This is a genomic window from Haloarcula amylovorans (genome assembly GCF_004681185.1).
Lineage (GTDB): Archaea > Halobacteriota > Halobacteria > Halobacteriales > Haloarculaceae > Haloarcula > Haloarcula amylovorans.
Window position 1 is genome coordinate 1 of the sequence record NZ_SRIF01000007.1, and the last position, 49,715, is coordinate 49,715.

Annotated in this window: 41 protein-coding genes and 2 pseudogenes; 28 read left to right on the plus strand and 15 right to left on the minus strand. The window is 53.8% G+C overall.

Annotation, left to right across the window (positions count from 1 at the left end):
• Positions 1–184: 184 nt before the first annotated feature.
• From E4S61_RS19040 to E4S61_RS19050, 3 genes are all read right to left on the minus strand, one after another.
• Positions 185–745, minus strand: a complete 561-nt coding sequence (locus E4S61_RS19040; RefSeq protein ID WP_135305529.1) for a TATA-box-binding protein — start codon at positions 743–745, stop codon at positions 185–187.
• A gap of 79 nt (positions 746–824) precedes the next feature.
• The gene (locus tag E4S61_RS19045; protein WP_135305530.1) at positions 825–989 is read right to left on the minus strand and encodes a DUF1931 domain-containing protein; all 165 of its coding nucleotides are present in this window, start codon (positions 987–989) and stop codon (positions 825–827) included.
• Between the two features lie 191 nt (positions 990–1,180).
• Positions 1,181–2,356 (minus strand): MFS transporter, encoded by a 1,176-nt coding sequence (locus E4S61_RS19050; protein ID WP_135305656.1) that lies wholly within the window; start codon positions 2,354–2,356, stop codon positions 1,181–1,183.
• Positions 2,357–2,857: 501 nt separating this feature from the next.
• Between E4S61_RS19050 and E4S61_RS19055 the strand changes: the two genes are divergently transcribed.
• Positions 2,858–4,009 (plus strand): MFS transporter, encoded by a 1,152-nt coding sequence (locus tag E4S61_RS19055; RefSeq protein ID WP_245180858.1) that lies wholly within the window; start codon positions 2,858–2,860, stop codon positions 4,007–4,009.
• A gap of 118 nt (positions 4,010–4,127) precedes the next feature.
• On the opposite strand, the gene E4S61_RS19060 is transcribed toward E4S61_RS19055, so the two are convergent.
• Positions 4,128–6,089, minus strand: a complete 1,962-nt coding sequence (locus E4S61_RS19060; protein ID WP_135305532.1) for an archaea-specific SMC-related protein — start codon at positions 6,087–6,089, stop codon at positions 4,128–4,130.
• A 675-nt stretch (positions 6,090–6,764) separates the two neighbouring features.
• Here E4S61_RS19060 and E4S61_RS19065 point away from each other — a divergent pair.
• The 4 genes from E4S61_RS19065 to E4S61_RS19080 all read left to right on the plus strand — a co-directional run bounded on the left by E4S61_RS19065 (position 6,765) and on the right by E4S61_RS19080 (position 12,572).
• Positions 6,765–7,838 carry a mannonate dehydratase gene (locus E4S61_RS19065; RefSeq protein ID WP_135305533.1) on the plus strand — a complete coding sequence of 358 codons (1,074 nt, stop codon included), beginning with the start codon at positions 6,765–6,767 and terminating at the stop codon, positions 7,836–7,838.
• Positions 7,839–8,748: 910 nt separating this feature from the next.
• Positions 8,749–9,510, plus strand: a complete 762-nt coding sequence (locus E4S61_RS19070) for an IclR family transcriptional regulator (protein WP_135305534.1) — start codon at positions 8,749–8,751, stop codon at positions 9,508–9,510.
• A 366-nt stretch (positions 9,511–9,876) separates the two neighbouring features.
• Complete coding sequence (gene xacF / locus E4S61_RS19075; protein WP_135305535.1) at positions 9,877–11,328, plus strand: 2,5-dioxovalerate dehydrogenase; 1,452 nt, start codon at positions 9,877–9,879, stop codon at positions 11,326–11,328.
• A 266-nt stretch (positions 11,329–11,594) separates the two neighbouring features.
• On the plus strand, positions 11,595–12,572 hold the full coding sequence (locus tag E4S61_RS19080) for a TIGR03557 family F420-dependent LLM class oxidoreductase (RefSeq protein WP_135305536.1): 978 nt from the start codon (positions 11,595–11,597) through the stop codon (positions 12,570–12,572).
• A gap of 90 nt (positions 12,573–12,662) precedes the next feature.
• Here the strand turns inward: E4S61_RS19080 and E4S61_RS19085 are convergent, their stop codons facing one another.
• Positions 12,663–13,823 (minus strand): ABC transporter ATP-binding protein, encoded by a 1,161-nt coding sequence (locus tag E4S61_RS19085; protein ID WP_135305537.1) that lies wholly within the window; start codon positions 13,821–13,823, stop codon positions 12,663–12,665.
• Between the two features lie 462 nt (positions 13,824–14,285).
• Positions 14,286–15,878 (minus strand): glycoside hydrolase family 28 protein, encoded by a 1,593-nt coding sequence (locus E4S61_RS19090; RefSeq protein ID WP_135305538.1) that lies wholly within the window; start codon positions 15,876–15,878, stop codon positions 14,286–14,288.
• 192 nt (positions 15,879–16,070) lie between these two features.
• On the opposite strand from E4S61_RS19090, the gene E4S61_RS19095 reads away from it, so the two are divergent.
• Positions 16,071–16,910 carry an NAD-dependent epimerase/dehydratase family protein gene (locus E4S61_RS19095; protein WP_135305539.1) on the plus strand — a complete coding sequence of 280 codons (840 nt, stop codon included), beginning with the start codon at positions 16,071–16,073 and terminating at the stop codon, positions 16,908–16,910.
• 263 nt (positions 16,911–17,173) lie between these two features.
• On the opposite strand, the gene E4S61_RS19100 is transcribed toward E4S61_RS19095, so the two are convergent.
• On the minus strand, positions 17,174–18,409 hold the full coding sequence (locus E4S61_RS19100) for a mandelate racemase/muconate lactonizing enzyme family protein (protein ID WP_135305540.1): 1,236 nt from the start codon (positions 18,407–18,409) through the stop codon (positions 17,174–17,176).
• A gap of 186 nt (positions 18,410–18,595) precedes the next feature.
• Here E4S61_RS19100 and E4S61_RS26570 point away from each other — a divergent pair, with 186 nt between their 5' ends.
• Complete coding sequence (locus E4S61_RS26570) at positions 18,596–18,727, plus strand: hypothetical protein (protein WP_280663819.1); 132 nt, start codon at positions 18,596–18,598, stop codon at positions 18,725–18,727.
• 528 nt (positions 18,728–19,255) lie between these two features.
• The gene (locus tag E4S61_RS19105) at positions 19,256–20,047 is read left to right on the plus strand and encodes an HpcH/HpaI aldolase family protein (RefSeq protein WP_135305541.1); all 792 of its coding nucleotides are present in this window, start codon (positions 19,256–19,258) and stop codon (positions 20,045–20,047) included.
• A 100-nt stretch (positions 20,048–20,147) separates the two neighbouring features.
• Here E4S61_RS19105 and E4S61_RS19110 read toward each other — a convergent pair whose 3' ends face one another.
• A complete protein-coding gene (locus tag E4S61_RS19110; protein ID WP_135305542.1) occupies positions 20,148–21,653 on the minus strand; it encodes a CoA-acylating methylmalonate-semialdehyde dehydrogenase in 1,506 nt (501 codons plus the stop codon).
• Positions 21,654–21,768: 115 nt separating this feature from the next.
• On the opposite strand from E4S61_RS19110, the gene E4S61_RS19115 reads away from it, so the two are divergent.
• A complete protein-coding gene (locus E4S61_RS19115; RefSeq protein ID WP_135305543.1) occupies positions 21,769–22,554 on the plus strand; it encodes an SDR family NAD(P)-dependent oxidoreductase in 786 nt (261 codons plus the stop codon).
• Positions 22,555–22,832: 278 nt separating this feature from the next.
• On the opposite strand, the gene E4S61_RS19120 is transcribed toward E4S61_RS19115, so the two are convergent.
• Positions 22,833–24,572 (minus strand): thiamine pyrophosphate-binding protein, encoded by a 1,740-nt coding sequence (locus E4S61_RS19120; protein ID WP_135305544.1) that lies wholly within the window; start codon positions 24,570–24,572, stop codon positions 22,833–22,835.
• 364 nt (positions 24,573–24,936) lie between these two features.
• Here E4S61_RS19120 and E4S61_RS19125 point away from each other — a divergent pair, with 364 nt between their 5' ends.
• The 6 genes and pseudogenes from E4S61_RS19125 (at position 24,937) to E4S61_RS19145 (ending at position 31,176) form a co-directional block, all read left to right on the plus strand.
• Positions 24,937–25,875, plus strand: coding sequence for a dihydrodipicolinate synthase family protein (locus E4S61_RS19125; protein WP_135305545.1), 939 nt, complete (start codon positions 24,937–24,939; stop codon positions 25,873–25,875).
• 530 nt (positions 25,876–26,405) lie between these two features.
• Entirely contained in the window at positions 26,406–27,602 is a 1,197-nt protein-coding gene (locus E4S61_RS19130; protein ID WP_167768582.1) for an extracellular solute-binding protein, read from the plus strand.
• A gap of 12 nt (positions 27,603–27,614) precedes the next feature.
• Entirely contained in the window at positions 27,615–28,553 is a 939-nt protein-coding gene (locus E4S61_RS19135; RefSeq protein ID WP_135305547.1) for a carbohydrate ABC transporter permease, read from the plus strand.
• Positions 28,550–29,620 (plus strand): sugar ABC transporter permease, encoded by a 1,071-nt coding sequence (locus E4S61_RS19140; protein ID WP_245180859.1) that lies wholly within the window; start codon positions 28,550–28,552, stop codon positions 29,618–29,620. Before E4S61_RS19135 ends, E4S61_RS19140 begins: the two co-directional genes overlap by 4 nt.
• Positions 29,621–29,673: 53 nt before the next feature.
• Positions 29,674–30,032 (plus strand): annotated as a pseudogene (locus tag E4S61_RS26310) (IS1595 family transposase); the annotation flags it as partial.
• A 718-nt stretch (positions 30,033–30,750) separates the two neighbouring features.
• A complete protein-coding gene (locus E4S61_RS19145) occupies positions 30,751–31,176 on the plus strand; it encodes an SDR family NAD(P)-dependent oxidoreductase (protein ID WP_135305548.1) in 426 nt (141 codons plus the stop codon).
• Positions 31,177–31,212: 36 nt separating this feature from the next.
• Here the strand turns inward: E4S61_RS19145 and E4S61_RS19150 are convergent, their stop codons facing one another.
• A complete protein-coding gene (locus E4S61_RS19150) occupies positions 31,213–32,112 on the minus strand; it encodes an NAD(P)-dependent oxidoreductase (RefSeq protein ID WP_135305549.1) in 900 nt (299 codons plus the stop codon).
• Positions 32,113–32,416: 304 nt separating this feature from the next.
• Between E4S61_RS19150 and E4S61_RS19155 the strand changes: the two genes are divergently transcribed.
• Both E4S61_RS19155 and E4S61_RS19160 read left to right on the plus strand, forming a co-directional pair.
• Positions 32,417–33,088, plus strand: coding sequence for a carbohydrate-binding family 9-like protein (locus E4S61_RS19155; protein WP_135305550.1), 672 nt, complete (start codon positions 32,417–32,419; stop codon positions 33,086–33,088).
• A gap of 90 nt (positions 33,089–33,178) precedes the next feature.
• Entirely contained in the window at positions 33,179–34,228 is a 1,050-nt protein-coding gene (locus E4S61_RS19160) for a mannonate dehydratase (protein ID WP_135305551.1), read from the plus strand.
• Positions 34,229–34,556: 328 nt separating this feature from the next.
• Here the strand turns inward: E4S61_RS19160 and E4S61_RS19165 are convergent, their stop codons facing one another.
• Complete coding sequence (locus E4S61_RS19165) at positions 34,557–35,609, minus strand: lactonase family protein (protein WP_135305552.1); 1,053 nt, start codon at positions 35,607–35,609, stop codon at positions 34,557–34,559.
• Between the two features lie 342 nt (positions 35,610–35,951).
• On the opposite strand from E4S61_RS19165, the gene E4S61_RS19170 reads away from it, so the two are divergent.
• The 6 genes from E4S61_RS19170 (at position 35,952) to E4S61_RS19195 (ending at position 41,666) form a co-directional block, all read left to right on the plus strand.
• On the plus strand, positions 35,952–37,121 hold the full coding sequence (locus tag E4S61_RS19170; RefSeq protein ID WP_135305553.1) for a mandelate racemase/muconate lactonizing enzyme family protein: 1,170 nt from the start codon (positions 35,952–35,954) through the stop codon (positions 37,119–37,121).
• A gap of 48 nt (positions 37,122–37,169) precedes the next feature.
• A complete protein-coding gene (locus E4S61_RS19175; RefSeq protein WP_135305554.1) occupies positions 37,170–38,006 on the plus strand; it encodes an SDR family NAD(P)-dependent oxidoreductase in 837 nt (278 codons plus the stop codon).
• Positions 38,007–38,016: 10 nt separating this feature from the next.
• Positions 38,017–38,391: a Rid family detoxifying hydrolase gene (locus tag E4S61_RS19180; protein ID WP_135305555.1), complete on the plus strand. Its 375-nt coding sequence runs from the start codon at positions 38,017–38,019 to the stop codon at positions 38,389–38,391.
• The gene (locus E4S61_RS19185) at positions 38,392–39,030 is read left to right on the plus strand and encodes an HAD-IB family phosphatase (protein ID WP_135305556.1); all 639 of its coding nucleotides are present in this window, start codon (positions 38,392–38,394) and stop codon (positions 39,028–39,030) included.
• Positions 39,031–39,219: 189 nt separating this feature from the next.
• Positions 39,220–39,939, plus strand: a complete 720-nt coding sequence (locus E4S61_RS19190; RefSeq protein ID WP_135305557.1) for a ThuA domain-containing protein — start codon at positions 39,220–39,222, stop codon at positions 39,937–39,939.
• A gap of 725 nt (positions 39,940–40,664) precedes the next feature.
• Entirely contained in the window at positions 40,665–41,666 is a 1,002-nt protein-coding gene (locus E4S61_RS19195) for a Gfo/Idh/MocA family protein (protein WP_135305558.1), read from the plus strand.
• Positions 41,667–41,984: 318 nt separating this feature from the next.
• Here the strand turns inward: E4S61_RS19195 and E4S61_RS19200 are convergent, their stop codons facing one another.
• The 4 genes from E4S61_RS19200 to E4S61_RS19215 form a co-directional block, all read right to left on the minus strand.
• Positions 41,985–42,785, minus strand: coding sequence for a creatininase family protein (locus E4S61_RS19200; protein ID WP_135305559.1), 801 nt, complete (start codon positions 42,783–42,785; stop codon positions 41,985–41,987).
• A gap of 737 nt (positions 42,786–43,522) precedes the next feature.
• Complete coding sequence (locus tag E4S61_RS19205) at positions 43,523–44,755, minus strand: phage integrase SAM-like domain-containing protein (RefSeq protein WP_135305560.1); 1,233 nt, start codon at positions 44,753–44,755, stop codon at positions 43,523–43,525.
• Positions 44,756–45,120: 365 nt separating this feature from the next.
• Positions 45,121–45,477 carry a hypothetical protein gene (locus E4S61_RS19210; RefSeq protein WP_135305561.1) on the minus strand — a complete coding sequence of 119 codons (357 nt, stop codon included), beginning with the start codon at positions 45,475–45,477 and terminating at the stop codon, positions 45,121–45,123.
• Between the two features lie 140 nt (positions 45,478–45,617).
• Complete coding sequence (locus E4S61_RS19215) at positions 45,618–45,908, minus strand: DUF7508 domain-containing protein (protein WP_135305562.1); 291 nt, start codon at positions 45,906–45,908, stop codon at positions 45,618–45,620.
• Positions 45,909–46,159: 251 nt separating this feature from the next.
• Here E4S61_RS19215 and E4S61_RS19220 point away from each other — a divergent pair, with 251 nt between their 5' ends.
• From E4S61_RS19220 to E4S61_RS19240, 5 genes and pseudogenes are all read left to right on the plus strand, one after another.
• Positions 46,160–47,032, plus strand: a complete 873-nt coding sequence (locus tag E4S61_RS19220) for a ParA family protein (protein WP_135305563.1) — start codon at positions 46,160–46,162, stop codon at positions 47,030–47,032.
• Positions 47,029–47,409 carry a hypothetical protein gene (locus tag E4S61_RS19225; protein WP_135305564.1) on the plus strand — a complete coding sequence of 127 codons (381 nt, stop codon included), beginning with the start codon at positions 47,029–47,031 and terminating at the stop codon, positions 47,407–47,409. The genes E4S61_RS19220 and E4S61_RS19225 overlap by 4 nt, the downstream gene beginning before the upstream one ends.
• 229 nt (positions 47,410–47,638) lie before the next feature.
• Positions 47,639–48,313, plus strand: a complete 675-nt coding sequence (locus E4S61_RS19230; RefSeq protein ID WP_135305565.1) for a helix-turn-helix domain-containing protein — start codon at positions 47,639–47,641, stop codon at positions 48,311–48,313.
• On the plus strand, positions 48,310–49,005 hold the full coding sequence (locus E4S61_RS19235; protein ID WP_135305566.1) for a nucleotidyltransferase family protein: 696 nt from the start codon (positions 48,310–48,312) through the stop codon (positions 49,003–49,005). The genes E4S61_RS19230 and E4S61_RS19235 overlap by 4 nt, the downstream gene beginning before the upstream one ends.
• Positions 49,006–49,056: 51 nt before the next feature.
• Positions 49,057–49,491, plus strand: a pseudogene (locus E4S61_RS19240) (DNA polymerase domain-containing protein); the annotation flags it as partial.
• Positions 49,492–49,715: the final 224 nt, after the last annotated feature.

The window sequence follows — 49,715 nt, forward strand, 5'->3', positions numbered from 1 at the left end:
TCCTGAGACGGGCCCGCCACTCCGCTGAACGGATGTCAGAAGCTGTGAGTGGATAAATTAGCGCATAATAGTACCCCAGTTACGAATAGTAGTGAAGTGAAGCGAGTAGCAGTCACTATCAAGCGACGTCCGAGAAGCTCAATTTACTCGCTATCAGTCACAGCGACCAGTTCATCGCAGAAGCTCACTCCAGTAACCCGAGATCAGTGAGTCGATCTTCGATTACCGAGAGTGCGTCTTCGGCATCGGACAACTGCTTGCCACCCGTAATGACGAGTTTCCCGCTGCCGAACAGCAGTGCCACGACATCCGGGTCATCGAGTCGATAGACAAGTCCCGGGAACTGTTCTGGTTCATACTCGATATGTTCGAGACCGAGCCCGATTGCAATCGCATTCAAATTTAGATTCGCGCCCAGATCAGCGCTCGAGACGATATTCTGGATATCGATCGCTGGTGAGTCGTCAACCTCGACACCCAAGCTACGGAGTTCATCAAAGACCTCTCCGAGGGCAGTCTCGACATCGTCTACGCTTTTCGCCCCGGTACACACCACTTTTCCCGAGCGGAAAATCAGTGCCGCAGCCTTCGGATCGTGCATCCGATAGACCAATCCGGGGAAATTTTCCGGATCGTAGTCCGTTGCTTCGAGATCCATTGCCAGCGTTTCGAGATCAAGCTCCTGGCCGATATCGCTTGATGCAACAACGTTCTCTACCTTGATCGACTCCGCTGAGACACTCATAGTCGTACCGTGCTCCCACAGCCCTCTTAAAACAGGGCCTGGTTCAGAACAGGCCAGAGACAGAATCGCTCGAGTTGCCTTAGAGGTCGCGTGCCTGGACCGTCTTTCGGTCGTTAGCTTCAGCACGCTGGGCAGCGTCTTCGAGCAGTTCAGCGACTTCCTCATCAAGTGTCTCGTAGAAATCCGCCGAGACATTGTGCTCCGACAGTGCATCCTTCACAGCTGCTTTGACAATGAGCGACATTCCAGTGGGGTCTATTCGTGTCTCCTATATAAGGGTTTGAGTGCCGAGTTTCGGCTCAGATAGCAGTAACTCAATTTACATCGTCGTCCAGCGCCTGCGCGCCTTCCGGGAGCAAGGCCACCACGAGATACTTGGCATAGTCTTCGAAGTGCCCCAAGGGGAAGAGACTCAGCCGCAAAGATGAGCAGCATTCAGTAGTCAAGGGAGAATATGGAGTTGATCGCGAGGAGACCGCAGACGAGGACGAGGAGTACGACAAGAAAGCTCAGAGAGACGACCCACCCATACTGATCGGCGAGAAATCCGAGAGCGACCGACCCCGTTGCGGCGGCGATCATATACACTGTTCTGAATAATCCAAAGCCAAAGCCGCGTTCGCCTTCATCGATGCGGTCCATAAACCGAGGGAATACTGCCGCACCCCAACTCATGCCTAGTCCAAGCAGTCCGATGCCGAGAGCGATTTCTTCGATATTTGAACCGCGGAGCAGTAGTCCGATGCCAGCGATGCTAAATACCATACAGGAGACGATCGCAATGTCGCGACCCAGTCGGTCAGCGACGACTCCAACACCCGTCTGGAGGACACCCTGAACCACGAAATATGCCGCGAACAGCGTTCCTGCAAGCGTCTGCGAATAGCCGTGGTACTGCACGAAGAACGCCGGGAGAAATGAGGCGAGTCCCTGCCATGAGAACTCGACGATAATCGCGATGATACCCGTGAAGACGACTGTCGGTCGAGTAAGCACCTCGACAATCTTTTCACGGTCAACCTGATCGCGCATTGGCTCGTCGGGCTGTCGAGGTTCGGAGGAGCGAATCCCGGCCGCAATCAGCGCAGTGATTGGGAGCGCAACCAATGTCCCGACCGCCACCGCGGGCCGCCAACCGAATCTGACTGCTATCCCTGAAACGACTACAGGAGCCAACAGTCCCGCGAGCGGCGCCCCTGAATTGTGGATCCCGATAGCGGTTCCGATACCATCGTAGATTCGCGTGATAAGCGCCGTCGCCACACTATAGTGAAGCCCAGCGACAGCTCCCAGAATGACGACACCCAAGACGAAGACACCGAAAGTGGGAGCAGCAACGATAAGCAGCGCTGAGAGACCAGTACCACCGACCGAGACGAGAATCAGACGTCGGTCGCCGAATCGATCAGCGAGAATCCCACTCGGGAACTGCGTCAAGGCGTACGTGAACCACATGCCAGTTAGTGCTCCGCCGATCAGCGTATTCGATGTGTGGAACTCGGTCGCGATATCGGGGACGACCGGACTGAGTGCGAGCCGCCCAAACACGGTGACGAATAGTGCGAGAGTACAGAGAACTAGTACTGTCTTTCGATACTGCCACTCATGCAGTCCCACTTTAATTCGCCTTCCAGCTTGCCACTTAAGAACAATACGACTCCCCTGATAGTGTCCTCAAGATAGTATGATTTCAACTGGTTGGGTATAATTTCGCGCTGTCGCTCAGATCGCAGTAATCCGGTTCACACTGACGTCCAGCACCTGCGCGTCTCCCGGGAGCAAGGCGACTACGAGATACTCAACATAGTCTTCGAAGTATTGGACGAGCTGGGCGATTCGATCCGAGTCAATCGCTTCCAGCGAATTTAACACCATGAACGGCATCATCTCGTGAAGGCTATCAGTTCATCTCAAGATACACTGAATCGAACACTGAAATCACGAGTCAAAGCGAGAGTTTCAAATCCGAGAGACGAGGAGCGGTCACTATGGTCGGGACGAGCAACGGAATCGGTTGTTGCCACTCGCAGAGAGGTCTGCAATAGTGTCGGGTGTCATGTTGTTCTATCCTGAGCGATGACTGTTCCGTCGAAGCCTACGGGGCGAACCGGTGTGTTCGTCTCAATCTGTGCCCTCTCGTTTCTTGTCAATTTTGGGCGGATGGCGTTCGCACCCCTGGTCGACTTCTTTATCGAATCAGGTATCAGTCCAGCGACTGCGGGATTAGCTGCGACGACTGTCTGGGTGGGGAGTGCCCTTCCCCGCCTCCCAACCGGGTACCTCCTCACAGTCGTTCGTCGCCATCACGCACTCCTTGGAATGGGGCTGGGCCTTACCGTTGCTACCGCGTTCACTGCGTTTTCACCGGGGATTTGGTTCACGATTGCTGGCGCACTGTTCATTGGACTCGCCACGGGGGTCTTCTTTATCGCAGCGAACCCACTCGTGAGCGAACTCTATCCCGACCACGTTGGGATTGCGGTCGGCATTCGGGGTATGTCCTCCCAGATCGCGGCTGTCACCGCTCCGTTTCTTGTCGCGCTCGCAATCACCTTTCGGTCATGGCGAGTTGTCTTCTGGACGCTATCGGGGCTTGCTTTCGTTGCAACAGTCATCTTTGCCGTCGCCGTTCGACGTGCTGAGCTGCCAGATGCCGGTACCAAAGACCGGAATCTTCTGGCAGCGATCCGTGCCCAGTGGCATCTCATCGCTGTTGGCGTTGTCTTCGTCGGGTTTACAGGATTCGTCTGGCAGGGCATCTTCAACTTCTATGTCACGTACCTGGGAGCGGCAAAGGGAATTTCGTCGGGAACAGCCAACACGCTCCTTACCGTCATGTTTGCCGCTGGCATCCCCTCGTTTCTTGTGGCTGGACGGCTCGCTGATCGCTACTCGTATCTCACACTCTTGCTTTCGATTCTTACCGGCTTCGTCGTCTGCCTTCTCGCGTTTACCCTGGTCTCAGGAGTAGTCGCACTGGCCGCAGTGTCAGTCGTGATGGGGCTGGTGGTTCACGGCCTGTTCCCCGTGGGCGACGCCTATCTTCTCGAAACGTTTCCCGATGCAAACCGTGCGAGTGCCTATGCAGGTTTCAGCGCGACGATGATGCTCATTCAAGCACCGGGGAGCGTCGCAGTCGGAGTACTCTCTCAATCCGGATTGACGTACACAAGCATCTTCCGCGGATATACACTCTTCATCGCAATCATCACTATCAGCATGGCTGGCCTCGCTCACGCTGGACGGCTTCCCAGAGGAGGGTGAGTTGAGAATTCGTGGATAGAGTGTGCCATCGAAAATCCCAGTCGGTACCGTACACAAGGGGATAACTAGACACGGCTGTGCTGCGTCGTAAAATGAAGACAGAGAGGTCTGACGCCAGTTATATAGCAGTAACCCGGTTCACGTCGTCGTCCAGTGCTTGCGCGTCTTCCGGCAGCAGAGCAACCACGAGATACTCAGCGTAATCTTCGAAGTACTCGACAAGTTGGGCGATCCGGGCTGAGTCGATCGCTTCCAGTGAATCCAACAGCATGAACGGGACCGTCTCGTAGAGGTCGTGAACGAGATATCCTGCCAACGCGAAGATGAGTCCTGTCACCTCGCGCTCACTCTCGCTGAGATGCTCAACCGTATCTTCGTAGGCCGCCCCGTTCTCCGTCGTTCGGACAATGTGGAGATCGAACGCCGTCTGCTCGACTTTCCGACGGCCCTCACGCACGGTCTGTTCGACGCGTTCGATCCAGATGCGGTCGAGATTCTCGTAGTCCAGAATCTCGATCATCGCGTCCATGTGCTCGTTGAACTCATCGACGGCGTCGGCTTCGATCTGGTCGATCTTCGTCCGTTCGTCAGTCAGCTGCTCAAGTAACTCGTCGCGTTCCTCTCGGAGGTTGTCTGCACGATCAAGCATGTCTTCAATCTCTTCGATTTCCTCAGTCACGTCCTCTAAATCTGATTCGAGACTGTCGATTTCGAACTCTAGCTGGTTGGCTTCTTTGTGGAGTGAGAGCACCTCGTCGAAGTCATCCGACTCAAGATCGTCGACGTCGGCTTCGAGTGTTTCGACGTCGTCGGTTAGTTCCTCACGCTGGGATTTGAGCGAGTCGATCTGTGCATCGCGGCTCTCAATCTCGTCTTCGATATCCGCGAGCTTGCGCTCGATTTGCTCACGCTCGTTTTGCTGCTGTTTGGCCTCGCGTTGGGTCGTTTTCAGATCTTCGAGCTCGGACTTGATGTCGTTGAGTTCCTGCACCAGGTTTTGGCGGCGCTCCTGAAGACGCTCAACAGTGTCCTCAATCTGCTCACGTTCGACCGTCGAGCCACACGTCCAGCAGGTGACCGAGCCCTCGCCGTCAGCAAGTAGTTCGTCGGTCGGTGAACCGGCTGATTCAGACCGGTCGGTTTCGTCGAGCGTCTCAAGGACCTCGTAGTCCTCATCCTCGAGTCGTTCTTCGTTGTACTGGATAAGACTTTGAAGGTCGGAGATCTGGGAATTCAGCGTCTGGCGTTTCTCGCGAAGTTGTTCGATCTCGGTTTCGAGATGCTGCTGGTCGCCCATCGGCGTCTCAGGCAGGTCCTCGAGGTCAGCTTCGAGGTCACTTCGCTCCTGTTTGAGAGAGGAGATGCTCTCGTTTTGTGTCTCGATCTGGCGACGCGTTGATTCGAGGTCTGAGCGTGTCGAGCGGAGTTCGTCGAGTTTCGCTTCTAACTCTTCTTGATCCTCTCGACTCGACTCGATATCACGGTTACTTTCATCTATTTCTTTTTCTTTATCCTCGAGTTCGTCCTTTTTCTCCTGTATCTGATCCTGTATCTGGTTGCGTCGTTGTTCGAGTTTCGGGATATCCGTTTTTCTGTCTTCGATAGTAGCTAGTTCGTCATTGATATCGTCTTTTTCTGCTTCTAATTCGCGGATTCTATTTTTAATATCCTCGATATCGACGGGGCGCATAATAATCTCACGAAGATCGTCCCCACGGGCAACAGACTGGCGCGCTTCGTTGGTTTCGAGCAAGAATGCAAAGAGGTCCGCGACTTCGGGATCATCAAGGTAGCCGTCGCCATCGAACGCGACTGAATCACCGGCTCGGGTGAGCGTCCGTTCGTAGGTCTCGCCTTGGAGGTTCAATTGAACGCGCCCTTCCTCGGCGTCGCCTTTGAGTGTTGCCTGGTTGCTTCCCATCGCTGCCATAATCGATTGAAGGAACGATGTTCGGTTCGTGGCGTTCTTGCCGGTCAGGACGGTTACGCCGGGTGGAATCGAAACTTGGGTACTATCGATACCACCGATGTTCTCAACTGCAAATTCTGCGGTTTCTGAGACTTGTTCGGAAGTAGCCATAGGCCCAATTAGTAGCTCTAGCTACTAAAACCCGCTACCTAACAATTACCTGCTCCAACTATATACAATACACTACAGGCCCAGATTTTCGCTCGCTAGCCAGATACTTCAAATTCCACAGCTAACACTGCCAGCACCGCGATGGGAAAGCTCGGGGGACGTCCTTTTCAGCAGTCTCGGCGATCCCACGCGAGCATGAACACCGCCCCTAAGATGGGGCTACCGACTACAAAAAATCGATAATAGCGTGATATTTACCTCCCGGATGGACAGTCCCGCATCCTTCATGAGAAACAAACGCCCCGACCCATGAGACTGTCAAAACCAACGCTATGGCAACCGCACCGAGTGAATGGCGTAGTCGGTGAAGCATTTGTTCGTCGTAGACCAGTACGTCGCAAGAGATAGTCCACAAGATTGAATACCGACAGGTCAAGTTGAGTGAGTTTATTGACATCAGAGTGGTTCCACACCTTCTGATGCCCATAGCCGGGGTCAAGCCGTTCTTGCCCTTCTCGCCGTCGGTACCTTTGCTACTTATCGCCGTCACACTCGGAAGATTCAGGCTACGTGATATCGTGTGGGGGTTACCTGCTCCAGCAGTATCCTGACGAACGAAGTGAGTCAGGGAAGGCCATCCGCAGTCGTTTAGTAGTTGTATCCAGAAACGAAGGTATGGCTCGCCAAGCTACCCGAGAGTCCGCAGTGAGAACTGGTATTCGGATGGGCGTTCGAACGAGAAGCCTCTCCCCCGACCGACTGGGATTCATCCGTCAACTCGGTGCTACCGACATCTTCGTCGACCACGCTGACACCGAGGAGGAACCGGATGCGTTTAACGACCGCATGGGGACTAACACAATCGCGGTTGGACGCGACATGATTCCAACGGTCGACGAACTCACAGCGGCACGCGAACAAATCGAGGACGCGGGACTGCAGTTCACTGGTATTCAGTCATTGCCGTACTCGCTCTACGGGGACATTATGTTCGACCGTGACGGCAGCGAGGAAGCGCTCAACCAGATTACGACGCTAATCCAAAATCTGGGCGCGGCCGGGATTCCAATCCTCGGATACCAATGGAATCCTCGCGGGGTCGTGCCGATGCGGACTGAACCCGCAACTCTTCGCGGCGGTGCGGAAGGTACCGGGTTCGACCTCAACGAACTCGACGGGTTCGATGACAACGACGGTCTTGCCCCCGGTCTCGACAGAGCGTACACAGAAGCCGAGTTCTGGGAGAACTATGAGAACTTCCTTGAAACCGTACTACCGGTCGCCGAAGAAGCTGGCGTCCGACTCGCGCTTCACCCCGTCGACCCGCCTGTAATCGAGGAACTCGGCGGCATTCCCCGCCTGTTCCGTAACGTCGAGAACTTCGAGAAAGCGATGGAACTCGTCCCGAGTGATAACCACGGACTGAAGCTCTGCCTCGGGTGCTTTTCACAGATGGGGGAGGACGTTACCGACGTACTGCAACGGTTCGGGACGCGTGACGACATCGTCTTCATCCACTTCCGCGACGTCGTTGGCACGATGCCACGTTTCCACGAGGCATTCGTCGACGAAGGGAACTTCGATACAGTCGAGGTCGTACGGACGCTCCGCGAAATTGGGTTTGACGGAGTCGTCATCCCCGATCACGTCCCAGAGATGACCGGTGACGACGACTGGCGCCACCGTGCCCGGAGTTTCACCATCGGTTATCTCCGCGGTGTCGTCGATACGGTCGAGTCGGAGACATAATCCCTCCAAGCGAGCCCGGTACCAATACCTGGGTATATTACTTCGGTGCAACTACTCGACGAATACTTACTGTCGGCATGCGAGCCAGTCACACCAAAGGGAGCACCCTACTCTGACTCGTTACAGTGGTGAGACCATTGAATTCAAGCACAACCTTTTGAGCGATATCGCCGAAGACCGCTTTTCCAACTGCAGTTCGGTTTCCGGTGCCGATGAAAATACCGTCACACCCGTGCTCCCCAGTAGTGGGAATATCGGTAGAATCCTCGTCGGGAACCACGCCCCATTGGGATGACGTTGCAAGGATCCCTCTAATATGATGGGGATATCGGCTTGTTCAAGGTGTCTGATAGCCTTTTATTAGATTCAAGTTAGCTTTCTTGCTCTCTTTCTGGAGGATCATTTTCATATAGGCGTCGTAACTCAAAGAGTAGATATCTATGAGTCCAATACCTACATTCTCTATGCGTTGGCGCGCTTAGACCAGCACAGAGATGAAGAAGATGGCGTTTTGGCGAAGTAATTCTTGTTCCGTTCTTTTCTAGAGAACGCTGTACATGTAGATGACTATAGGGGAGTATATAACAATTGTACTCTTGTTATAACTTTAATTTCATTCTCTGGAGTATATGATTTGAATTGTATTATAACTTGTTACTATTATTAGGACGCTATGTATTTTTAGTTTATCAAAATGCATATAGCATACATTGCACTATAGAGGGTACAGATACGTATATTCGAGAGAGGAGAACATAAAGCAATAATCGATGAACAAGGCTAATACAGTTACTGTGTCTCCTTCAGTCGTTGATCCGATCGAGATGGGGGAAATAGTAGCGCACCGAGCGAAAATATTGTTCGCGGCTCGAGAACAAGAGCTATGAGGCCCTGGTTACAAACTGGAACTATGTCAAGAACGCCTCGAAAAATCAATGCGGTACGAAACACCTGCCGAATTATAGAGGTACTTCAGGAGCACGGTAGCGCCGGTATCACAGAAATATCTGAGTCACTTAACTTCTCGAAAAGCGCTGTTCACGGACATTTAGCGACGCTCGAGGAAGAAGGGCTTGTGGTAAAAGAGGACCACTCGTATAGTTTGAGTCTTCGCTTTCTTGACATCGCCGAACAAGTGAAAGATGGAGTAGCTGACCATACGATTGTTAAGGAAGAAGTCACCAATCTCGCAGAGGAAACCGGCGAGGTCGTCCACTTCGGAACAGAAGAGGAGGGACGCGTCGTGTATCTTTCTAAAGCCCGCGGTGCCTCTGCTGTCGAAACTGCTTCGAAGATCGGGAAACGAATGCCAATGCATTCGACGTCCCTCGGTAAGGCACTACTCGCAGAGCTGTCGCCGGAGCGATGCGAGCAGATAGTTGATCGGCACGGTCTTCCTGAACAAACCGCGAAAACAATAACTAATACTGAGCGACTCAAATCAGAACTGGAAGAAACCCGTCAGCGGGGCTATTCCATTGATGATGAAGAGAATATCCCGGGTGTCCGCTGTATCGGAATGGCCGTTTCCGTCCCCGAAGCCAACGTACTAGGAGCACTCAGTATCTCTGGCCCATCACAGCGAATGACCGACGAACGGATGGAAACTGAGCTAAGTGAACAGATAGCGCAGGCTGCGAACGTTATCGAAGTTAACTCAAGATACTCCTGAATTATCTGATATGGCTTTGTTTGAATGGATTTTGCTACTTAATTTATTGATAGGTGTGGTTTGTAGATACGGGCATTTTACCACTAAATCCTTGATAATTTGTCTCCCCCGGAGGATTATCTCGACCACGCTCTGTCTATTCCAATGCTTCGTGCATTTCGTGGTCAATGCCCGTTGCTGGCGCTCCAACAACACTATTGCGATTCGAGGATCTTTATTACGATAGAGAAAAATCTTGGTTCGAAGTTTTCACGAATAACCTCTGTGTACGAGCATCGAACGACCCCGCTTCCGTACTAGTGAATCAAGTTCTGAAAATTAGCTACCAAAACATTAGTAAGCCAGGGTAGGGAACCCGCTATTCGCATGCCGGAAGAGTACGGAAACTACGTTAGCGGAGAGTGGACCGAGTCGGAATCAGCGGAGACGTTCGACGTACTGAATCCAGCGAATACCAACGAGGTGGTCGCTCGGTTCCAACAATCGAGTACGGCAGATACTGAAGTCGCAATCAAGGCCGCCGTCGATGCCCAGAAGAAGTGGGCGAATACGCCGGGTCCCGAACGCGGTTCGGTCCTCCAAGATGCGAGTCAGATACTTGCGGAACGGAAAACCGAAACGACCGAATTACTCGTCCGCGAGGAGGGAAAAACTCGATCGGAGGCCGCCGGCGAAGTCCAGCGAGCGATTGACATCTTTGCCTATTACTCGCAGAAATCGATGGACTTGGGTGGCGTCGTCAAATCCCCGAGTGGACGCGAGAAGGAACTCTATACGAAATCTGAACCACTCGGAACAGTCGGTATCATCACTCCCTGGAATTACCCTATAGCCATTCCGGCCTGGAAACTCGCTCCCGCGCTGGCTGCCGGAAATACGGTCGTGGCCAAGCCCGCATCGGCGGCCCCCAATATGACGCGGGTTCTCTTCGAGTGTCTCGACGAGGCGGGCCTCCCGAACGGTGTTGCGAACTACGTGACTGGACCTGGGAGTGAGGTCGGTGTCCCGCTCACGGAACACGAGGATATCGATGGCGTCTCATTTACTGGCAGCACTGCTGTCGGGACGACTGTCGCACAGACTGCCTCAGAGAGCCTCAAGCGCGTCCAGTGTGAGATGGGCGGGAAAAATCCGACCGTCGTGATGCCGAGCGCCGATATCGACGAAGCGGTCGAGATTCTTGGCGTCGGCGCGTTCGGGACGACCGGTCAGTCCTGCACCGCGGCTTCGAGGGCCATCGTCCACGAGCAGGTCTTTGACGAGTTCGTTGAGGCGATGGTCGAGTACGCCGAATCCGTCAAGCTCGGGTCGGGACTCACTGACCCGGATATGGGACCGCACGTCTCACAGAGCGAACTCGAGTCGACGCTTGAATACGTCGAAATCGGAAAAGAAGAAGGTGCGACACTGGAAACCGGTGGGGAGCAACTGACAGATGGCGAGTACGCAGACGGCTACTACGTCCATCCCGCGGTCTTCTCGGATGTGGATAACGACATGCGTATCGCTCAAGAGGAGATATTCGGGCCGGTTCTCTCTGTTATCAGGGCTGATGGTTTCAAACACGCTCTCGAATTAGCGAACGACGTCGAGTACGGACTCTCGGCCAGTATCGTCACGCAGGATCTCACTGAAGCCGACGAGTTCCTCAACCGCATCGAGACCGGCGTCGCCAAGGTTAACGAGAAGACGACCGGACTCGAACTGCACGTTCCCTTCGGCGGGTACAAGCAGTCGTCCACGAACACGTATCGAGAACAGGGTGACGCGGGTCTGGACTTCTTCACGTCCACGAAGACGATTTACCGCAATCACTGACGACGTCATCTTCCTTTTCACACACGTAGTTTATCGAATGCTGACTACTGGCGATTATACCGTCCAATTGTCTCTGGTAACCGAATATCACAGTGGTGAATGTTATCCAGCTCACTCTAACCGGTTTAACTGGTCTAAGCGGCAACTTAGAACTCGACATACCACGTTCGTATTTCACGAACAAGGCGCAGTTCTCGTAGGATTGTGAGATTCGAGCGGAGTTGAAGAGAAACAATATTACGCGCGCCACGCCATGAACAATCACGATGGTCAGCATCGATTACATGGCCCATCAGGAGCAGTACAGCCCCTCGCAATTACTGCGATTCTCAGAACTCGCTGCCGACAACGGCTTTGAGTTCGTCTGGACCTCCGATCACTTCCACCCGTGGTTCCACACGGACGCCGAGGCCGGCTTCGCATGGTCGTGGCTCGGCGCGGCATCCGAGCGAATCGACGTCCCCATCGGCACCTGTGTCACGCCCGCGGGCGAACACTACCACCCCGCACTGATGGCCCAAGCGTTCGCCACGCTCCAAGAGATGCACGACGAGCGCGTCGTCCTCGGCCTCTCGACGGGCGAGGCGATGAACGAGAAGCCAATGGGCCACGAGTGGCCCGACTACCCTGTCCGGCGGGACCGACTCGAAGAGACCCTCGAAATCGTCCACGGGCTCTGGGAGAACGACGAGTTCTACAGCTACGAAGGCGAGCACTTCACCGTTGACGACGCGAAGTTGTACACGATGCCCGAGGAGCGCCCTGAAATTCAAATCGCGGCCAACGGACCGAGTACCGCCTCGCTGACCGGCGAGTACGGTGACGGCTTCATCACTGTCAAGACGGGCGAAGAGTACACTGAGAGGATGTATCCTGCGATTCGCCGCTACGCCGACGAGGAGGGGCGTGATCCCGACCAAATCGAGACGACGCTGCTGGTCATCGCCTCCTACGACGAAGACTACGAGAAGGCGCGGGACGCGACCCGACCGTGGTGGGCGACCACCCAGAACGTCTTCGACCGCGCGATGGCCAACCCGAAGGAAATCGAAGCTGAAGGCGAGAAGGCTACCGAAGAGGAGATCAAGGGCAAGTTCCTCATCGCCGACGACCCGTCGGACATCGCCGGACAGCTCTCCGCGTACGCCGAGATGGGTTTCGACCGCATCGCGCTCGGGAACACGAGCCCCGAGCCCGAGACGTTCTTCAAGGTCATGGGCGACGAGGTCATTCCCTCACTATGAAGTCTGGATAGCCCGGATAATCCAACAACGTATATGGGCATTTCTACTGTTGTCAAATCCCGCTATCTCCTCATAGTGACTGATCGAACATCACGAGCTGGATCTGGCTCTAGTATCGGTTTTCTCGTTGCGTTTCTCAGAGGTAGAGGTCAATAGGGCATGACCGTCCTTCGAGAAGAGGTGAAGGTGACTATCATCGAACGTGAAATGAATGGTATCTCCAGATTCAATCTCTGTATCTGAGCTCACACGCATTATGAAATCATCAGACCAACTAAGATACAGGTAAGTTTCGTCTCCGAGCGGCTCCACAACATTAACTTTTGACGTAAGTGACGAATCCGTCGGTCCGTTATTAACGATCATAATATCTTCTGGTCGGGCACCGAGCGTGACTTCTTCTCCTACGATATCATCACCGATTTCATGATATATCTCTGGAGATAGGGGGTACTCGAATTCGTGATCAATGCCCTCTAAGACTATTTCTTCGCCCTTCTTCGAGACGAGGCCACGCAGGAAATTCATGCTAGGAGATCCGATGAAGCCTCCAACGAAGCTATTGACTGGATTGTTGTACACCTCTATGGGATTTCCTATCTGTTGTAGGTTACCGTCGTCGAGTATAGCGATACGATCACCCATTGTCATTGCTTCCTCTTGGTCATGAGTAACGTATACAGACGTAATTCCTAGTTCATCTTGGAGTCGCTGAATCTCTGCCCGCATCGTCGTACGTAGTTTCGCATCAAGATTGCTGAGTGGCTCGTCAAAGAGGAACACCTCAGGTTCCCTCACAATCGCTCTGCCAAGTGCAACGCGTTGTTTTTGTCCTCCAGAGAGTTCATCCGGTTTGTCGTCCAATAACTCTTCAATTCCCATCATCTCCGCAGCCCAGCGTATCTTATCTTGCCGTTCATTCGAATTGAGGTCAGTACTCATTCTAAGTCCGAACTCCATATTTTCTCCGACAGTTTTCTGCGGATACAGGGCATAATTTTGAAAGACCATAGCAATGTCTCGATGTCGGGCAGAGGTATCAGTCACGTCATCTTCATTTATATATATACTGCCCTCTGTTGGGGTTTCAAGACCGGCAATCATTCGGAGCGTCGTCGTTTTTCCACAGCCAGAAGGCCCAACCAGAGTTATAAATTCTCCATCTTCTACATCAATATTTATATCATCTACAGCGACTATTTTCCCAGCATCAAATTCTTTCGTTATACCCTCAAGTCGTAGGTTTCCCATATGACATAAATGTATGTCCTTTATGGATAAAGCTTTGGTTCCGGGAAAGGCTCTCAGCTGTCTCGTCATTACCCTACTACAGTGGCGCCTACAAGGACAACAGCGAACTGTGAAAACCACTCTGACAATAAGGCCCGACTGATTTCCACTACTATATGGTAAATACCATTTTGAACAGGCAGCTAAGGATATATGGCAATTATCCGTCTAAAGTGTGTCGAAATATACAGTGGGTACTACTTCCTGCGAGACAGTTTCAGCCCCTACTTAGTCGGTCGCTCAGTTTCGGTAGCGTATTCACCTCAAACTAAGCCGTCAAGTCTTCAAGCCATCCACAAAAGCATGCTACGATTGCACTAGTAGTCTATTGTCTAAGAGGAGTGATAGAAAAACCGCGACAGTGGGGTGCCATCAGCAAAGAACCCTATGCATGATTCTATATTATAGACGACGTGTGACTCCCTACGGAGCAGGTAGTATATTTCCGCTTTTCATGAACGCCTCACCATCTCCCTGAAATGCTGTTTCGGCATTCGTGAGGTCGTTGTTTGCGAATAGACGAGCATCATTGCTATCGGAAATTTCGATGAATGTTTTTGTCCCATGCAATGCTTTCGAACCTCGAATCGTGATGTCTGATGTATCACGGAATGCTAGGGAAGCTTTATCTGGAGATCTAGGTGCCTGCTTACCCTTGAAGTTCTCAATGAGGAGGTCCTCAACTGACTCGCATTCTACAGCATGAGAGTGATACTGAGCGATATCTTCTTCCCATTCGATGTGGAAACTATCGATATCTAGATCCTGAACGTATTCAGCGTAGAAACCTGGAATTTCGCTCTCGAATACAGGTGGGAAGAGAGAAGTCGGTCGGAAGTCGAAATTCCCGCCGCTTGCGTCGCTTTTAGCACTATCTGTGACTGCTACCGATACTCCATCGAGTTCGACATCTCTGATTCTACTCTCGGGGGTCCCGTAGACGACGATACCACTCTCACTTGTTGCGTTGACGTTGGTGAATCGTATATTTTCCACACTACCAATATCGTGACCTTCGTGACGTGGGATAGATGTCACCCAAATTGGTTCAGCTTTCCCCCACCAGTGTCCCGTATGCAGCTGCGTTTCGACTACTATATTCGAAAACGAGATGTTCCTAATGGACCCTGAGTCACGGTGTTGAATTGCGAGACCGCGGTTTGATCCACGCACGATGATATTTTCGAAGGTGCAGTTCTCTATATCATGCGCAGTGGCGGACCCGAATTTGATAGCTGAGGACCGCGACCTCAAGATACAGTTGGTGACAGTGAGATTTTCCAATGATCCCTCATATCCTAGTCCCTCCGTAGCCTTTGGACAGATGGCATCGTCGCCGGTAATGACTGTACAGTCAGAGATATGGATATTTTCACAGAGATCTGGATTAATTCCGTCTGTGTTCGGAATCCGCAGGTCGTTGTAGATGTTTATCCCAGTGATACGCAAGTCTTTGCACCCGAGGAAATGGAGCGTCCAGTTGGGAGCGTTCTGAATAGTGACCCCCTGAATTTTCACCCGGTCACACTCATGGAAATACAATACACGATCCGGTCGCCATTCCAACGGACGAACTGGCCCGTCCTCAGTTCCCCATTTCGGATCCAAGTAGTCCTCACCTTGGCGAGCACTGTGCTCTGCCGTCATCGCTGCTGGATCATGACTGGGGGTGAATACGTCATTCATATCCATGAATTCGCTTCCTTGAGCGTCAATGACACCATCTCCTCTGATAGCTATGTTCTCCGCACCCTTCGAAACGAGAAGAGATGTCATCGGTGTGCCCCCGGAATGATAATCCTCCTCCTCCGTGCTACCAATTAACGTTGCACCACTAGCCAGGAATAGTGCCACATTGCTTTTCAACTGGATGGTGCCAACTCTGTAGTCACCAGCGGGAACACAGACGGTCCCGCCTCCAGCCTCAGTACATTCGTCAATCGCGTCTTGGACCGATACTGTATCTAGTGTCTCTCCGTCACCTATCGCTCCATAATCACGGACGTTATACTCCATAGTTCGCTTCGTTCAACACGGATATCACACAAATACATTTTGGAAGATTTCAGCAATACCATACGTTATCTACCCTATCCCGTTAATGTCACCTGTTCTTCACCACTATTCTGTTACACAGGAATTGTACCACCATGGGCCCCTGAGAGTAAAGCAACCGGTTATTTATCTCAGGCCTTACTTGTGATTCGTATGAACGTGTTAGTGACTGGCGCCTATGGACGCTGTGGTACCGCTATTATTGACCATCTCCACGACCACGAAACATACGATTTTACCTACTACAATCGGTCCGATCGACCGGAAGACCACCCTTACGGCGGATACAAGACCATCGTCGGGGATGTGGCAAATGAAGAAAAACTTACGGCAGCGGTTCAAAACCAAGACGCTATTGTCCATCTTGCAGCTTATCCATATACAGATGGAACGTGGGACGATATCCTTGAGCCAAACATCATAGGAATGTATAATGCGCTTGAAGCCGCACGAAAGCAGGAAGTTGAGTCATTTGTCTTCGGGTCGTCGAACCACGTAATGGGGCTCTATGAAGATGAACTTTCTCCGGAGCTCTATTCGCTCAACAGCAATCTTGTCCTTACCCATACAGATCCCGTTCGTCCGGACTCGCAGTACGGTGTTTCAAAAAGTTTCGGTGAAGATCTCGGTCGGTACTACGTCGAAAATTACGAATATCCGAAGCAGTTCTATGCGCTCCGTATCTGTACCGTATTAGAGTCAAAATATGACCACCCATATGGTGGTGCTGAACGGGATGTCGAAAATGGGGAGATAGAGCGAGGGAGCGAAGAATATGAACAGGGAGTCGCTCGAATGAAGGCGATGTGGCATTCTCGCCGTGATTTTGCTCAGTTGGTCGACCGGTCTCTGCAGGACAACAATGTCGAATTTGACGTGTTTCACGGGGTGAGCGACAATCGCCGTCGGTGGTTCGATTTGGAACACGCGCGGGCTCGGATTGGTTATGTCCCTGTGGACAATGGGGAAGAATGGACAGAACCACCGACATGAATAGAGTAAATTTACGCTGAGTGTCAGTCATCTGTTAGTCTAAAATAGCTTGTGGATAGACACAACGTTCCGCGCGTCTACGCGGGCCACAAGCTTTCTCATCGAGTTAGGCAAGGACCTCCAAGTCATCATTGACCTCTTCAGAATGTCCCGCGGCGAAGCCCCATAGTTCAGCCGACTCGACCACCACTGTTTGTCCTTCTCCACTGAAAAGTACATTCAGAGTTCGTATATAGGTCTGTGCTGAAAAAGCGAAACTGGTGCTACTCCTTGCAGTGTTGTTCGATGACGTCCCAGTCAAGTTCGATGCCTAGTCCCGGCGCGTCTGGCACCTGAATGCGGCCGTTCTGGATGAAGTCCTCCTCGCGGGCCAGCAGGTCCTCCCACCATGGGACCTCGCGGGCGTGATATTCGAGGGCAACAAAGTTCGGCACTGTCGCCCCGACATGTGCGGTTGCAGCGGTGGCGACCGGGCTTCCGACGTTGTGCGGGACGAGCGCTTGGTAATACGTCTCGGCCATCTCCGCGACCTTCTTCGTCTCGGCAATGCCGCCCGTCTTGGGTACGTCCGGTGCAAGGAAGTCTACGCCTTGCTCTTCGATGAGGTCTCGAAAGCCGTGGCGGCCGTAGCGATTCTCGCCGGTCAGGATAGTCGCGTCGACGCGGCGCTTCAGTTCCCGCATCGCGTCGGTGTTCTCCGGCGGCAAGGGGTCCTCTATCCACGCGAGGTCGTACGGTTCGAGCGCGCGACAGAGTCGCTCTGCGGTCTCGGGACTGAAGTTCCAGTGGAGGTCCACGGCCACCTCGGCGTCGTGACCGATTTCGTCGGTGACGGCCTCGACGACGCGCTTCTTGTGGTCGATCTCGGGCGGGTCGAAGTGCCGCGAGAGCGTATCGACCTCGCGGCCCGAGGGCACGTCGAGGTCGAATTTGACGATGTCGAAGCCGTCCTCGACGGCCGCTCTGGCGGCTTTCGCGTACGCTTCAGGTTCGTACGTCGAGTCCTCCTGGCCTTCCTCGGCGGACTCGACCATTGCCTCCCCAGCGTGGCAGTCCGCGTAGACGACGACTTCCTCGCGGGTCTTTCCGCCCAATAGCTGATACACCGGCTGGTCCAGCAGTTTTCCGGCGGCGTCCCATAGGGCGATCTCAACGCCGCTGATAGCAATGGTACCGACGCCTTCCTGTGAGCCACGACCCGAGAGACTCCCGCGCATGAGGTTGTACAGTCGTTCGACGTCGGTCGGGTTCTCGCCGACTAAGACGGGCCGGAGATAGTCGGTAATAATCTCGTGGACGCCCGGGGAGGGATATGCCTCGCCGATGCCGGTAACGCCTTTGTCAGTTTCGACGGTGACGATGGTCCACGGGAAGTTCCCGTCGATGACCACTGTGTTTAGGTCGGTTATCTCTGCTGTGGGACCGTCCGCCCGGCGGGGCGTCTCGTCGAAGTCAGTCCACATCGTCGCTGCCAGTTTCGAAGCGAAGTCCTCGTACATGTTCGTACCTATCTAAGTATGCGATCAAGCTGGCGCGGCCACGTCCACACTTCTTGGTGCTGTTTCGTGACGGGGCCGGTTCGCATCGATTCGTGTTTTATCGGTTACCATGTTATACCTTCCGATACCCCGAACTATCGTAATAAAATGCTAGTCGTATCGCAGGTCGCAAATACCAGCAGCGAAATGAACGGCGACTTGCTCGTAGAAGAGATGGCCGAGGTCAGCCTTCGTGGCCTCCTTATCCCGCTCATGGCAACGCTGGTGCTCTGCTATTCACTTGTCCTTGTAAAAATGGAGGCTGAACAATATTTTTGAACTCTTCGACACTTCCAAGATCTTCCGTCAGAAAGTCAGATCCGCGACCAGACAGCACTGGTCGCGTAAACCACTGTTCGCTGGTCGTGTCGTTTTGGGGTTCCATTGTAGTGAAAGTAGACTAATATAGGTTGCATCGAGGCCGGCTCACCTCTAAGTCGTCTACGATGCGGTCGACCGCGACTTCTGTTTCGAGCCCCCATTCATCATACAAATGAGAGTTACACTCCTTGAATAGCCGTCAACTATGTTGGGACCTGCCTCTCGAACCTCTTCTAATCCGGTTCGATGCCGTCATACTAGCGGACATCGAACCTTGCCGTTTTCGAACTGCATCAGCTATGATAAACCAGAGACTGCCGAGAGCTGGTTGTAGAGCTTTGTTCGCGGTCACATTGTTCCAAACTAAACATGACCTTAAAACCCCATACGCTTTTGTACCTTCCTATAGATATTTGGCTAAAGAGGCTGCCTAGCCTGTCCAGTGTCTGATAGCAGCGGACAGTACTAGCTACCTTGAAATCATCCATGACACACATCAAGGACGCAATCGAAGATGGCGACCACCCCCTCGGAACGTGGACTTCCGTCGGTCATCCTGCAGTTGCAGAGGGTCTAGCACAGCTTGACTTAGACTTCCTCCTCGTCGATATGGAACACACGACAATGTCGCTCGAAACCGTAGAAGGCATGGCTCGTGCGGTTGATGCTACATCGAGCGAGACAGATGCCGTTGTGCGGGTCCCGTGGAACGACTCAGTTCGCCTAAAGCGCGTCATAGATATTGGCATCGCTGGCGTTATGGTCCCAATGATAGACAATGCCGAGGAAGCCCGCAAACTCGTCCGATCGTTGCGCTATCCACCAGAAGGAATCCGCGGTATCGCTGGTAGCCGCGCGACGGGGTACGGTCGTAACTTCCAGAAGTACGTCGACAATGCCAACGGTTCCATCCTTACTATCGCTCAGATAGAAACCGAGGAAGGCCTCGAAAACGCTGAAGAAATTGCGCACGTTGATGGCATCGATGCGCTGTTCGTCGGCCCGGCCGACCTCTCGGCGGCAATCGGTATGTTTGCTGAATGGGATACCGACGAGTTCGCTGACGCGGTCAAATCTGTGATCGAAGCCGGAAACAAGGCCGGGACGCCCGTCGGCACGCTAACCGTCGATACCGATGCCATTGAGACCCGCATGGGCCAAGGATTCGACTTCCTCATCGCCGGGAAAGATATCTCACTGCTGATGGAAGGCGTTGACGAGGCCATTGACGAATATGAGGACTCACTCGACGATACTGTTGTCGTCTCGTCAGACTGAATTAGTCGCTCTTTTCTCAGGCCATTATCATACTTTGAGCGTCGCATCAAAAACAGCGTCGGGATCGTGAAAGGGTAGCTGGGGTCGCTGTTGAGTGAGTTCAGTTATTAGTGAACCACCTCTGTATCTCAATGGTCTTGTCGGTGTAGAAGTTCACGGCGTCCTCGCCTTGCGCGTGGAGGTCGCCGAAGAACGACCCCTTCCGACCACCGAAGTGGAAGAAGCCCATCGGCGCACAGACGCCGACGTTGATGCCGATGTTGCCCGCGTCCACCTCGTAGCGGTACTTCCGGGCTTCCGCGCCGTTCTCGGTGTATAGCGACGACGCGTTGCCGTACTCCGTGCTGTTGACCATCTCGATGGCCTCGTCTAAGTCCTCGACCTTCGTCAGGGCCATCACCGGGCCGAATATTTCGGTCTGGGTGATGTCCATATCCGTCGTGACGTTCTCTAAAAGCGTCGGCCCGAGGAAGTTCCCCTCGGGGTAGTCCGGATGCTCGAAGTCCCGACCGTCCACGACGAGGTCCGCGCCTTCGTCGATGGCGTTCTCGATCATCTCGACGACGCGGTCGGCGGATTCGCCCGTGATGAGCGGCCCAACGTCGGTGTCCTCGTCGAGACCGTTACCCACTGTCAGGTCGTCGACGTCGTCGAGAACTTCCTCGCGCAACTCGTCGTAGGAGTCGCCGATACCGACGACGACATCGTTGGCGAGACAGCGCTGGCCCGCATTACCGTAGACGGAGCCGATGATGTTCGGGACCGACTGTTCGAGTTCAGCGTCCTCGGAGACGACGGCGTAGTTCTTCGCGCCGCCCTGTGCCTGGACGCGCTTGCCGTGTTCGGCGGCCGTCTCGTAGATGTGCTGAGCGACGGGCGTCGAACCGACGAAGGAGACGCCGGCGATGTCGTCGTGTTCCAGTAGCGCGTTCACTGTGTCGGCGCTCCCGTTGACGAGATTGACGACGCCGTCGGGGAAGTCCACGGCGTCGACGGCCTCGAAGATGAGCTGGGAGCTTAACGGCACCTTCTCGCTGGGCTTGAGGATGAACGTGTTGCCCGTGGCGACGGCGTAGGGCAGGAACCACAGCGGAATCATCGCCGGGAAGTTGAAGGGCGTGATGGCCGTGAAGACGCCAAGTGGCTGGCGAACGGCGTGTTCGTCCATGTTCGTGCCGATGCCCTCGACGTTGCCGCTGCCCTCTCGGAGCATGTTCGGAATGCCCGCGGCGACTTCGACGTTCTCGATGCCGCGACGAATCTCACCGCGACCTTCGGCCAGCGTCTTGCCGTGTTCGCGCGTGAGCGCCTGTGCGATGTCCTCTTGGCGGTCTTCGAGTTCCTGCTTGAGGTCGAAGAGGTACTGGACGCGGTCGACCGGCGAGGTCGCCCGCCAGTCTTCGAAGGCGTCAGTAGCTGTCCGGACCGCTTCGTCGACCGTCTCCGCGGTGGAGTACGGTACGTCCGCCAGCGTCTCACCCGTCGCCGGGTTGACGAGCGACTGGCCGTCGTCGCTCTCGACGGAGCGCCACTTGCCGCCGACGTAGTTCTGCACGGTGTCGGGTACGGCAGTCGCCGCTGGCGACTGCTCTTGCTTGCTTGTCATACATGCAGACCGACTGTGTGAATCCATATAGGCGTTACGCACGCGCAAACGGCGCAGGGCTGGCCGCTAGCGCCGTCACCAAACGCTTATCTGAGTCGCGTCGAACGCTGGAAGTATGGGACGTGTCAACTTCGACTTTGCAGGAGAGACTGTCATCGTCACCGGCGGCAGTTCCGGCATCGGCCGAGCCATCGCACTCACCTTCGGAGAGGCGGGAGCAGCGGTGTTGAACGCGGACATCGACCCCGACCCGAAGGATGCCGACGCCGAGCGACCGACCCACGAGGCGATCGAGGCGGCAGGCGGAAGCGCCGAATATGCCGAGACCGACATCTCGAATCCAGACGACCTCGCTGCCGTCGTCGAAGCCGCCCGCGAGTACGGCGGCGTGGACGTATTGGTGAACAACGCCGGCTGGTTCACCCGCGGCGACCTCTTCTCGGTCGACCAGAACACCTTCGAGACTATTCACGGCGTCAACACGAACGGCGTCTTCTTCGGCATGCAGGCGGCCGCGGCCGACATGCGAGAGCGAGGCGACGGCGGCGTCATCGTCAACACGGCCTCTATCAGCGCGACGCACGCTCAGCCCAACCAGATTCCCTACGACTCCACGAAGGGCGCGATCAGGATGATGACGCGCGGGGCGGCGCTGGAACTGGCCGACGACGATGTCCGGGTCAACGCCGTCGCACCGGGCCACATCGCCACCGAATTCGGCTCCGGAGCCGAGAAGAAGGAGGAGTCCGTCGCCGCCGACGACCTGTTGAAACCCATCCCGCTCGACCGCCCGGGATACCCCGAAGACATCGCGCCGACAGTGCTCTTTCTCGCCAGCGACCAGGCCGACTATGTCACCGGCGAGATGGTGTACGTAGACGGCGGCTGGCAAACCTTCTAAGCGACGGACTACACCGCACTATATTCGGGTGGAGCATGCCGCTAGCATATTCGATACCACTACACAACTCGGTTCCGAGACGTACACGTGGACCGGCGAAGAGGGACATGCTACCATGAAGATAGCTATTGACCTGGACTACTGCCACCTCGACGTACAGTCTGCAGAACACTGGTGACGCCGTCTAACAGCACATCGGCGGAAAACACCTTGTCCCAATGAGGAAGGGCCGCTGCGATCGTCTATGTCCGAGAGAAAAACGAAACGCTGCTGGCGGCTTACTTTTCGAGGTCGGCGAGGTCCCACTCGCCGGTGACGATGGCTCCGGAGTCTGGGTTGTCCGGTTCGACCATCGCTTCGACGATAGCCGGGCCGTCGTGGGCAATAGCGTCTTCGAGAGCGCCGTTCAGGTTCTCCGGCTTGACGACGCGTTCGGCGAACTCGACGCCGAAGCCATCCGCCATCGACATGAAGTCGATGTCGTTCTCCCCGTTGAACTCCGTGTCCAGCACGCGGTCCCAGCCGTACTTATCGACCTGTAAGTTCCGAATGGACTTCCAGCCGTGGTTGTTGACGATGAGGTAAGTCACGTCGATGTCGTGTTGGACCGCACACGCGACCTCCTGATTGCACATCATGAAGCTCCCGTCGCCCTCGACGTCGACCACCGGGCTATCGGGCTTGGCGAGTTTCGCGCCGATGGCCGCCGAGACGCCGAAGCCCATCGTCGAGAACCCGCCACAGGAGATGTTGGTTCGGGGCTCGTACACCGGGAACTCCGGATTCACGGTCTCCTGTGGCTGGCCAGCGCTAGAGACGACGACGCCCTCACGCGGTAAGACTTCGCGGAGGCTGGCGATGGCTCGGGAGATACTCATCGGCACCGCGTCGTCCTCCCAGCGCTCGGCGACCATCGACTCCCACTCCTCCCAGCGGCTCTGAATCTCGTCGTAGTACTCGTTGTCCTCCGTCGAGACCGGGTCCATGCGCTCCTGGAGTTCCTCGGCTATCTGGCGCGTGACCACCTTCGCGTCGCCCTGAATGCCGACCTCGACCGGGTAGTTCTTGCCGATCTCCTTGGGGTCGATGTCGACGTGAATCAACTTGCTCGGCGGAATATTGAAGCTGACGCCCTCCTCGAACGAAGAGGTGTGCATATCGGTAAACCGACAGCCCACTGCGAGTACCACGTCGGCGTTGGTGGCGAGTTCGTTGCCCGCCGTCGAGCCGATCCAGCCCGCGTAGCCGACAAAGAGGTCGTGGTCCTCGGGAATGATTCCCTTCGACTGGAAGGTGGGGATGACGGGAGCTTGGAGGTGTTCTGCGAGATCTTGCACCTCGTCCCACGCCTCGGCGATCATCGTCCCGCCGCCGGGGACGATGACCGGTCGCTCGGCGTTTTCGAGCAGTTCCGCAGCGTCGGAAACCGTTCGCGGGTCGCCACCGGGACGGCTGTGGGGTCGGGACTGGGTCGGTTCGGGCAGTTCGACGTCGGCGGCCGCGCCCTGGACGTCCATCGGCACGTCGACGTGGACCGGGCCGGGCCGCCCGGAGAGCGCGACCTGGAACGCGCGCCGAAGGATACGCGGGAGACGCTCGACGTCGTCGACGACGAAGCTCTGCTTGGTGACGGGTTCCATCACGCTGGGGAAGTCGCCGGGCTTCTGGCGCTCGATCTCTTGGAGGATTCCCTCGCCGTACTCGTGGGTCTGTGGCGCGCCGGTGAAGATGACCATCGGGATGGAATCGACGTAGGCCGTCGCCGCGCCGGTGACGGTGTTGGTCGCACCCGGCCCGATGGAGGTGAAGACGGCCAGCGGCTCACCGCTCGCGCGGGCGTAGCCGTCCGCGAGGTGTGTCGCGCCCTCCTCGTGTCGTGGTTGGATGACTTCTACGTCTGAATCGTTGAAGGCGTCAAGTAGGTTCGTACTCCCGTGACCGGGAATACCGACGAGGTACTCGACGCCCTCTTTCTCTAGGTACTTGGCGATAATCTCGCCACCGTTCAGTCTGGGCATCTCGTTCGAAGGCATATACGGGGCATTTCTTAAATATTCCCCCGGTCGCGATCTAACTCCTTCGCACCTGCGACGGGACCCTTCCATACAATATTACCAAGTTCCTTGCTGACAGCGGATTCTACAAATGCCCTCGATTGAAGGAGTGAGTAGAACTACACCAGTCATTCTCGAGGAAGCAACTGATTCTAACCCGCAAGCGAAACGGCAGTGAGGTCCCGAAATTACCGGAGCGCTTGTCGAGTGAGCAGACAGAGCGTCGATATCTGGTAATCATCCGGTGGCCAACAAACGATGTCATTAATTGGGTTCTCATCGGTTGGAGGGGGGGTGTTTATATACTAGGAGCTACATCGTATGTTTGATGCCACTAGAGGTAGCCGAGGTCAAAGAGTGTCTTCGAGGTGTTGCAGTCGGTCTCTTGACCCCATTCGATCAAGAAGGCGAGATAGAATACAAAAAAATTCAGGAGAATGCTCAGACCCACTACGAGGAGGGCATTCGAACGTTTCTGGCTGCCGCGAATATCAGCGAATATCATTCGCTGTCCCAGGAGGAACGCGTCAGCGTAACCGAGGCAAGCCTTGACGCCTTACCATCCGACGCCTGCGTACTTGCTGGAGTCGGAGGTAGTACGGATAATGCACAGGATTTGATCCAAGCGTACGAGAGAATTGGCGTCGATGCAATGATGATTATGCCGCCCGACCATGCATACCTCCACGAAAAAGGGCTTTTAGAGTATTATCGCAGTCTCGCTTCCGTAACAGAGAGACCGCTAGTCCCGTATGTTCGTGGATTTAATCCGTCCGCGGAGTACCTGATTGAACTGTCCCAGCTTGATAGCGTCGCCGGTATCAAGTATGCTATCAAAGACCCGGTCAAATTAGGGGTTGCGACGACCAACGGGCCCGACGATACGGTTTGGATTGATGGACTGGCAGAACCATATGCAGTGTCATATTGGGCAGAAGGAATTGAGGGCTTCTCTGCCGGAGTGAGTAACTTCCGACCAGAAGTTGGCCAAGCCCTGTTCAAAGCACTCTCGAATGAAAACTGGAGTCGCGCTCGTGACCTCCGAAATATTTGTGTCCCCTACCAGAACTTTAGAGACGAAACTGGACAGAACAATACTATCGCAGGGGCGATTAGTGTTCCTGCTGTAAAACAAGGTCTCAAACTTGCCGGGATGCATGGTGGTGCGGTCCGCGAACCGATACAATCCCTGTCCGCCGAAGAAAAGAATCGAGCAGCGGAAATCTATGAACAACTGGATGATAACATCAGTCGGCTAATTGAGTAACTGATAAGCATCATCAAATATAGCTGGGTACAAAACAAAGCCATCATTATTAGATTGACAGCGGTGAATACTCAATAGCACGAGTCCTTAATCTGGAAACCAATTATTTCGCAAATGCTCTTTGGTTCGTTTTTTAGAAGGAGTGGGCTAGAGTGAGGAGATCCTATATCCGTCAGGAACACCTTTCCAACGGGTTGAATATACAGCATACGGAGTCTGGCAATATTCGGCATCAACAACTACAGAGCACCCGGTCGGTGTTAAGCATACTTGATTTGATTAGCATATGGGTTCCAGACAATCTAAATCAATCTCGTTGCTATGTCGCTGAAGCACACGATGTTTAAAAGAGAAACTAAGTGATTTCTCACCTCACTTTGTACGCTTAACTGAAAGCAATTGTCGGCCGAATGATAGTTTAGCAAGGATTTATAACATAGGATATCTATGATAGAGATATGCGGAGACGAGATGTAATTCAGACGATTAGTGGAATGGCAGCTGCTGGCTCCATCGCAGGGTGCCTCAGCGTGAGTGAATCTGATGGTAGCAACTCAACCCCCGGCAACTCAGGAACCTCGGATACGCAGAGTTCAGGGAACTCGGGTACAGGAACCATCTGGTTCTCCACGGGATCAGCTACCGATACGAAAACCAGTTTAGCAGAACAGTGGCAAAAGGAGAATAATGGGAATTTGTCGATCCAGACCATCCCGGAAATCGAAGACAAGGTCCGAAACGCAGTACCTGCAGGCAAAGGACCTCATTCGTTTATTTGGTCCCACGATCGATTAGGGGACTACAACCAGAGCGGATTCCTCGTGCCCCAAGGTGATGAAATCGATATCGATCTGGAGTCGACATTCACCAAAAAGTCGATAGAAGCGAGTAAGCTGGATGGTAACCTGCTAGGACTCCCTTGGGGGGCTGAAGCGGTGGGAATGATCTACAACAAGGATATGGTTGATTCCCCGCCGGAGACAATGGAAGATATGAAAGCCATCATGGAAGAGCACCACGATCCTGAAAACGGAAAATATGGCCTAGCGTATCCCATTAGCTCCGCATATCGGGCTGCTATGTGGGCGCACGCTTTTGGTGGATACTATCTTGATACCAGCAAGGACGATATTCTGGGCCTCACAAATAACAGTACCATCAAGGGGTTCGAGTATATCATTGATAACCTTCTCCCGTACATGTCAGAGGATCTCGGGGGAGGAGCACAGAACTCAGTATTCTCATCAGGGAATGCACCCCTCTGCTTCAATGGGCCATGGTCCATTTCCAATTTCAGAAATAGTGGCATCAATGTTGGAGTCACCGGAATCCCAAAGCCCAGCGGTGGATCTCCCAGCCCCTTCGTAGGGTACTTACTTTGGTACTTCAGCAAGCGAATGGAAAACAACAACCAAGATACGAAAGCTGCACGGTCCTTTATTAACTGGTGGACAACAGAAACTACTGCTCCTCTCGAACTATCGAAGGCTGCTGGATATACCCCAGTACTGAAAGAGCTCAAAGGTAGTGACGAACTGCCGGAAACCGTCAGAGGATTCGCTAAGGCTATCGAGCAGGGGACTGAGGTGCCTCAAGACCCGAGATATGCAGCTGTAGACGGCCCAACACACGATGCGTTCCTCAAGATGGTCCGGAACCCGGATGGTGACTTCAAGCAGTTCATGAAGACTGCAGAAGAAGAAATCCGAAGCCGCTGGTCGAACTGACGCAGAATAGCAATGTCTTTTTCAAATCATATTGAAAAGAGTAGAGTTATCGGTCGAAAAGTCTCTGAAGAGATTGACTGGTCGTTAGCGTTAGTTCTCCCGGGACTTTTCTTATTCACCGCATTTATGCTATTCCCAATGCTATATCTCCTCTACCTCTCGATAACAAACGCTACTCCAGCTACCGTATTTCAGGGTGAAGAAATAATAGTTGGATTAGAGAACTACATACGGGTCCTGACTGACCCACAGTTCTGGAACTCATTTGGCATAACATGGCTGTGGGTCTTCACCAGCGTGATCCTGAAAATGATCTTCGCCGTCGGTATCGCGATAGTTGTCACAAGCCGTGGCGTGCTAGGAAAACGATGGTTCCAGGCGCTCCTCATCTTACCCTATGGATTTCCTCCTATATTCAGGGTAGTGATCTTTAGAGGGATCTTCAGTACGGCTAGGTTCGGTCTGGCAAACCAGTTTCTTCTCTGGCTCGGTTTCGAGCCCGTTGCGTGGTTGAGTAGGCGATGGATGGCCTTCATCAGTTACAATATCACTGAAGTTTGGCTTTCTTATCCGTTCCTGCTATTGATTATAATTGGTGCACTCCAAGGTGTACCTGACTCACTTGTAGACGCCGCAAAAGTTGATGGAGCGGGGCCAGCGCACCGGTTCATTAACGTGACGCTGCCAGCAATCAAGCGACCGGTGCTGTTCGCTACGATCCTTACCTCTGCCGCCTCTTTCCAGAATTTCATTATTCCGTTTGTCTTCAACGGCGGAGGCCCTTCACGGACTAATGAGCTCATCATATTGTATGGGTACAAGGAGGCCTTCAACTACGGTGCCTACGGGCAAGGATCCGCAATTATGGTAATAGCACTGGTGTTCATTGGCCTGTTCATGATCATAAACGTCAAGAAAGGCAAACTGGCAGACAAGGAGAAAGGGGCATGAGCCGCCTGAAATCCCTACAGCAGTCGACCTACTCATGGATGTACCGTCTGGCTGAACGACCCAAGAACGTCCAGCGGGGAATCAAAGATACGATATATCAACTCAGAACGGGAGAAATCGAAGCCAAGGACATAGGTAGGAATGGAGTCAAAACCCTCGGTGCTATCATTCTTGTTGGAATAACCCTCTTCCCGGTATACTGGATCTTCCTTTCATCTATATCCGGACAGGGTGGGTCAATCTACGCTGCCGGAGGTATCCAGTTCATCCCAGCTGACCCTACTTGGGACGCTTATCGCTGGGTCTTCGGGAATGCGAATATTCCCAGCTATGAGATAGCAGTCACGCTATTCGGGTATGAGATAGCTCTCAATACGCCAGGGTTCAGTCCGAATATCAATTGCTCCGAGCTTGGTGGCTGTTCACAGTTTCCACTATATTTCTGGAACAGCCTCACGGTTTCAATTCCAGCAGTCATCTTAGCGATGTGCGTAATTGTTCCTGGTGCATACGCTCTCTCCCGAAGAGAGTTTATCTTCAAGAATAAAGTTCTCTATACGTACCTCTTGTTCACCCAGATCGGGGGCGGTCTAAGTGTCGCAACTCTCATCGCTCTGTATGCAATATTCGTTCAATTCGGACTGACGAACGACAAACTCGCATTGGCAGCTTACTACGCGGCCGTGGCTGTTCCATTGAACACTTGGATATTAAAGACCTATATGGATACCATCCCAGCTACGTATGAGGAAGCAGCATTCGTAGATGGGGCTCCAATGTGGCGAATCGTTTGGGAGATTATCCTCCCTATGACGAAACCGGGACTAGCAGCGACATTCATTTTCACCTTCTTGGTAGGATGGAAAGAATTTGTTGTAGCACAGGTACTCTTGAGCAACGAGAACTACACGTTACCAGTTGGATTGTTTTCGCTTGTAGGGCAGTACCAAATTCCTTGGCAACAATTCTCAGCGTTCGCGCTTGTCTTCGCGTTGCCGGTGACAATAATCTACCTAGCCATGCGGAAATATATGCAAGAGGGGCTCTCGCTTAGCGGGATCGATTGAAGCCCCGATATCACCGCTTTTACTGGAGTTCCGATTCACAGACCTGGTAGAGCAGCTATCGGATGTTTCAGCGATACCAGGTAAGATTTACAATCGCACGCTCGACGCTCAGACCAACACTGTCGTCAAACACTCAGTAATAGAGGTCAGAAAGCGTTTTTCTCGCCGTCTACACCCTCTCCAACACCAGTCTTTGGGAGTTAGACGTAGAGATTGACATCTCCTACAAGACAGTGTACTGCATCCGGCGCTTCCTGCGAATGCTAGACCACCTCACCCCGAGCTCAAAGAGCCAGTCGAAAACGACGGGTTATACGTGAAAGCTTGGATCAAGGACCGTGAGCACGATCGACCGTCATACTCGTGTGGCCTCTCCACACGCAGACATAGCATATACGAGCAGGATAAATTATCCCAATACAGTGAACTCTAAGAATTGCCCGATAGCTTAACTCAACCTGACTATCCCCACTATCTAATTTCTGTTCTCCTCTGCCGAATTAGGGTATAGAGTGTCTCCTATACTTGTAAAATGCATACTGCGTGTTTAGTGATGTTCTATACTTGTTTTTGCTCTCAGATCTGACTGGCCAATCCTGACCATCAATAGTCACTGGCAAGGGGTAAGGCAGGGAGTCAGTATATTCGCTGTTTTTTGGAGACTGCGAATGACGTGTTATCAAGGACGATTTAGCATAATTATCAGAAGTTGTTCGACAGGACCGAATCCGCATATAGGACGGCTAATTAGACATAATACGACATCTATGAGAACTTGTGAATTGCTGCGCACCCTCGAATGTAAGAACTGTTTTTCTGTATAACAAGCGTACACTAGTTATTATAAGCGCTTCTAGAATAACACTAGTACACTAATTATATCAGAGTCATAGTCCAATCACTACCTTGATTTCATCCTTATAGAGCAGGTATTCGCTCCTCGAGAACAGGCAAATCTCAGGGCATTATTTTTTAGATTAAAAGCCGTATTTTATTGAAGGGGTTTCACTTGGAAGAGGTTCAATCGTTCATCTCATATTATAATTGGGTATAGTCCACTAAGAACGTCTCTATCAGCCGATTCGATAGCTGAGAACTATTGCCAAATCTCGGTAGCCGTTATACTTTCTATGGGAAATCCTACAGTTGTTACTGGTGCGTCCCGTGGAATCGGGCGTGAAATCGCACAGAAACTCGCTGGTGAGGGCGCGTCAGTCGTCGTCAACTACCGATCTTCGAAAGAACGAGCCGAATCAGTCGTTGACGAAATTCGAATGGAAGGCGGCGAGGCAGTAACCGTACAAGCCGATGTATCTAACTATGACGAAGTAGTCGCGATAGTCAACGCAACGGTTGAGGAATTCGGATCGCTTGACATTCTCGTGAACAACGCCGGCATCGTCATCACCGAGTCCGCAGAAGAATTTGACATTGACGATTGGCGTCGTGTAATCGACATCGACTTAACAGGGACATTCATTTGTTCACAAATAGCTGCTCAGGATTGCCACATTGCTGACTACAGATTTAAAGACACATCAAATTATAAAACCTAAACCGTATAGAAATGCCTCGATCTCAATGAGAGAAAATTATTCGTCAATGCGGGCCTTTTCGCCCGCTAAGTCCTCGATAATCTGTATCACACCAGAATGGTCATCTTGGCCGCGCTCCGTCTGTTCCATCGCTTTGTACATCTCGTGGACGATACCTGTTGCTGGCATCGGCGTACCGTACTCCTCACCAGCATCCATCGCGATTCGGAGGTCTTTGTAGTGATAGGACGAGAAAAATCCTGGTTCAAAGTTCCCACGGATGACCCGGGGTGCCCGAGCATCAAGTGACCAACACGCCGCCGCCCCGCCGCTTATCGCTTCCAGAACTTGCTCTAAATCGGCACCCCCCTGTTTCGCCAGCAATAGTGCCTCTGCAACGGCTTGATGCTGACAGCCGACGATAATCTGGTTCGCAGCCTTGGTCACTTGGCCTGCGCCGGAATCGCCACAGCGGGTAATCGTTTCGCCCATCGTCTCGAATAGATCGTAGACGGCATCGAACGTCTCCTCGCTCCCACCGACCATGATCGAGAGCGTTCCCTCGATTGCACCCTCCTCTCCACCGCTGATCGGTGCATCGAGCATTTCTGCACCCTGGTGTCCAACGTCGGCAGCGAGACGCTCTGTTGCCGCAGGCGATATCGTCGACATATCGACGAATATCTGTCCATCACTGAGCGCTTGGAGAATTCCATCATCGCCACGAACGACGGACGTCACAGCATCTGTATCCGGGAGGACCGTCACCACGATATCGGACTTTCGCGTGACCTCTGCGGGTGACGTAGCGGCCTGTGCCCCCTCGTTGACTAGTCGTTCGACTGGTTCCTGCGAACGATTGTGGGCGATAACACTGTACCCAGCATCGATGACGTTTTCCGCCATCGGTTTTCCCATAATACCGGTCCCGATAAACCCAATTGTATTACTCGCCATCGTATGCCCTTCTCCCCGCGACCCCTATAAAGATACAGTCTCCTCACTAAGCACAGTTCGTGTTTATTTCGATAGGAAGAATCAGTAGTGAGACGAGGCGAGCAGAAGTCTATCCCTGGAAGAGAGGGTAGCAAAATACAGGCCCTTCGAGATACAGCTCTCTTAGGGACTTGTATTCCTTGAGAGCAAGGCTATCGGTCGGGCCATCAAGGGGTATCAAGACTATCGCGCCACCACCCGCTAAGCGCAATTACGCTCGCTTCTAGTCGGAAGATATTTCGAGGGGGCGGCCGGCTACAAATATATGAGAACATATGACGTGCAGTTGACCGACGGTTCAGTCTCGTTGACGCACGAAATAAACGTGGCGACCTGGGAGACTGCATCAGTCACGCACATCGATTCGTTCACATGGGGGGAGGAAGCAACCGGTCCGGAAACGACTGTAAGGGCGTTACATACTGATAAGGCGTTCTTCTTGCAGTTCCATGCTGAAGACAGCGAGATCTCAGCCACAGTCACTGAACTGAACGGACCGACGTTTCGAGATAGTTCTGTCGAGTTCTTCGCGAATCCCATCCCTGACGATGAAGAAATGTATTTTAATTTTGAAGTCAACTGCTGTGGGACGTTCAAGCTAGGGTGGCAAGAGTACGGCTGGCAAGAGAAAGAAATCGGACGAGATGAGATCTCACCACAGCTAGCCGACGAAATCGACATCGCTACGTCAATCCCAGGTCAGACGAGACAGCCCAAACCGAACGATGAGTCTTGGTGGGTGGCCGTGCGATTACCCGTCTCAACGTTAGAGTCGTTTACTGGCCGTACTATCTCTATCGACCAGGGGTCGACCTGGCGCGGCAACTTCTATCGAAGCGGTATCCCAGACCCCCAGAAGGCGACGTGGAACCCGCTAGATACGCCGAAACCGGAATACCACACTCCGGAACAGTTTGGCCGCCTCAAGTTCAGATGACACTATCCACACGCGCTGATAGACCGCGGAGACGCCGAGGACCGCGGTTATTTGTAGGGGGGAAGCCGAAGTGTGTAACGCAAACGCGCTATGAATACCCAAGACAACTTAGTGACAGACCCCGAGGCGCTATCAACCCGGGTCGGCGTTAGGACAGAATCGATCGCAGATGAGCGAATTCAGTTTCTGAAACAGATCGGCGTCGAAGACGTTTTTGTCGATCACACAGGCGTGAACGACGATCCGACGACCATCTCGCTGGAAACGGGGTATGCACCATCAGTCACAAATCTCGTCGAGGCACGGCGCCGCGTTGAGGACCTCGGCGTCAGATTCGCGGGAGTGCACACGATCGGTCAGAGAGTCTATGAAGATATTATGTTTGACCGTGAAGACGCTGATGAACAACTTGAGACCATCAAAACGCTGATCAAGAACATGGGACAGGCAGGAATCCCCGTGCTAGGCTACCAGTGGAATCCGACCAACGTTCCAGCGCGAACCTCACGCACGGCCCGGGTTCGCGGCGGTGCGAAGGCAGAAGCTTACGACGCCTCGAATCTGCGAGACCCGCACGAGCCGATTGACGAACTCGACCGCGAGTATACAGAAGAGGAGTTCTGGGACAACTACGAACGGTTCCTCGAGGAGATTCTCCCAGTTGCCGAGGAAGCAGGCGTGCAGATGGCGGTCCACCCGGCGGATCCGCCGACGGCCGAGCAGCTCGGTGGGATCCCGCGTCTCCTTCGGAACTTCGAGAACTTCAAGCGTGCAATGGACCTCGTTGAGAGCGATAATCACGGCCTCAAGCTCTGTCTGGGATGTTTCTCCGAAATGACCGAAGCGGACGTGCACGAGGTTATCCGGTACTTCGGCGAGCGCGACAAGATATTCTTCGTTCACTTCCGGGATGTTATGGGCACTTGGCCCGCGTTCACAGAGTCGTTCATCGACGACGACGCGACAAACTTCGACGAACTAGAGGCCATGCGAACGCTGCGGGAAGTCGGTTTTAACGGTGTCACCATTCCTGACCACGTCCCGGCCGTCGAGGGCGACACGGAATGGGGCCACCGAGCGCGAGCACACGCGACTGCCTACCTCAAGGGCCTTATCAAGTGTGTCCATACGGAGTGTTGAAAGCTAGAGCGACGGTTGGCGTCGCCGCTCGTCTCGACCGCGTGGTGAGGGTGTCCGGCAGCTCTCGTATCACCCAGCTCGAATTGGCGATACCAGTTTCGTTTACAGTTATCGTTGAGAGGCTAGCCTTGGAGCAGTTTAATCGACAAGGTATAGTCGCTGACTGTAGCGATCCAGATTCCTGTTTCCGGCATAAGATTCTGCGGTCGGATAGCACCCCAGAGTGGGCGTCGCCGAGCGATCAGGTCTTGGAAGAAGCAGTTAAGAGGGAATCCGAAAGAGTTCACCAGTCATAAAGCAGTGGGACGGAGTACCGGTTCGCCAACGTTCACACAAACTGGAGACAGAGCGGTTCTGGAACATTCTGTCGGTGTCCAGTCGGCGTTAACTCACCCGTTTTACCATCGATCGCGAACGTGACGATCGTGTTACTGTGTCGGTTCTCGACGAACAGGTGCCGTCCGGCTGGGTCGATGGCGAAGTGTCGCGGCCACTTGCCTTGGGTAGACACGTGGGAGATGGTATCGAGGCACCCGGTACTATTATCGATCGACATGACGACAATGCTGTCGTGGCCCCGATTCGATCCGTAGAGCCATTCACCGGACGGGTGGACGTGAACGTCAGCACAGAAACTCTCCCCATTGAACTGTTCCGGAAGCGTCCTAACGGTCTCTATCTCCTCCAAGGCACCCGTTTCCACGTCGTAGTTGAAGGCAGTGATCGTTGAGTCAAGCTCGTTGATAACATACGCAAACCGTCCTTCAGGGTGAAATGTGAGATGACGTGGACCGGCCCCAGACTGGAGACGGACTGGTGACGGATCGGCTGAACGCAACCGACCGTCACGGTAGTCGATTTCGTATATCTCAATCGTGTCCGTACCGAGATCGGGGACATACGCAAACAGATCGTCCGGTGACGGAACGATCGAGTGAGGGTGCGGAGCGGTCTGTCTATCTGGATGGATGCTTGACCCCTCGTGCTCGACGACGTCGCATGGACTTTCGAGCCGTCCGTCGGAACTGATTGGTAGCATAGCTACTGTCCCCCCAGCATAGTTGGCGACGAACACGTATTGCCCCTGGCTGTCGACGCTAACGTACGCAGGGGCGGTACCACTGCTTGACTGGCGGTTTAGTTCTATCAGACCTGCCGGGCGCTGGTCGATACGAAAGGCGCTGACCTGCCCGCCCTCAGCGCGATTGACGGCATAGAGGTGGCTCCCCGTAGGATCCGACGTGAGGTACGCGACTCCAGCAATACCCATTCGGCCTCTCTCCCCAAGGCGTCCCTCCGGTTCATCGAGTTCGTAGCTGTAGATGCCGCCACTCTCGTCTTCAGTGAATCCACATACGTAGGCAGTCGGCGGTTGTCCCATAGCTGGGGATGTCCCGACTGGCTCTTAGGTATTTCTCATCGAGACTACTATCGGTAGCCGGATACCCGATCTTCGAAACATTCCGGCTATCGCTGTACTGAGTGCCGGATTCATTTCGATACAGACTTCATAGTTTCCAGTATTCGGTTATCCGGCAGCCCCCCACAAGTGATCGTAGTCGGCCTGTTTCGGTGACGCAGCGACGAAGACGTCCCGTGAGTCTCTCTATCACTATGGACTCTTTTCCGAATCGTCACTGGAATGAGCCGGTAACGCAATCGACGCAGTAGAGTGGTAACCGGAACCGGTACTTTGATACTATTTCCAAGATGAGAAAACTGTATGGAAATAACAGATGTGACAGCGGTAACTGTAGACATGCCGTTGGTCGACATAGATGAACGTCTCGGTATCGGTCCGTACGTGACGAATCACGGCTGTCTAGAATCGATGGAACGTGTCCTCGTTCGCGTCGATACGGACGAGGGCGTCAGCGGCTGGGGTGAGATGCGTGTCTTCCTGTCACCGGCCGCGACCGAATCCATACTTGAGGACGGCGTCGGGCCAATGATTCAGGGCCAATCACCGTTCGAAATCGAACGGCTCCGGCGGCAGGTGTTTGTGGAGTACACAAATGTTGACATGTTCTTCTCGGCCGTCGAGACGGCCTGCTGGGATATCGTCGGCAAAACGCTCGATAGGCCGGTGTACGAACTACTCGGCGGGTGGACGGCACCGTCGCAAGGCTCTCAGCAGCACAGACAGGTGAGTGACGGAGACAGCACGTCGCCGGACGCCGTTCCCGTTGCGTTCTGTCTCGGCATCCTTCCGCTGGACGAGTCTCGTGTCAAGGCCAGAGAAGCGCTCGAAGCTGGTTTCGACGTGCTCAAGACCAAAGCGGGGAAGGACTGGCGAGCGGACGTTGAGCGTATTAGCGCGATGCACGACGAAGTGGGCGGACAACTCGAGTTCCGACTCGACCCGAACCAGGGCTGGACGCTCGACCAAGCAGTCCGTGTGGGTGCGATGCTCGAAGACGAGGGAATTTATCTCCAGTACATGGAACAGCCCATCCGAGTCGACGCTCACCGGTCACTATCCAGGCTCCGGCAGCGATTGCGACAGCCAATTGCGCCCAACGAGGACACCTATATCTCGCACAATATCCAGTCGCTGGTCGAGGCCGGTGCGATGGATGTCGGTGTCATCGACCTGACGCCAGCGGGCGGGATCAGTGGACTCCGCCAGCAGGCGGCCGTCCTCGAAGATGCCGGCGTTCCGTTCACACATCACTGTGCGTTTGACCTCGGTATCCGAACAGCTGCGATCCTCCACGCGTTCATTGGGATTCCCGGCTTCTCTCTGCCACCGGACTCAACGTACTACGGGTGGGAAGACGACGTTATCGAGTCGCCATTCGAAGTCAGCGACGGGTGCCTCCCCGCTCCGCGGGGCCCTGGGCTCGGCATCTCGGTCGACGAAGATGCAGTCGAGGAGTATCGAATCTCGTGATTCGGCAAGAAAAAGTTCATGAGGGACGACTCCGTGGGTAAAATCGACATGGTAGAGTTATCCCTACGGGACCGCCCGGCAATCGTCACCGGAGCGTCTCGCGGAATCGGCCGAGAAATTGCGGCACGGTTTGCCGAGTCAGGCGGCGACGTGGCAATCTGCTCGCAGTCATATGACGACGTTGAAACCGTCGCGACGGAACTAACTGACGAATACGATGGACGAGTCGTTCCGTTCGAGTGTGACGTGACCGACTCGGACGCGGTTCGAGACCTAGTCGATCAAACTGTCGAGGAGTTCGGTGGCGTCCGAGCACTCGTGAATAACGCAGGCGGGTCCGACGAATCCGCGAACCTACTGCACCGCTGTGATGAGGAGACTTTCGAGCGGATGCTCGGCTTGAATCTCAAGAGTCAGTTCCTGTTGAGCAAGGAGGTGCTACCGGCCATGGTAGCAAGTGGCGGTGGCTCAATGATTCACATGGGTTCGGTCAATGGCCTGTTCGGAATCGGTCTCTCGGGCTATTCGGAGGCCAAGAGCGGTCTCTTGGCCCTTTCGAGAAATATTGCCGCACACTATGGCCAGCACAGTGTTCGATCGAATGTCCTCTCCGCGGGGACCATCGAAACGGAGAATAGGCGCAGAGAGATGGAGAACACCGAGGAGCGCACTAGCGAAATGAGTGCCCGAGATCGATGGCTCGATCAGTATCCCCTAGGCCGCTTTGGAAAACCTGAGGAGGTCGCCGACACGGTGCTGTTTCTCGCGTCGGAGCGGTCGAGCTTCATAACCGGAGAGAATGTCGTCCTCGATGGCGGACTGACGTCTAGTCTCGCTACGCCATTCCTCAACGAAATGTACGATGCCGACGAACAACCCCAGTGAGCCACGACCCATGGAAGAGATAACCACTGCCGACGCACCAGACGGTATCGGACCGTACTCGCAGGGTATCGCTAGCGGAGATCGCATCTACGTTTCCGGTCAGGGACCGGTCGACCCCGAGACTGGCGATATCGTCTCTGGCTCCCCTGCGGAACAGACGAGGCGCACGTTACAGAATATCGATGCCGTCCTTCAGGCAGGTGACGCATCGCTTGAGGATGTCGTGAAATCGACGGTGTTCGTCAAAGATATGCGGTACTACGACGAGATCAACGACGTCTATGGCGAACTCATGTCCGCGCCGTATCCGGCCCGGAGCGCCGTCGAAGTCGTGAAGCTGCCAGTCGACATCGACGTTGAAATTGAGGTCATCGCAGAACGGTAAATGAGCCGAATTATCGTATTCGATTTCGACGGGACGCTGACACGGCAGCGAGGCGGGTTCGAACTATTGCACACGCTCTACGGGACTGTCGAGGCCGGCGAGAAGCTCATGGATAAGTACGAATCAGGAGAAGTAACGTTCGAGAAGTGGTGTCGGATGACGGTCGATACGTGGCGCAACGCGGAAATCACGGCTGCGGATATCGAGCGCGTTACTCGGGCAGTCAAACCCAAGAGAGGAGCCGTGGAGGTCCTCGAGTCACTTGAGAAGGAGAGCGTTCCGTTCGGTATACTCAGTGCTGGCGTGGGTAATTTAGCGCGCCGTTTCGAACAACATGATCCCGAGTTCGTCCGTGGAAACTTTCTCCGCTTCGACGACGGGCAGTTGTCGAATATCGACGTTGACGTCGGTCCGTCGGAAAAGGGAGAACTGCTGCGAGAGTTTCGCAACGAACTGCCCGGAATGGAGATACGATACGTAGGCGACTCACATACCGATACGGAAGCATTCGTAGAGGCGGACACTGCAGTCTTGTTCGACCCGGACGAACGCGTTCCCGACGCAGCGATAGCCGCAGCGGACACTATAGTCGAATCTGACAACTTGCGCGATACATCCGAATTTCTCCTTGATAATTAAGCTGACGATGGTTCTCACCTGAAATATTAGAAATATTGTTTACTCTATCTGAAATTTAATAGTTTGTTATATTTTTATAAATATTAATATGTGAATTAAATATGAGCCCATTTTTGGTACACAGGGTCTATAATGCGTGATTCCAATACGATAGGTTGATTTAAGTGAGTGGTCGAACTACGGGATAATATGCATGTCACTGTGTGGAACGAGTACGTTCATGAACAACAGGAAGAGCGACCACGAGAGCTATATCCGGATGGGATGCATGCAACTATTTCGGCTGATCTGCGGGAACACGGGTACGACGTGACAACGGCGACGCTTGATGAACCTGAACATGGTCTCACCGAGGAAATGCTCGAAGAGACGGATGTTCTAGTATGGTGGGGTCATAGGAAACACGACGCTGTCTCCGACGATGTGGTCGAGCGTGTGAAATCTCACATCCTCGATGGAATGGGGTTCATCCCCCTTCACTCCTCACATGAGTCAAAGATTTTCAAGGCACTAATGGGGACGACCTGTGAGTTAAGCTGGCGAGAAGCTGATGAGCGTGAGCGCATTTGGATTCTTGAACCCGGTCACCAGATAGCTGAAGGATTGGATCAGCAGATTGTCCTCGAAGAAACGGAGATGTACGGTGAACGATTCGATATCCCTGAGCCTGATACGCTCGTGATGGTCAGTTGGTTCGAGGGTGGTGAAGTGTTCCGTTCCGGCTGTTGCTATCGCCGAGGAAGCGGCAAAATCTTTTATTTCCGACCTGGCCATGAAACTTGTCCAATCTTCCACAACGATGAAGTAATGCGTGTTATTCGGAATGCAATCGATTGGGCAGCGCCAGTCGATGGTCCCGATGTACAGTTCGAAGCCGTCGAACCACCACTCGAGTCGCTCGACGAGTAACGCGGTGTGGACCTCAATCACCACTCTCCTAGCTGAACGCTAAGCGGCTGGCGCTGGCCTGTATTTTCACTCTCCACTTGCTCGAACCAAACCAGACGCCGCGGTTGAATCATCTTACACTACTACGCAGGACGTACCCTACGAACAGACCGTTGCGGCTCTTGACCGCCTGCTCAACGTTCTCTGAGAAAGATTACTGGTAGTTGACCTTCACTCGCGACCTCGTCGAACGCAGTGACCTCGTCGATCAGTTCGTGATGACCGGATACCAGCGTTACCTCTCTCTTGTTTGTCAGGGACAGACACAGACTGCGTGAGCCAGACCGATAACGTCGTGACTAGTCGATAGAACAATGAGTGATTCTCGTTGAATCGAGCGATAATCTTCGGTGAGGAGTTTGATGTCCCATCGCCAGAGGATTCGTTTTCATGAGGTCTGAGGGGAAAAGAGGAGTTCCGTTTCGACTAGTGTGATTATCGAAGCAGCGATAGGGGCTTCTAGTTCTAACCTGGCTACGAAAAATATCTCAGTCACTCCTAGTACGAAATCCGAATAATTCCTGGAACATAATCGAATAGGGGTACAGTCACTATAGTCTGGAACCGTACCTCAGTTCGTATTATAACAATTTACGGGGGAATTGCGGCATACGACCATGGAGGCTCTGCATGGACAATCAGACCAGTATAGTTAAGTAACTCCTGGTCGGGAGATATGTTACAATATGGGTCGTTACAGTATTGGAATTCTCGGAACAGGGAATCTCGGGACCGCCCTTGGACGCGAGTTCGTTACCGACGAACGGGCTGAGTTGAGAGCGATCGCAGAGATAAACGAGGAAGTTCGGGTAGAGGCCGGGAAGACCCTTGGAATTCCAAGTGGTTCACAGTACGACAGTTTAGAGGATATGCTTACGGATGAGGACCTCGATGCGCTGGCGATAACCACACCACATACCCTCCACTTCGACCAGATTCAGTATGCGTTCGACGAGGGACTGCACATCCTCTGTGAGAAACCACTGGTTACGACCGTCGAAGACGCGGAGACGCTGGTGGAACGTGACAAGGAGACGGACTCTGTTCTGATGGTCGGCTATCAGAGACATCTTGAGTCCCAGCACCGATACTTACACAATCTGTTTTCGGACGGAGGTCCAACACCAACATACATCAGCGCCGAAATAGCGGAGAACTGGATCGAGAGTTATGCTGGGACCTGGCGGACGAACTACGAACTCAGCGGAGGCGGCTTCATGTTCGACACTGGTAGTCATCTGATCGAGGCGCTTTTGTGGGTTGTTAACGAGCGTCCCAAGTCTGTCAGCGCTGAGATGGACTTCTACGACGAGAACAAACAGATCGAAGCAAACGCATCCGTCCGAATCCGATTCGAAAATGGTTCCGTAGCCGACCTTACGATGCCGGGCGACGTCCAGCGCCTCAGCGAGCGACTACACATCTGGGATGACGAGGGGTCGGTCTACGTGGATGCGAAGCAGTGGCGCGACTACGAAGTCGTGCGGGTTGAAGAAGATGGGACCGAGGTCACACCAGACCTCGCTTCGTACGGCACTCAGACCAAAGTCGAAGCGTTCCTCGAAACGATAGAGACGGGATCGGAACCCCCAGTGACTGCGGAGGATGCGCTGCGCGCGCTCGCGGTTACAGAAGCGGCTTACGAATCGAACCGCACCGGCAAGCGCGTGCCGGTCTCGTACAAATAGTTGGAGCTGGCGTCTCCCTGAATTATTACCGAACAGAGATGTCGGCGACTGATATCGGTGTTGATGAACTCTACACAGTTTCGAGAAACTATTCGATTTTGGCTGATATTGCCGATATTTTCTCCGGGGAAATCGACGATAATATCGTCGAGATTGACTCCATATCGTGATTCCTCCAGTTCGAATGAACTGGCCGTGTATTGAACTGGACAATCTCCGAGATCGTCGATATTAACCCGTGCGAAATAGGAGATCGACGAACCCCGAGTGCGTGAGGCAACACGGGCATACCGTGAGAAAATATCACAAAGCCACGTCTCAAACGTTGTGTTCGTGGATCGCAATCAGAAGTGTCGCGAGTTCCTCCCCAATGAACGAGCGGAGCTGCTCCCCGGTTTCGGCGCTGGCCTGTTCAGGGGCACCGATAGCTCCCGAGTCGGAATATGCTTCGAACGGTCGATACACGGAGACGGAGCCGCCGTCAAGGAGATCCTGTCCACCCCAGTGGTAGTGTTCGTCCAGTAATTCGCCGTCTCGCTTGCTGGGTTCTCCTACAAGGTCTGGCCGGAGAGCGAGCATGAGCGACGTTTCAAACTCACCACCATGTGCCATTCCACCAGTCTCGGTCGTTCGTATTTCTTCGATCAGCTCCGGTACCAGTTCAAAGTACGTCGTTCCGAGCACCTCTGCGTCGGTTTCGACCCCGACAGTACTGACGACGGCATCGACGAGCGGGCCATTTCCACCGTGACCATTGACGAACAAAACGGCATCAAATTCGTTTTCGATACCGGTGTGTGCGATATCTTCGAGTATGGCGCGCATGTGTGCGAACTCCAACGATAGCGTCCCACCAAGCGAGAGGTGGTGCGGAGAGTAGCCACTCCAGACGGGCGGCGTAACGACGACTGGTTGGTCATCGAGATGCTCGAACGCGGCGTCGACCATCGCTTCTGCAAGGAGCGTGTCAGTAATGACCGGCAAGTGGTCTCCATGTTGCTCCACACTACCGACCGGGATCACCAAGACTGAACCTGGTCGGTCGCCAATCGCCTGGATCTGACTGGCAGTCATACCGGCCCACTCATTGTCCTGTTGGCCGATTGCGTCGTATAGCATGTTATGTAGACTCCGTCCGTTGTAGATCGTTGATCGCTACTCGTCGTCCCTCAATATTGAACAGAGGTATATCGCTTGCGTCGAATCCAAGCGTAATTCGGTCGTCCCGTTCCGAGATATAATTTCTATCAACGAATTCTGCAAACTTCGGTGACTCGTCCATCAGGAATACCTTAGTTACGCTCGGTTGTGGAGCTACATTCATACCGGGTAGGAGAAAAGTCGCTCTCGCGCATAATAAGTGTAATAGTATTAGTAGTCTCTCGATAGGCCCTCACGTTGAATTATAGCGGTTAGATAATAGAGTCGCCCAAGAATCGATTGAAGGCTATTCATTCCAATTTCTTTCCTGATAAGTAAAGTCATTCACAATTTTAGATGTATTTAATACAAAAATATTCACTAAGTAGCCGAAACTATTCGGAAGGATGGGTGCGGTCTAGTTTAGGATCTCTCAGCTGGACTTCGGTTGTTGAGTGGTGGAAGCGGTCGGTGCATATTTTGAGGGGCTGAAGCCACTTTTCGATGGGGTTTCAATCGGCGTAGTCAATCCGATAGCTCAAACTAATCGGGCAAGGTCAGTCAGAGTAGCCATCAAGAGATAATGCTTCGGAGAAATCATACTTCTTGGTGAGACAGAAATGAAAGAACGGCCGTTAGATTATAATCGCAGCGGCTGAAACATCGATATTCAAGATATTCAGTGCATTGAGATCGAGCGCCATCTATAGACGATACTACTCAGTCCGATCGACTTCATGGAGGGCTTCTGTCGCGACATCTCCTAACTTCCCGGCTTCAATATGTGAGTAGCGCTCTCGCACCATTTCCTCAGAGTTATCGAGATACCGGGCTGCAACCGTATACCCGAACGCCCGTACGAGAACCTCACCCATTCCCCGTCGTCCCCCGTGAGGTGCGAGATAGTCGTGTTTCGGATGATCGATGTCGATGTCCGCTGCGTCTGAGAGCCGCTGGAGAATCGACCGTGCACCATCTGTCGTGATCGACGGCGGCCGAGCGTTCTCGTCGAGCGCCAGTAAGAGGTCCCGAGCGTACTCGCTACGCCGCTCATCGATTGCATCTGGGCGTTTCCCTTGGTCGGCCAACTCATCCTGCACGAGCGTTGCAAGTGTCCGCTGGTCGAACGTCGGGAACACTGGCCAGCGCTCAGTTGGTGGGTTCATCAGCTTTCGATAGCTCCGTAGCGGCGAAATCACTGGGTCGGGGAGACTCGCGGCGTCCCACTGCTGTTTTTTCCGGTAGACGTCCATACTCCCGTCGTCGGGCGAGATTTCGTCCCAGCGAACCCCACGCCGGCGTGGGTCGTTCGGGTCCTGAAGCAGTTCCCCGACACGAACAGCTGTGTACGCGAGGACGAACACGAGGGCTCGGTCCCGCGTTGCCTTCAGTGCCGTGTAGCGCGCTCGCTGCCTGTCGAGAGGGTCAGTATCCTCCGGAAGTGTCGTGTACGTCTCGATGGCGTCGCGGGCCCGCTCGTCAACGTACCGTGTGAGGGCGTGGCGCTGTTCGGACGTCCAGGCCTGTTGGTCGCCGGGCTTGCGGCCGTCGTCTTCGGGAAGCGGGGCCATCGCACTCGCCCGCTGAGCGTAATGCGCTTCAAGATAGCCTTCGTTGACGCACCAACCGCACCACGCAGAGATATAGCGGTAATAGGTTTGTACGGTATTCTGCTTGAGTCCCCGATCTCCGGCGAGGTGACGGGCGTATTCACGGAACACTCGTTCATCGAGGTCCTCGAAGGTCGGCTCTCGGTCGACATCCTCGGGGACGATCCCAGTCCAGTCGTCACGGCTGCGGTTGCCGGCAGCCCATTCAGCGAACCGCTTGAGTTCGCGTGCTGCGTTCCGCCGGTAGTTCCCGCCGTCGCCACCGCGGCCTTTCCCCTTGTCCTGGAGGTACCGCTCGAAGCTATCGTCGAGCGACGTCGAGAGCGCTCGGTCAGGCATCGTCCGAGCCTCCGCGTTCCTGCGAGCCCGGTTTCGGTGGCTCTCCCTCGGGTGAAGCGGCGTTCTGAGTTGGTTGTAGCATTCGTGCTTCCCAGACGGCGGCGGGGTACTTGAAAGTGGTCGTGATTACAGGGATAATCACGATCACTTGGCATATTCGACTTTTCGGCAGAATTCGATGGTTTAGAGCCACCTAACACCGAATTTCTACGCTAAGAGATTCTGTATATTATATACCGCTATACAAAATCCCATGCCGGGAAGTTCCATATGTTCGGAAGCGATTTCCAGCAGCACTTCCCAACTCTTTGTCTCTTCAAGCACAGAATCGGCTGTTATGTATTATTTAGTAAAGCCAAGTAGAATTACGCCGGCTCGACCGGCCCAAGATACTGGCTCTTGATCTGTTCACCCTCTCGCCACTGCAGGTAGTAGTAACTCCGCCCATCGATAAGCTTCGTCGTCAAGGTCCCTTTCCCAGTCGGGACGTTGGCTTTCTTACGGGCGGTCTCGAGGGCCTTGTCCCAATCCTCGTCATCATCCCATCTATCAGGGGCCTCGATGTCTTGCTCCTCTTCGGCCGCCTGCTCGTCATCGAGAACCTCAACTAGCGCCTCGACGGCGATGACCGCGTCCTCATGAACTACTTCCACATGATCCCTGTCTGGTTCGATATCTTGCAGTGTCTCCAGTGCTCGCATTGCTCGGTTGGCATCGTCCATGATTTAACCAACACAAACCGGATAGTTAGCTGTTTTGTTGGTTAGCTCGGAACACCCTACTATCGAAGTATAATTGATACATAATTTCTGAAAAGTGAGCGCTGGATATCGAACAATGTCTTACCAGCTCCCCAGATTCGCTACGGCTGCCGGTCGTTCCAGTCGGGTTCGCTACCGTACTTATCGACGTGGCGATCGTAGTGCTTCCGTTCGGCCTTCACAGGCCTCGTCAGAAAGCCCACCGTTTTGAAGCGGTACTTATTCGGGTTTCTCTTGTCGAGATGCTCCAGCAGTCGATGCTGGAGATTTTTCGAACTTCCGATGTACTTCACCTCACCAAATGAGTGAAGCTCGTAGACCCCCTTTCTCGTGGGAACGTTGTTCTTAATGTGACTCTCCGTCGCCTTACTCCAGGTCTTTCCGATCGGCATAGTGTTTCTCGTCTCCAACTTGTTTCGATGGGAGACATTCGAAGTGATGATTGTATTGTATATAAATATTCAATTTCCCGAGTAAAAGTGAAAATGATACACCACCGTTTCCGCTGTTCTAATCCTCGCCGTCCCGATGTGTTACACTCAGTAATTATTAGCGTATGTATGTAATAGTAGTAATTAGCGTTAGTAACGTCCAGTAGCAACATACGCTAATTATTAGTACCAGTAACACATACGAATAACACATGCTAGCGTATACGACATATAGCGAGGCTGGTGGCGTCGGGAAGACGACGACAGCAACGAACCTCGCTCACGCGCACGCTCAAAACGGCCTGAAAACACTCGTCATCGACCTTGATCCGCAGGAAGCGTCGATTTCCTACATCTTCGGCGTCGACGATGATCGCGACGACGGAGCCGCCGACAATCTTGTTCGACACATGGTCGGGCGCGGGAAAGGGCCGTTCGAAGACCTCATTCGCACGGACACGGGCGTAGAGAATGTGGATGTCATCCCGGCTCACAACATGCTCTCGTCGCTCGATACGACGATGCGGCGGGCCAAAGAGACGGAAGAGCAGATGAATCCCGACGCCGAGTGGGTCGAAGAGGAACAACTCTACCAGCTGCTCGGACGCAACAACATCCACGAGCAGTACGATGCCATCATCTGTGACCCGCAGGCCTCCGAAGGACAGGGTCTCTATAACGCGGTGATGGTCACGAAGACGGTTCTCATCCCGGTCGAATTATCGGGGAAAGGGTCTCTCAGTATCGACGGCCTCGAACAGTTGGTCGACGGGCTAGAGAACAATCTCGACATCGACGTGGGTGTGCTCGGTATCGTCCCGGTCGCGTTCGGCGACACGTCGGGTCAGCAGACCCACCTCGAAACGCTCCAAGAGGAAGTCGAGTACGACGTCCCGGCCGTTTTCCGCAAACGAGAATCGCTAATGCAGGAGATGTGGGATTCACGCGCCACTGCCTACGAGGTCGTAGAGGAGGCCTACAAGGACGGTGAAAAAGGCGTCCGGCGCGTTCCGGACCGTGAACACGAGACGCTGGAGAAATACGACGAGCTGGCTGCTGACATCGAGGAGGCGTTCGACGCATGAAGTCCGGTGCCGGATCTCCGTTCGATGAGGATGACTTCGCGGAGGAAGATGATGGTGAAAGCGTCGAGACAACCGAAAGTGAACCAGAACTATCGAGCAGTGAGAAAACTACGGCCACGGACCGCGAGGAGACGACGAGCGACCTCCCGTACAAGTACCGGAGAGACGGAGTGCAGGACGGCCGCAGTCACGGGAATATTTTTCTTCGTGACGAAGCCGAGGAACACGTAGAAGAGCTTGTGGATCGGATGGATGACGTTTTCGAGAACGAGGCTGTCTACAAGATCGACGTGCTGGAAGCTGCTGTCCTCGCTGTAGACGAACCAGACCGGACGCTGGAAGATGAACTCCGGAAGATGGGTTACGGGATGAAATAAAGTACAGTTTAGAGGTGAAAGGCCCTTAACACGACGCAGAGTTGGAGCGATACACCTCATATCGTCGGCGCCACGGGCTGCGGTATAATGTTGTGGCCTTTCGTATCTTCGTGCGCGTTATCGTACCGAACGGGCGTCAAGTCTTCTAGGTGCCTGAATGGAGCATGGCCATCTAACAGCAGTATCCAGTAAGATTTTTAACTGTTACCAGATTATAGGTAACTAACAGATGTATGAGGTACTCGACGAGACGGCGGCACAGGTCATCCTCGCTATCGAGAGCGGTGACTCCATCCGCCGTGTTTCGCAGCACCTCCACACTCCCTATGAAACGGTAAGACAAGCCGTCAATCGACTCGAAGAAGCAGGATACATCAGTTACGACGACGGCCTCATTATCGTCGACAGCCGCGTGAGAGACGCAGCACGCGAGCTCATCGCCGCCAGTGCCAGCGTCAGCCCTCCTTCAATCGAGGAGGCTTACGTTCTCCCGCAGTTCGGTGATTGGCCATTCACGTTTACACGGATCGACGCCGTCTATGTGTGGACACAGGGCGGCTACCAAGTCGGTCGCAACCCCAACGACTATCCGCTATTCCTTGCCGTCCGTGAACAGGACGTCGATGCTTGGGAGGCGTTTTTCGACTCGTTCGACCTTCCCACGGCATTCGAGCGACAGCCTCGAGACGAACTGAATGGACCGCTGCAGATCGTCCTCGAGCCACGCCCGTCACTCGAAATCGAACATATCGAAGGCTACCCAGTGATCCCGAGAACAGAGGCGATCGAGTATATGCGCGAGAACTACGCCCAGTTCCAGTCGGCACTGGCGATGCTCGATCGGATGTACGACGACCTCGACCTCGGCGTCACGTACCGGGAGACGGAACGGGTGCAAACATGAGCTTCCACAACCGTAGTGACGCACTCATCGAACTACTCGAGGAACTCACTCAGGAGGGACACGAGTACGTCCTCGTTGGCGGCTACGCTGTGTCAGCATTCAATGCCCGCTTCTCCACAGATCTTGATATCGTCGTCGCACCAGACTCCAAAGATGAATTCGTCGAATTCCTCGAACGTCAGGACTTCGAGGAGACAGACAGTCACGCCAAGGAATGGTTCTACGATACCGAAGTCATCGAGTACGAGAAGCGGATTACGCCTCAGCAACCGATTGGCTTCGATTTGCTGGTGAATGGACTTGAGTGTCGCCAGACTGAGGCACAGTGGTCGTTCGACTACCTATACGACCACAGTCACCAACAGGAGGTTAGCGGTGGGACGGTAATGACGACGGCCAGAGTCATCGATGGGGCGGTCCTCGTGGCGGCAAAGCTCCACAGCGGCCGCGAAACAGATCTTCGAGACGTCCTAGCGGTCGCAGAAGAGATTGACCTCAGGACGGTCACACCCCACTTGCAGTGGGGCGATGAGGATGCGCTGCGTAAGCAACTCAAGCGTGGACTGGAAATCTTAAACAGTGACAAACTCAAGCACGGCTTTCGGAGTGACTTTGGAGCATCTGCTGTCTCAGAAGAGACGGTTACTGCTCTGCGAAAGTATCTGTCTTCACAGATTGACCGACTGAGCTGACAACGGCTGCGGGTCTCGTTGGTCAATACCCGAGGTACAGATATTACCAACCGAGTCTGCATACCTATCCCCGGATTTCACGAGAGTTTTAGAGAAATGGTGAGAGTTCTCGAAAACGCGATTGCGCAACTTCACACTGGGGAAGTACCGATGGAGAAACTCGTCGAACGGAACCGCGTTTCCAAGCCGCTGGAGAGATACTCACAGAATACCCAAAATGTGGCAGCGCTGAAACGTACTCGTGATCACGACATCGCCGTCCACCCAGGACAGGATATCGAATACGTGGTCGTCGATGACGAGAAAACCTCGCGAGAACGGGTCACGTTGGCACACGAGGAAATTGGGTCGTATGATCCGTCATACTACGAGACGGAACTTGTCAGAGCGGCCGAGAGCATGCTCTCCACGCTGGGATGGGATCGCGAAGATATCACCCAGCACCTTGGCGGAACCCACGATACGACATTGCAAGAATGGGGTTGAGGAGAATGGTAGCGAAACAGCTACCGATAACGGACCGATCAGTGGTTAACCAACAGAGCGGCGGACCCTCATTTCGTTGGTTAAAATGCTTGAAGTGACATCTGGAGTGGAGCGACACACACACCTGATTCCGAGTTAGTAGTGGATTGCGGGTCCACCACTCGAAGTTGCTGAGTGGGACATTTACGACTGTTAGATTTCACCGGTCTAGAGACTCTAGCAAC

Bases quoted from the DNA above. Each gene is read 5' to 3' on its own strand.
- E4S61_RS19040 (WP_135305529.1), bottom strand. From the start codon at position 745: ATGAGTGTCTCAGCGGAGTCGATCAAGGTAGAGAACGTTGTTGCATCA.
- E4S61_RS19045 (WP_135305530.1), bottom strand. From the start codon at position 989: ATGTCGCTCATTGTCAAAGCAGCTGTGAAGGATGCACTGTCGGAGCAC.
- E4S61_RS19060 (WP_135305532.1), bottom strand. From the start codon at position 6,089: ATGGCTACTTCCGAACAAGTCTCAGAAACCGCAGAATTTGCAGTTGAG.
- E4S61_RS19065 (WP_135305533.1), top strand. From the start codon at position 6,765: ATGGCTCGCCAAGCTACCCGAGAGTCCGCAGTGAGAACTGGTATTCGG.
- E4S61_RS19070 (WP_135305534.1), top strand. From the start codon at position 8,749: ATGTCAAGAACGCCTCGAAAAATCAATGCGGTACGAAACACCTGCCGA.
- xacF (WP_135305535.1), top strand. From the start codon at position 9,877: ATGCCGGAAGAGTACGGAAACTACGTTAGCGGAGAGTGGACCGAGTCG.
- E4S61_RS19080 (WP_135305536.1), top strand. From the start codon at position 11,595: ATGGTCAGCATCGATTACATGGCCCATCAGGAGCAGTACAGCCCCTCG.
- E4S61_RS19085 (WP_135305537.1), bottom strand. From the start codon at position 13,823: ATGGGAAACCTACGACTTGAGGGTATAACGAAAGAATTTGATGCTGGG.
- E4S61_RS19090 (WP_135305538.1), bottom strand. From the start codon at position 15,878: ATGGAGTATAACGTCCGTGATTATGGAGCGATAGGTGACGGAGAGACA.
- E4S61_RS19095 (WP_135305539.1), top strand. From the start codon at position 16,071: ATGAACGTGTTAGTGACTGGCGCCTATGGACGCTGTGGTACCGCTATT.
- E4S61_RS19100 (WP_135305540.1), bottom strand. From the start codon at position 18,409: ATGTACGAGGACTTCGCTTCGAAACTGGCAGCGACGATGTGGACTGAC.
- E4S61_RS26570 (WP_280663819.1), top strand. From the start codon at position 18,596: ATGAACGGCGACTTGCTCGTAGAAGAGATGGCCGAGGTCAGCCTTCGT.
- E4S61_RS19105 (WP_135305541.1), top strand. From the start codon at position 19,256: ATGACACACATCAAGGACGCAATCGAAGATGGCGACCACCCCCTCGGA.
- E4S61_RS19110 (WP_135305542.1), bottom strand. From the start codon at position 21,653: ATGACAAGCAAGCAAGAGCAGTCGCCAGCGGCGACTGCCGTACCCGAC.
- E4S61_RS19115 (WP_135305543.1), top strand. From the start codon at position 21,769: ATGGGACGTGTCAACTTCGACTTTGCAGGAGAGACTGTCATCGTCACC.
- E4S61_RS19120 (WP_135305544.1), bottom strand. From the start codon at position 24,572: ATGCCCAGACTGAACGGTGGCGAGATTATCGCCAAGTACCTAGAGAAA.
- E4S61_RS19125 (WP_135305545.1), top strand. From the start codon at position 24,937: ATGCCACTAGAGGTAGCCGAGGTCAAAGAGTGTCTTCGAGGTGTTGCA.
- E4S61_RS19135 (WP_135305547.1), top strand. From the start codon at position 27,615: ATGTCTTTTTCAAATCATATTGAAAAGAGTAGAGTTATCGGTCGAAAA.
- E4S61_RS19140 (WP_245180859.1), top strand. From the start codon at position 28,550: ATGAGCCGCCTGAAATCCCTACAGCAGTCGACCTACTCATGGATGTAC.
- E4S61_RS19145 (WP_135305548.1), top strand. From the start codon at position 30,751: ATGGGAAATCCTACAGTTGTTACTGGTGCGTCCCGTGGAATCGGGCGT.
- E4S61_RS19150 (WP_135305549.1), bottom strand. From the start codon at position 32,112: ATGGCGAGTAATACAATTGGGTTTATCGGGACCGGTATTATGGGAAAA.
- E4S61_RS19155 (WP_135305550.1), top strand. From the start codon at position 32,417: ATGAGAACATATGACGTGCAGTTGACCGACGGTTCAGTCTCGTTGACG.
- E4S61_RS19160 (WP_135305551.1), top strand. From the start codon at position 33,179: ATGAATACCCAAGACAACTTAGTGACAGACCCCGAGGCGCTATCAACC.
- E4S61_RS19165 (WP_135305552.1), bottom strand. From the start codon at position 35,609: ATGGGACAACCGCCGACTGCCTACGTATGTGGATTCACTGAAGACGAG.
- E4S61_RS19170 (WP_135305553.1), top strand. From the start codon at position 35,952: ATGGAAATAACAGATGTGACAGCGGTAACTGTAGACATGCCGTTGGTC.
- E4S61_RS19175 (WP_135305554.1), top strand. From the start codon at position 37,170: ATGGTAGAGTTATCCCTACGGGACCGCCCGGCAATCGTCACCGGAGCG.
- E4S61_RS19180 (WP_135305555.1), top strand. From the start codon at position 38,017: ATGGAAGAGATAACCACTGCCGACGCACCAGACGGTATCGGACCGTAC.
- E4S61_RS19185 (WP_135305556.1), top strand. From the start codon at position 38,392: ATGAGCCGAATTATCGTATTCGATTTCGACGGGACGCTGACACGGCAG.
- E4S61_RS19190 (WP_135305557.1), top strand. From the start codon at position 39,220: ATGCATGTCACTGTGTGGAACGAGTACGTTCATGAACAACAGGAAGAG.
- E4S61_RS19195 (WP_135305558.1), top strand. From the start codon at position 40,665: ATGGGTCGTTACAGTATTGGAATTCTCGGAACAGGGAATCTCGGGACC.
- E4S61_RS19200 (WP_135305559.1), bottom strand. From the start codon at position 42,785: ATGCTATACGACGCAATCGGCCAACAGGACAATGAGTGGGCCGGTATG.
- E4S61_RS19205 (WP_135305560.1), bottom strand. From the start codon at position 44,755: ATGCCTGACCGAGCGCTCTCGACGTCGCTCGACGATAGCTTCGAGCGG.
- E4S61_RS19210 (WP_135305561.1), bottom strand. From the start codon at position 45,477: ATGGACGATGCCAACCGAGCAATGCGAGCACTGGAGACACTGCAAGAT.
- E4S61_RS19215 (WP_135305562.1), bottom strand. From the start codon at position 45,908: ATGCCGATCGGAAAGACCTGGAGTAAGGCGACGGAGAGTCACATTAAG.
- E4S61_RS19220 (WP_135305563.1), top strand. From the start codon at position 46,160: ATGCTAGCGTATACGACATATAGCGAGGCTGGTGGCGTCGGGAAGACG.
- E4S61_RS19225 (WP_135305564.1), top strand. From the start codon at position 47,029: ATGAAGTCCGGTGCCGGATCTCCGTTCGATGAGGATGACTTCGCGGAG.
- E4S61_RS19230 (WP_135305565.1), top strand. From the start codon at position 47,639: ATGTATGAGGTACTCGACGAGACGGCGGCACAGGTCATCCTCGCTATC.
- E4S61_RS19235 (WP_135305566.1), top strand. From the start codon at position 48,310: ATGAGCTTCCACAACCGTAGTGACGCACTCATCGAACTACTCGAGGAA.